Origin of the sequence: Alitibacter langaaensis DSM 22999 (genome assembly GCF_003096995.1) — a bacterium.
GTDB classification, from domain to species: domain Bacteria; phylum Pseudomonadota; class Gammaproteobacteria; order Enterobacterales; family Pasteurellaceae; genus Exercitatus; species Exercitatus langaaensis.
The window spans coordinates 57672-110265 of record NZ_QENU01000006.1; the positions used below are offsets into that span (position 1 = coordinate 57672).

The window sequence follows — 52594 nt, forward strand, 5'->3', positions numbered from 1 at the left end:
ATGCTTGCGCAAGTTCTGCTAAAAAGACAATTTCTTTGCGCTCTAAATCCGCACAAACTACACGTGCAGCCAAATAAACTTGTGCTGCCAAAGCAGGATTATTGCCCACTTGACGAGCGATGTCTGCCACGCTTGCAGGTTGAGCCATTTCTTGCTGAACCCATTGTTGCACTTCAGCATTATCACCCACTTCAGCGAGAATAGCTTGTTTTTCTGCATCAGTAATCGCGCCATCAGCTGCTGCGGCTGCGATCATAGCTTGTAAAATCACTTGGCTTGCACTTGCATCTTGTTGCGCTTGCGCAAAATGTTCTTCTGGCACGGGTGCAACAGCTTGTTGTGATTGATATTTTTGGTATGCTTGATATGCCAACGAACCCAAAGCGGCAAGCGAACCTAATTTTGCCAAACCAGCACCGCCATTACGCCCGAAAATCATTGATAAAATCCCAATCGCCGCCGCGCCACCACCTGCTTTAGTCACTTTATCCAACGTTGAATTGCCACTCATCGTGTTTTTTACTTGTTCCTGCGCGACATTCAAAACTTGGTTTAAAATTTTGCTGAAATCCATCTTGTTGCTCCTTAAATAAATGAAATAGCAATACTTTGTCTATAAATTCATCATTTAGTTCGGCGTATTAATGTATTATTTTGTAAAGAGAGCGATATATTTTTTATTACACATTAGGTACTTTCACACACAAAGTGCGGTCAATTTTTGTTATAAGTCGCCAAAACAGACTTGTAATGCGGTAATGGCGGTGAGTGCGGCGGTTTCTGTGCGTAGCACTCGGTTGCCAAGAAGAATTTCGGTAAAGCCTTGGGTTTCTGTTTGTGCTATTTCTTGTGGGGATAATCCTCCTTCTGAGCCGATGAGTAAACGCACGCCTTCGGGGGGGATTTCAGGTAGGGTTTTGATGGAATATTTGGCGCGAGGGTGTAGGTTTAATTTTAATGCGCCATCATTTTCTGCGCACCAATCTTGTAATTTCATCATCGGGCGAATTTCGGGTACCACATTTCTGCCGCATTGTTCGCAGGCGGCAATAGCGATTTTTTGCCATTGTTGAATTTTTTTATCTAAACGTTCGCCGTCTAATTTTACGCCGCAGCGTTCTGACCATAATGGGGTAATAATGTTTACACCTAATTCAACGGATTTTTGAATGGTGAATTCCATGCGATCACCGCGCGAAATCACTTGCCCTAAATGGATTTTTAAGGGGCTTTCACGATCATCCAATTTTTGATCTTGAATTTCGACTTCCACAGATTTTTTACTCACATTGGTGATGATAGCGGGGTAAATATGATTGCTGCCGTCAAATAGTTCAATCTGTTCGCCTATCTGCATGCGTAAAACGCGCCCAACGTGGTTTGCGCCATCTTCGCTTAATTGGCAAATTTTTTTATTTTCAAGGGATTCTGGGTGATAGATTCTAGAAATTCGCATAATTGGCTGTGTTTAATCAAAAGTGCGGTCGATTTTACAAATGTTTTTACAATTTGCAAGTATTGGGCTGGTGCAAAATCAGCCCTTATCGTCAATTAACCAAATTCACGCGCTAAAATAAGTGCGATACCGTCTTCGTTATTGCTGGCAGTAACTTCTTTGGCGATTTGTTTTATTTCATTCGGCGCATTTCCCATTGCGACACTTAAACCTGCATATTCAAGCATATCAAGATCATTAAAATTGTCGCCAAAGGCTATCACTTCATCCGCTGTCACATTTAAATAACGCTCCATAAAACGAATTGCTTTTGCTTTGGTTGCCGCTTTATTCATAATTTCTAAGTATTCAGGTTTAGAGCGATGAATGCTTAAGTGCGGTAAATTTTCTTTTAGTTTTTGTTCGAGCGTTTGAATATCTGGCGCATCGCCCATTACCAGCACTTTGTGAACATTAGTCAAATGTTCAGGTAATGAAGAGGCTTTAAGCCCTGTAATATGGCTTTCTTGCAATGCCCAAGGATTGGTTAAATCATTGGTTAACCAATCTAATCCTGAATAATGATTAATCGAAATGTTGGGGAAGTTAAACAAAATTTGATTTAATGCGATGAGATCTTGCGGCTCAATGAGCACAGAATAAAGTGCGGTCAAATTTTTGTCTAAAATTAAAGCGCCGCTATAACAAATGATTGCCTGCTGTGTTTGCAGTTGCTCGGTATAAGGCGTGATAGCATAAGGAGGGCGCGCAGATACGGGGATAAAAGGAATGCCTTTAGCAATCACATTTTTTATGGCGGTTTCCGTTTTTGGGGTGATTTTATTTTGGCTGTTTAATAAGGTGCCGTCAATATCACTAAAAATGGCTTTATACATAATTTTTTCCTTATTAAAAGAAAAGCCGCTCCTAGAGTGGAACGGCTTAAGTGCGGTCGAATTAGCGTTTGTTTTTGACTAATTTTTCCGTTAATTCGTAAGCACGAAGTTTTGCAAGTTCTTTTGAAAGTTTCGCAGTAAGCATTTCGTGGTTAAGATCGCTAGATTTCGCCACGATATTTTCTTCTGCTTTTTTCTTCGCTGCTAAGATACGTTCTTGATCCAATTCTGAACCACGAATTGCGACATCAGCAAGTACGGTAACAATGTTAGGCTGAACTTCTAAGAAGCCGCCTGATACATAAATTACTTCTTCTGTGCCATTTTCCTTGGTTAATTTAATGATACCTGGTTTAATGGCTGTAAGTAGAGGGGTGTGCCCAGCTAAAATACCGAGCTCACCTTCCATACCTGTTGCTTGTATACTTTTTACAGCGCCTTCAAAAATTTTATCTTCAGCACTTACAATAATTAAATTGAATGTTGACATATGTGTTCTCCTTCAATCTGGTAATCAGTTGAAGTGATTACATATTTTTCGCTTTTTCAACAACTTCTTCGATTGAACCTACCATATAGAACGCTTGTTCTGGGATATGGTCGTATTCGCCGTCAAGAATGCCTTTGAATCCACGAATAGTATCTTTTAATGATACATATTTACCCGGTGAACCTGTAAAGACTTCTGCAACGAAGAATGGTTGTGATAAGAAACGTTCGATTTTACGTGCACGTGCTACCACGAGTTTGTCATCTTCAGAAAGTTCATCCATACCAAGAATGGCAATAATATCTTTCAATTCTTTATAACGTTGCAAAATACCTTGCACGCCACGCGCCACATCATAGTGTTCTTGACCAACAACTTGAGGGTCTAATTGACGTGATGTTGAATCTAATGGGTCAACCGCTGGGTAAATACCAAGAGAGGCAATATTACGGCTTAATACAACGGTTGAGTCCAAGTGGGCGAATGTGGTTGCTGGCGATGGATCAGTTAAGTCATCCGCAGGCACGTAAACCGCTTGAACAGAGGTAATAGAACCTTTTTTAGTTGAGGTAATACGCTCTTGAAGTACACCCATTTCTTCTGCAAGTGTAGGTTGATAACCTACTGCTGATGGCATACGACCTAATAATGCGGATACTTCAGTACCTGCAAGTGTATAACGATAGATATTATCCACGAAGAATAATACATCACGCCCTTCATCACGGAATTTTTCCGCCATGGTTAAACCTGTTAATGCAACACGTAGACGGTTACCTGGTGGCTCATTCATTTGACCATAAACCAGTGATACTTTATCTAATACGTTAGAATCTGTCATTTCGTGGTAGAAGTCATTACCCTCACGAGTACGTTCACCAACACCAGCGAATACTGAGAAACCTGAGTGCTCAATCGCGATATTACGGATTAATTCCATCATATTAACGGTTTTACCAACACCCGCACCACCGAATAAACCAACTTTACCCCCTTTTGCGAATGGGCAAATTAAGTCGATAACTTTGATACCAGTTTCTAATAATTCCGTACTGTTTGATTGTTCTTCATAACTTGGTGCTGCACGGTGAATTGCCCATGTTTCTTCTGCACCAATATCGCCTTTTTGGTCGATAGGTTCACCTAAAACATTCATGATACGACCAAGAGTTTTTGTTCCGACTGGTACAGAAATTGGTTTACCTGTATTTGTTACGTTTAAACCACGTTTCAAACCATCAGATGTACCTAATGCGATACAGCGTACGACACCACCACCTAATTGTTGCTGAACTTCAAGGACTAAACCTGCATCAGTAACTTTTAACGCATCGTAAACTTTTGGTACTGCATCCTGTGGGAATTCAACATCGATTACCGCACCGATAATCTGTACAATTTTTCCTGCTGACATTACCGCTTTTCTCCATTAAATTGCTGCAGCGCCTGCAACAATTTCATTTAATTCATTTGTGATACTTGCTTGACGGGCTTTGTTATACACCAACTGCAAGTCGCCAATTAAGTTACCTGCATTATCTGTTGCTGCTTTCATCGCGACCATTCGAGCTGCCTGCTCTGAAGCTAAATTATCAACCACTGATTGATAAACTTGAGATTCCAAATAACGAATGAGTAAACTGTCTAACAGTACTTTCGGATCTGGTTCATAAATATAATCCCAAGATTGTTGTCTTTCAGCTAATTTGTCCGTGTCAAGCTCTGGCAATGGAACTAATTGCGCAAACTTTGGTTTTTGCGACATAGTATTAACAAATTGGTTATATGCTAAATATAAAGCATCAATTTCACCATTTGTATAGGCTTCAAACATACCGTTTGCGATACCTAATAAATCTTCCATTGTAGGATTATCGCCCAAACCTGAATGTTGTACGCGAATTTTTAATCCTAAAGAACGGAAGAATGCGATACCTTTTGAGCCAATTACGCCCACTTCAACAGTAATGCCTTTTTCTTTCCATTGTTTAATTTCATTTAACACGGTTTTGAATAGGTTAATGTTTAAACCACCGCACATACCACGGTCTGTTGAAACAATTAATATCCCCACTTTTTTCACTTCACGTTCAACTAAAAATGGGTGTTTATAACCTATACTCGCTTTAGACACATGGCTAATAACATTTCTAATGGTTTCAGAGTAAGGGCGAGATGCTGTCATACGATCCTGTGTTTTACGCATTTTCGATGTAGCCACCATTTCCATTGCCTTAGTAATTTTCTGCGTACTTTGTACGCTGGCAATTTTGGTTTTTATCTCTTTTCCACTAGCCATTGTCTTTCTCCGAACTTATTACCAAGTATTATTTGCTTTAAAGTTATCCAAGATAGCTTTCAACTGCGCTTTAACGTCATCGTTGTAGTTACCTGTATTGTTTAACTCTTGCATAAATTCGGTATGGGTACGATTTGCGAAATCTAAAAGTGCGGTCTCAAAACTCGCAATTTTATCAAGTTCCACATCATCTAAATAACCAAATTCAACAGCAAATAAAAGCACTGACTGTTCAGCCACAGATAATGGTGCATATTGTTTTTGTTTCAACAATTCAGTGACTTTTTCACCGTGTGATAATTGTTTGCGCGTTGCATCATCTAAGTCTGAAGCAAACTGCGCAAATGCTGCTAACTCACGGTATTGAGCAAGCGCCGTACGAATACCACCCGCTAATTTTTTCACTACTTTAGTTTGTGCTGCACCACCTACACGAGAAACCGAAATACCTGGGTTTACCGCAGGACGCACACCAGCGTTAAATAAGTTAGATTCTAAGAAAATCTGACCATCGGTGATCGAAATTACGTTTGTAGGAACGAAGGCTGAAACGTCACCTGCTTGCGTTTCAATAATCGGAAGTGCGGTCAAAGAACCTGTTTTTCCTTTCACGGCACCATTAGTGAAACGCTCAACGTATTCTTCATTTACGCGTGCTGCACGTTCAAGTAAACGTGAGTGTAAATAGAATACGTCACCTGGGAATGCTTCACGACCTGGTGGACGGCGGAGTAACAATGAAATTTGACGATAAGCAACCGCTTGTTTTGAAAGGTCATCATAAATGATTAATGCATCTTCACCACGGTCACGGAAATATTCACCCATTGCACAGCCTGCATATGGTGCTAAATATTGTAATGAAGCCGCTTCAGAAGCTGATGCCACAACCACAATGGTGTTTTCTAATGCGCCATTTTCTTCTAATTTACGCACTACGTTTGCGATAGTCGATGCTTTTTGACCAATCGCCACATAAATACATTTAATTCCTGAATTTTTTTGATTAATAATCGCATCGATGGCTAATGCTGTTTTACCCGTTTGGCGGTCACCGATAATCAACTCACGTTGACCACGACCAATTGGTACCATCGCATCCACACCTTTATAACCCGTTTGAACAGGCTGATCCACCGATTTACGATCGATAACACCAGGGGCAATCACTTCAACAGGTGAGAAACCATCATTTTGGATTTCACCTTTACCATCAATTGGCTCACCTAAGGTATTAACAACACGACCCAATAAACCACGGCCAACTGGAACTTCAAGGATACGACCTGTACATTGAACTTCCATACCTTCCGCTAAGTCTGCGTAAGGTCCCATTACCACCGCACCAACTGAATCACGTTCTAGGTTAAGTGCCATTGCATAACGGTTACCAGGTAATGCAATCATTTCACCCTGCATTACTTCGCTTAAACCGTGAATACGGATAATCCCGTCACTCACTGAAACGATTGTCCCTGTGTTGCGAGCTTCGCTCACCACATCAAATTGGGCAATGCGTTTTTTAATCAATTCACTAATTTCTGTTGAATTTAGTTGCATCTCAAATTCCTCTTATCATTGCAATTCGTTTGCCAAACGATTTAATTGTCCACGGCTTGAACCATCAATGACAAAATCGTCGGTACGAATGATAACTCCAGCAATTAGTGAGCTATCTACACTGCAATTTAATTTAACTTTACGAGCAAGTCTTTTTTCCATTGCGGCTGCAATTTTTTGTTCTTGTGTTGCATTTAATGGTTGTGCTGAAATGACTTGAACTTCCGCAGTTGAGTGATGTTCTTCCACATAATGTTGAAACTCACTAAATACCGCTGGAAGAACCGTTAAACGCTTATTCTCAGCCATTAACCGAATCAGATTTTGCCCATATTGATCAAGTTGTTCGCCACAAATTGAAATCATCGTGTCAGCAGCTTTTTGTGCAGAAAACGTATTATTTAGAAAATCTTGAACTTGTTTATTTTCAGCAACTTGTGCTGCAAAGCCCAACATTTCTAACCATTTTTCCACCGCACTTTGCTCCACGGCAAAATCAAATGCTGCTTTGGCATAAGGGCGAGCTATCGTAGTTAATTCTGACATAAGCTCAACCTTCTTATAGTTCTGCAACTAATTTATCAATAATATCGTTGTTCGCTGCTTCATCCACAGTACGACCAACAATTTTTTCTGCACCTGCAATCGCAAGCGATGCAACTTTAACGCGCAATTCTTCTTGAACACGTTTACGCTCTGCTTCTACTTCAGCATAACCTTGCGCAATAATATTCGCTTTAAGGCTTTCCGCTTCTGTTTTCACTTCTTCAAGAATATCGTTACGACGTCTATTGGCAGAATCAATAATTTTTTGCGCTTCTTCTTTTGCAGCAAGGATTTCTTGTTCCACTGCGACTTTAGAATCTGCTTGTTCTTGTTTCGCTTTTTCAGCTGAAGTCAAGGCATTAGCAATATTTGCTTGACGTTCTTCAATTGCTTTAATAAGCGGTGGCCAAACAAACTTCATGCAAAACCATACGAAAATGATAAATGCTATAGTTTGACCAATTAATGTTGCGTTGATATTCACAACGAAACCTCCTTCATTTGTTGGTTAGTTAGCCCTAACAGGACGTTATTCGTTGAAATTAACCTAACAATGATACGAATGGATTTGCGAATGCGAAGTATAAACCAATACCTACGGCAATCATTGCGATCGCATCAAGTAAACCAGCTACGATAAACATTTTCGTTAATAATGAATTCGCAAGTTCAGGTTGACGCGCGGCAGATTCAAGGTATTTACCACCTAAGATACCAAAACCGATACCTGTACCTAACGCGGCAAATGCAAGCATGATTGCTGATGCGATGATTGTTGCACTGATTACAGTTTCCATATTTTTCTCCAATTTGGGTTGAAATTAAGATTAAGTTAAAGTTATTAATGTTTCTAATGTTCCGCTTTATTATAGGCAATACCCAAATAAACCACGGTTAACATCATAAACACAAATGCTTGTAATACGATAACAAGAATGTGGAAAATTGCCCACGCCAATTGCAATGGAAGCCCTAATGCTGCCACCGCGATATTAGCACTATACATTACCGCAATAAGAATAAAGATTAATTCACCTGCATACATATTACCAAATAGACGTAATGCCAATGAAATTGGTTTAGAAATTAATGTTACAGTTTCAAGTAATAAGTTAACAGGAATAAATGCAGGGTGATTGAATGGGTGCATAGTATATTCTTTCACAAAACCACTCACACCTTTTGATTTTAAGGTATAGAAAATAATGAGGAAAAATACACCAATAGCAAGGCTGAATGTGATATTCATGTCCGCAGAAGGCACTGCACGCAGATGATTTACACCGAGCATATGTGCAAATTGTGGCAGATAATCAACAGGCACTAAGTCAATTAAGTTCATTAAGAACACCCACACAAAAATAGTTAATGCTAATGGGGCAACTAAAGTACGTTTACCGCTAAAGTTTTCTTTTACCACGCCATCAATCCATTCCACCAGCATTTCCACTACGCATTGCAGTTTGCCAGGCACACCAGTAGTCATTTTTTTGCCTACAGAATAAAAAATGCCTGAAAAAACTAACCCAGTAAGAACGGTAAAGAAAAGAGAGTCAAGATTGAAAGACCAAAAACCTTCGCCTGAAGTAAGGAAAGTAAGATGGTGTTGGATATATTCAATCGATGTTTGAGATTCACCTGACATAAGATTATCCTACAAATTATTAATAAATCTGTTTCTGATTAATGTTTCATATTTAGCGCAATGGGCAATAAATTATTTAACAGGATAAAAATAAAATATCCAATAAATAAGCCCGCAGGTTTTGGATTAAAGCACAAAAACGCTGCGATAAATAATCCTACTGTTAATACTAATTTCAAGCCTTCACTTTGATAGAGTACTTTGGCTTTGTGAGTTACTGGTTCATTTTTTTTTAAATATAAGGCAAAACCAATAAACCCAATTTGCGGTAAAAAAGCCACCAACGATCCCAAAAAAAATGAGATGAGTTGTTCTCTTGCCAAAAAAGCACAAAGTGCGGTCAAAATAAACAAAAAAATGAGTTCAATCGCAAACGCTTTGCGGTACAACTGCCTTGCATTAGTAAGTGCTAACGACATTAATCAAATTGCCTTTTGCGAACGAAAATGAAGGTTTGATTATACCCCTTGAAGTTTTGAATGCAACCTTTAAACTCACTCAAAAGGGTTAAATAACAGCAACTCAGTTCATTCTCTAAAATTTTGTAACAAACTGAATTCTAAAAAATTTACATAATTTTAACAATATAAATTCGAATTTTTACACCAATTATCTGCTGAATTGATTAATAAAACCGCACTTAGTAGCTTTTTTTACTTAATCAAAACTAAATGACGTTCAGCTTCTAGCTCTGGCACCGCTAGTTTAATCACTTGCTGAACACTGAATTTAGCCTCTAATTCTTGCACTTCTTCTGCATGATATTGCCCTTTTAAGGCATAAAACAAGCCATTTTTATTAGGTAAATGGTGACACCAATCGGTCATATCCTTCAAACTTGCAAAAGCGCGGCTCAGCACCCCATCAAATTGGTGATCGGGTTGAAATTCTTCCACACGGCTTAACACTGGTTCAACATTAGTCAGCCCCAATTCACGCACTGCATTACGAATAAAACTAATGCGTTTACCCAAACTATCAAGCAAGAAAAATTGCTTATCTGGATTGATAATCGCCAATGGCAAGCCAGGCAAACCAGGACCCGTGCCCACATCAATAAAATATTTACCTTGTAAATAAGGGCTAACAACAATACTATCCAAAATATGTTTTACCAACATTTCTTGTGGATCACGCACAGAGGTTAAATTGTATGCCTTATTCCATTTATTCAGCAACAACACCAGCTGAACCAGCTGATGCTTTTGCTGATCGGTAATCGAAAGTGCGGTCTGTTTTATCAGAATTTCGAGCTTTTTGCTTAATTCTAATTCAAGATTATTCGCCACGTTTAAGCATTCCTTGTTTTTTCAAATTCACTAATAAAATGGATATTGCAGCAGGCGTGATACCTGAAATACGGCTAGCTTGCCCGATTGACACAGGGCGATGTTGCTCTAATTTTGACCGCACTTCGTTAGATAAACCTGAAACTAAGGAATAATCGAAACGCGCTGGAATTGCGGTATTTTCATGGCGTTTTTGTTTTTCAATTTCATCTTGTTGATGTTCGATATAACCTTGATATTTAATCGCAATTTCCACTTGTTCCGCCGCTTGTTTATCCGCTAAAGCCGGCGCATAAGCTGCGGTTTGTGTGAGTTTATCGTAAGTGATTTCTGGACGGCGTAATAAATCTTCACCGCTGGCTTCACGAGTTAACGGCGTATTCACCAATTGATTAATTTCCGCTAAATGCGCTGATTGTGGATGAATCCAAATTTGTTTTAGGCGTTCATGCTCTTTGGCAATATTGTCCATTTTTTCGTTAAATCGCGCCCAACGTGCTTCATCAATCAAACCTAATTCATGAGCAATTGGCGTTAAACGAACATCCGCATTATCTTCGCGCAATAATAAACGGTATTCAGCACGAGAAGTGAACACGCGGTATGGTTCTTTTGTGCCAAGGGTGCAAAGATCATCAACTAAGACGCCAATATAAGCCTGATCACGGCGTGGGAACCAAGAATCTTTTTCTTGAACAAACAAGCCTGCGTTAATACCTGCTAACAAACCTTGTGCTGCCGCTTCTTCATAACCAGTGGTACCATTGATCTGACCTGCAAAAAATAAACCATTGATCGCCTTGGTTTCTAAAGTGGGTTTGAGATCACGCGAATCAAAATAATCATATTCAATGGCATAACCTGGTTTTACGATACGTGTATTTTCCAGCCCTTTCATGGAATTAACGATGCCCATTTGTACATCAAATGGCAAGCTGGTTGAAATCCCATTTGGATAAACTTCATTTGACGTTAAACCTTCTGGTTCAAGATAAATTTGGTGCGAAGTGCGGTCGGCAAAACGCATAACTTTATCTTCAATAGAAGGGCAATAGCGTGGACCAATTCCCTCGATCACCCCAGCATACATTGGACTGCGATCCAAATTTTTACGGATCACGTCGTGGGTTTTTTCATTGGTATGAGTAATAAAACAAGGAATTTGGCGAGGATGTTGATCCACCGATCCCATAAAAGAGAAAACCGGTAATTCTGCATCGCCATGTTGTTTGGCTAACACATCAAAATTAATAGTGCGCGCATCTAAACGTGGTGGTGTACCAGTTTTTAAACGATCAACACGCAAACCGAGATCACGCAAACGTTCTGACAACATAACAGAAGCGGGATCACCTGCACGCCCCCCTGCATAATGATTTAAACCAATATGGATCTTTCCTGCTAAAAATGTGCCTGCAGTTAAAATTACCGCTTTGGCACGGAATTTTAAACCCATTTTGGTTGCAACACCGGCCATACGTTGTTGTTCTAATAAAATATCAGTGGCTTCTTGTTGGAAAATATCTAAATTTGGTTGATTTTCAAGGGCTTGGCGCACAGCTTGGCGATATAATACGCGATCCGCCTGAGCACGAGTAGCACGTACAGCAGGGCCTTTACTGCTATTTAAGGTACGAAATTGAATTCCTGCTTGATCGGCAGCAGTTGCCATTAATCCGCCCATAGCATCAACTTCTTTGACTAAATGCCCTTTGCCGATCCCACCAATGGCTGGGTTACAAGACATTTGCCCTAATGTATCAACATTATGGGTTAATAAAAGGGTTTTTAACCCCATACGAGCAGGGGCTAAAGCTGCTTCGGTTCCAGCGTGACCACCACCGATCACGATCACATCGTAATTTTCTGTGTAAAACATAATAGCCTTATTATTTCCTATCTGTTAAAAGAGTCAGGATCGCTTTCACCGATCGCAGTTTGAGATGACCGCATATTCTACTGAAATTTAGCCTTGCTTGAAAGGAAGAATTGTATCAACTGAAAAAATAGATCAAAAAGATCGTGGTGCTAATAATATAAGATCTTTTTTATATATAAAGATCTAATTATTATTGTTATTAGGATCCACTGATCCTTGTGAGTAAGGCAAATTTCACCTAAAAAATGAAGCAGTTAGATCAAAATGGATCTTGTGTATGATTTTGATCTTTACAGTAAAAATATTGTGTATAGAAATGGGTTTTATCCACAGAGTGTTGAAGTTTTATTTTTATCCCAGTGCAAAACACAGGTTATAAAGCCTTTTTTAAGTGAGTTATACACAGGATGAAAATAAAAAAATGCGATTAAAATAACCGCACTTTGTTGTTTTTTTGGTTAATGTGTAGCGCTCGAAAATAAATTTATTACTAATACGCCGGCTAAAATTAGCCCAATGCCAATGAAATCAGAAAGGGATAATTTTTGTCCAAAAATAAAGTAGCCAATAGTTGAAGTCAAAACGATGCCTATGCCAGACCACACGGCGTAAACGATGCCGATTGGTAAGGTTTTTGAAATGATCGATAGTAAATAAAGTGAGCATACAAAGGCGATAATGGCGATAGCCGTAGGGATTGGTTTAGTAAAGCCTTCACTGGCTTTAATACAATTTGTCCCCGTAACTTCAATAACAATCGCAAAAGCGAGTAAAATCCACGGGTTCATTCATTTTCTCCTAACATTTTTTCCAGTTCTTCTTGGGCGGCGAGCCAGCCTGCTTCGATGTGATCGAGCAATTTTTTAGCCTCTACTTGATCTGCCAAAAGTGCGGTCAATTTTTCTTTATTTTCTGAATGATAAAGCTCAGTGTCGCCCAGTTGCGTTTCAATATCGTGCAATTGTTGGCTGAGTTTATCCATTTCCATTTCAAATTTAGCAATTTGCTTACGGATTGGCGCGGTTTGTTGGCGCAGCTCCGCTTCACGGCGTTTTTGTTCTTTGCGGTTGCTATTTGAATTTTCATGATCTGTTTTCAAAACTTCGTCATTTTTGACCGCACTTTTTTGCTCATTGCGCTGTTGGGCGTTGATATCATTCAGCCATTTGGCGTAATCATCTAAATCACCGTTAAATTCTTCCACTTGCTGATCGTGTACCAAATAAAATTCTTCCACCGTGTTGCGTAATAAATGACGATCGTGAGACACCACCACCAGCGATCCTTGATAATCCACTAAAGCTTCGGTTAAAGCTTGGCGCATATCAAGATCCAAATGGTTAGTTGGTTCATCAAGCAGCAGTAAATTCGGGCGTTGCCATACGATCAATGCCAGCACAAGGCGGGCTTTTTCGCCGCCAGAAAATAATTTAACAGGATCGTTAACTTTATCGCCGTGGAAAGCAAAGCTGCCAAGATAATTGCGCAATTCTTGCTCTGTTTGCTGTGGTGAGAGTTTTTGTAAATGCCACAATGGGGATTCATCGGCACGCAAGGTATCAAGCTGATATTGCGCAAAGTAGCCAAGTTGAACGCCTTTTGCCAGTTGAACGGTGCCTGAAAGTGCGGTTAATTCTTGAGCTAAAAGTTTGATCAGCGTTGATTTACCTGCCCCATTTTTACCAAGCAAGCCAATGCGTGATCCGGGAACGAGATTAAGCTTAATTTTTTGTAAAATTTTGACCGCACTTTCGCCAATGCCATAACCTGCGGATGCTTTATCTATCATCACCAATGGATTAGGCAATGACAAAGGTTCACGAAATTCAAAGCTAAATGGATTATCTACATGCGCTGGCGCAATCAATTCCATTCGTTCTAAGGCTTTCATACGACTTTGGGCTTGTTTTGCTTTGGTGGCTTTTGCCTTGAAACGATCGATATATTTTTGTAAATGAGCTACTTTTTCCTGTTGTTGGCGGAAAAGTGCGGTCTGTTGCGACAATTTTTCTGCACGTTGCAGTTCGAAAGAAGAATAATCGCCGGTGTATTCATTCAGTTTTTGATTTTCAATATGAATAATTTTGTTCACGATGGAATCAAGAAAATCGCGATCATGAGAAATTAAAATTAATGTGCCTTGATATTGTGTCAGCCAACGTTCTAACCAAATGACTGCATCTAAATCTAAGTGGTTAGTGGGTTCATCAAGTAACAATAAATCGGATGGACAAAGCAATGCTTGCGCTAAATTTAAGCGCATACGCCAACCCCCAGAAAAGGATTTCACGGAGTGGTTAAGCGTTTCTTGGGAAAATCCCAAACCATGTAGCAGACTTGCCGCACGGGATTGAATCGTCCAAGCATCAATTGTGTCCAATTGTTCATGAATGCGAGCAATCGCATCGCCGTCATTTTTTTCGTTTGCTTGAATAAGGGCTTTTTGCAAACGGCAATATTCGCGATCACCTTCAATGACGTAATCAAGGGCAGACATATCTAATGCAGGCGTTTCTTGATTCACCCAAGATATCGCCCAGTTGGCAGGGTAACTGACTTCGCCACCTTCAGCTTGCATTTCTTTTTTGAGTAAAGCAAAAAGTGATGATTTACCACAGCCATTTTTGCCCACTAACCCGACTTTTTGCTTGGGATTAATCGTTGCGTTGGCATCTTCAAGTAGAATGTTGAGCCCGCGTTTTAAGGTAACATTTGAGAAAAAAATCATAATTATAAGTATAAAAAGGATAATGACAGCTATTTTCCTTTTTTTAACTGCTTTTGCAATGATTTATTTTTCCTCTAATTTATCAATTTTTGTTAAAAATTTGTGATTAGGATCACAAGTTGTAAAAAAAGACGTTTTTATATCAAATTTTTTGAAGTATCTTACCCCGTTGCAAACACAAGTGGTTTGGGTTTAGTAGAAAACTCAAGTGTAATTTTATTGACCTAGGAGTTTATTATGTTTGGTCCTTTTAAACCGGCTCCGCATATTGCAGAGCTACCTGCAGATAAAGTTGACGCAAGATATAAATTTTTGCGTTGGCAAGTTTTTGCGGGCATTTTCTTTGGCTATGCCGCTTATTATTTTGTGCGTGCTAACTTTGACTTAGCACAAAAGGGATTGATCGAAGCTGGAATGTATAACAAGGCAGAACTCGGTATTATTGGTACTGGGGCAGGCCTTGCGTATGGTTTATCAAAATTTGTAATGGCGAGTGTTTCAGACCGCTCTAACCCAAAAGTATTTTTACCATTTGGTTTATTGCTTTCTGGTCTTTGTATGACAATGATGGGGTTAATGCCTTGGGCAACTTCAGGCATTGCTGTCATGTTTGTGATGATTTTCTTAAATGGTTGGTTCCAAGGAATGGGATGGCCGCCATGTGGTCGTACAATGGTTCACTGGTGGTCTAAATCTGAACGTGGAACTATCGTATCAATCTGGAACTGTGCGCACAATGTTGGTGGTATGGTACCGGGTGCAATGGTGTTATTAGCAAGCGCCATTTACTTTAGCAACACAGGCGAACAAGCCACTGCAAAAGATGTATGGCAACAAGCACTTTATTATCCAGGTATTGCCGCAATGATTGCCGCTATTCCTGTTTATCTTGTCATGAAAGATACGCCACAATCTTGTGGTTTACCGCCAGTAGAAAAATGGCGTAACGACTATCCTGATGGCTATAACGAAGAAACCTCAGAAAAAGATTTAACCACAAAAGAAATCTTCGTTACTTATGTGCTTAAAAATAAATTATTATGGTACATCGCCATTGCTAACGTATTCGTTTATTTAATTCGTTATGGCGTATTGAAATGGTCTCCAGTGTACTTAGGCGAAGTAAAACACTTCAACATTAAAGGAACGGCGTGGGCTTATACCATTTATGAATTAGCCGCTATTCCAGGCACATTATTATGTGGTTGGGTATCAGATAAACTCTTCAAAGGTAAACGTGGTTTAACGGGCTTTATCTTCATGATTTTAACCACAATTGCGGTTTTTGCATTATGGAAAAACCCAGCAACTCCTGAAGCGGAATTAGCCTTATATGAAGGTAAACCATTCTATGAAAACCCATACCAATTAATGGACTTCATTTTAATGACAACAGTTGGTTTCTTAATTTATGGTCCTGTTATGTTAATTGGTTTACACGCCCTTGAGTTAGCACCTAAAAAAGCAGCGGGTACATCAGCAGGTTTCACAGGGTTATTTGGCTACCTAGGTGGGACAGTTTCTGCATCAGCAGTAGTAGGTTGGGCTGCAGAATATTATGGCTGGGACGGTGGTTTCTATGTGATGATCACTGGGGGGATTTTATCTATCATCCTAATGCTGATTGTTATGCTTGAAGAAGGCAAACATAAAGCGAAATTAGGTGATCACTACGGCAAATAATGGCTGATAGATTAACGAGGAAGAGTTTTTATGCTCTTCCTTTTTTTAACTAGCTATTTCAACATTGCTGATTTTTATTGAAGTTTAATAATGATTAATAAGTAAAAGACGAAGGAGAATATGATGTCTTTGTTTAAATTGAGTTTAATTGGTTTAAGTGTTGCGGCTATGGCTTTTTCAGTTAATGCAAAAGGCCCTAAACTACCTTATACCCACCAAGGGGTGACTGCCATTGATTATAGCCATGAAAAAGATGTGAAATGGGTTTCAGTAGAAGACATTGCACAGCAGTTAAAAGGCAAACCACCAATAACGGTTAGCCTTGATATTGATGATACAACGCTATTTTCTTCTCAATGTTTCTATTACGGTAAAAAAACATTCTCGCCTGATAGCATGGATTATTTACATGACCAAGCATATTGGAATTTTGTCGCCGATGGATGTGACAAATATTCTATTCCAAAAGAATCTGCAAAACGCATTATTGATATGCATCAAGCACGTGGCGATCAAATTATTTTCATTACAGGCCGCACACCACACGTCAATCATAAAGCGGGTCAAATTGATCAATTAGGGCTTATTTTGCAACAAGCTTTCCAAATCAAAAATATGCAACCAATCAATTACACCAAAGATACCCCCGTTGAGCCTTATAAATACGACAAAACAAAATATATTGTCGATCATAAAGTGGCTATTCATTATGGTGATAGTAATGATGATATTCTCGCTGCTCGTGAAGCCGGCATTCGCGGTATTCGTGTCATTCGCTCCGCTGCCAGCACCAACCGTCCATTGCCATTAAGCGGTGGTTATGGTGAAGAAGTGATTGTAGATTCTTCTTACTAAAAGAATATTTAGTAATATATTGCTGAAATTAAAGCATTTTTAACCGCACTTTCTTCTTTAAAATAGGAGACTTTTATGAAACTAAAAACCGTACTCACCTTAATGACATTGGCAACATTAACCGCTTGCAGCAATCAAGCTCAAGTGCAACAAGCCAATAATAAGGATAAGTTAGTTATTGCCCATCGTGGTGCAAGTGGCTACTTACCTGAGCATACACTAGAAAGTAAAGCACTCGCTTTTGGTCAAAAGGCAGATTATCTTGAGCAAGATTTAGTGATGACAAAAGATAATCGCTTAATTGTCATTCATGATCACTTTTTAGATGGTTTAACTGATGTGGCGAAAAAATTCCCTAACCGCAAGCGTGCAGATGGGCGTTATTATGTAATGGATTTCACTTTAAAAGAAATTCAAACATTAGAAATGACGGAAAACTTTAAAACAGAAAATGGTAAACAACAACAGGTTTACCCAAATCGTTTCCCTATGTTTAAGTCTCATTTTGTCATTCATACTTTTGAAGATGAACTTGAATTTATCCAAGGTTTAGAAAAATCAACGGGTAAAAAAATAGGTATTTATCCTGAAATCAAAGCACCGTGGCTACATCACAAAGAAGGTAAAGATATTGCCAAAGCAACCTTAGAAGTGTTGAAAAAATATGGTTATGATAAAAAATCAGATATGGTATATTTGCAAACCTTTGATTTTAATGAATTAAAACGGATAAAAACTGAATTAATGCCAAAAATGGGGATGAATTTAAAATTAGTCCAATTAATTGCTTATACGGATTGGCATGAAACAGAGGAAAAAAATGCTAAAGGAAAATGGGTAAATTATAGCTATGATTGGATGTTTAAAGATGGCGCAATGACGGAAGTCGCAAAATATGCCGATGGTGTAGGCCCCGCTTGGTATATGTTAGTCGATGATAAAAACTCTAAATTAGGTGATGTGAAATATACTCCGATGGTGCAAGATATTGCGAAAACAAAAATGGAATTACATCCTTACACAGTACGTAAAGATGCATTACCGCCATTTTTCACTAACATCAATCAAATGTATGACGCGCTTTACAACAAAGTGGGCGCGACAGGAGTGTTTACCGATTTCCCTGATTTAGCAGTGAAATTTTTGGGCAAAGATAAAGACTGCGCACAAAAATAACTAATTTGCTTTATTTATAATCATGAAGTGCGGTCAAAAATAATGAAAAATTTGACCGCACTTTTGTTTTAACGATTGTTTTGTTTATAAACATCAGTTTGGAAATTTAGTGATCTTGTTCACAAATCCTAGTCAAATTTGAGTATTTCTTCTTTTAGGGGAGTAAGATACAGTAAAATTTGTTGTACTTTTTCTTTATTTGTCTGTGGGGGCATTATGGCAATGTCATATCTTTATAAAAACGTGGGCGATTTCTCACCTGTCAACACCGATGTGATTATTATTGGTGGTGGAGCAACAGGGGCTGGAATTGCGCGCGACTGTTCATTACGCGGCTTAAAATGCATTTTATTAGAACGCCGCGACATCGCAACGGGCGCCACAGGGCGCAATCATGGGTTATTACATAGTGGTGGTCGTTATGCGGTTAATGACCGTGAATCGGCAGAAGAATGTATCAAAGAGAATTTGATTTTAAAAAATATTGCGCGCCACTGTGTGGATGATACCAAAGGTTTATTTATTACCTTGCCAGAAGATGATTTAAATTATCAAAAAACATTTATTGAGGCTTGTACAGCATCGGGCATTGAAGCGGTAGCCATTGATCCTGATTTAGCCCGTTATATGGAACCTTCCGTTAATCCTAATTTAGTGGGGGCAGTGGTGGTGCCTGATGGTTCCATCGATCCATTCCGTTTAACCGCGGCAAATATGATGGATGCAACCGAGCACGGCGCACAAGTTTTTACCTATTGCGAAGTGAAAGGCTTAATCCGCGAAGGCGGTAAAGTGATTGGGGTTCAGGTGTACGATCATAAAAATGCGGTGGAACGTCAATTCTTCGCGCCAATGGTGGTGAATGCAGGGGGAATTTGGGGGCAAGGAATTGCGGAATACGCGGACCTTAAAATTCGCATGTTTCCAGCCAAAGGCGCATTACTTGTGATGGGGCACCGCATTAATAAATTGGTTATTAACCGTTGCCGCAAACCTGCGGATGCAGATATTTTAGTACCCGGCGATACCATTTGTGTTATTGGCACGACTTCAGAACGCATTCCTTATGATCAAATTGATAATATGGAAATTACCCCTGAAGAAGTGGATATTTTATTCCGTGAAGGGGAAAAACTGGCTCCAAGTTTGCGCCATACTCGCGTATTACGCGCCTATGCGGGCGTGCGCCCGTTGGTGGCAACCGATGATGATCCATCGGGTCGTAATGTCAGCCGCGGTATCGTGTTGCTTGACCATGCCGAGCGCGATGGATTGGACGGTTTTATCACTATCACAGGTGGTAAATTAATGACTTATCGTTTAATGGCTGAATGGGCAACGGATTTAGTGTGCAAAAAATTAAACGTGAATAAAAAATGTGAAACGGCTGACCGCACTTTGCCGGGTTCTGATGAAAGCCGCGATGAAATAAATAAAAAAATTATCAATATTCCAAAAACCATTAGCAGTTCCGCGGTCTATCGCCATGGCACACGGGCTAAACCAATGCTTGAGAATGAACGTTTAGATCGCTCTTTAGTGTGCGAATGCGAAGCGGTGACGGCAGGCGAAGTGCGTTATGCCGTTGAACAACTTAATGTGAATAATTTGGTGGATTTACGCCGCCGCACTCGTGTGGGTATGGGTACTTGCCAAGCTGAACTTTGCGCTTGCCGTGCGGCTGGATTAATGGCGCGTTTTGACGTGGCAACTGCAAGCCAATCTACGATGCAGCTAAATTCATTTATGGAAGAACGTTGGCGCGGTATTCAGCCCATTGCTTGGGGCGAAGCCATGCGCGAAGCAGAATTTACCAGCTGGATTTACCAAAGTTTACTCGGTTTAAATGATGTTCAACCACAAGCGGTAGAAGGAGTGAACAACAATGAATTTTGATGTCGTGATTATTGGCGGCGGCCTTGCAGGTTTAACTTGTGGTATCGCGTTACAACAGCAAGGCAAACGTTGTGCGATTGTGAATAATGGCCAAGCCGCAATTGATTTTGCTACGGGTTCAATGGATTTATTATCACGTTTGCCAAATGGCGAAAATGTTGTCAATTTTGACCGCGCTTTTGATGCTTTAAAAGCACAAATGCCAACCCATCCTTATTGTTTGATTGGCAAATCGCAAGTGATTGAAAAAGCCAAAGAATTTGAAGTGTTAGCGCAAAAATTAAAATTAGGCTTGTTGGGCTCTGTTGAACAAAATCATCATCGTGTCACGCCATTAGGCGGGTTGCGAGCAACATGGCTTTCACCCAATAGTGTGCCAACGGTGATGGCAAATAAAGCATTAAGTTACAACAGCATTGCGATTTTAGGCATTGAAGGCTATCACGATTTCCAACCGCAATTATTAGCGGATAATTTATTGCAGCAACCGCAATTCGCTCAGATGTCTATTCGCACGGGCTATTTACGCATTCCTGAGTTAGATTTTTTGCGCCAACAATCCCGCGAATTTCGTAGCGTGCATATTGCGCAATCTTTAGAGCAAAATATTGTATTTAAAGCCTTAATTCAAGAAATTGAACTCGAGGCGAAAGATGTTGATGCGGTTTTCTTGCCCGCTTGCTTTGGTTTGGATAGCCAAGAATTCTTTAATCGTTTGCAAGACAGCACTTCACTACAATTGTTTGAATTACCAACCTTGCCGCCATCATTATTAGGTGGTCGCCAGCACAAATTACTACGTCAACGTTTTGAAAGCCTTGGTGGCACGATGATGAATGGCGATAGAGCCTTGCGAGCAGAGTTTGAAGGTGATCGAGTAAAACAAATTTTCACGCAAATTCATGAAAACGAACCCATTAGCGCAACGCATTTTGTCTTGGCATCGGGCAGTTTTTTTAGCAATGGTTTGGTGTCAGAATTTGATGATATTTATGAACCAGTATTCCATGCTGATATGGTTAAAACGGAACAATTTGACCCAACAAATCGTTTTACCTGGACGACAAAACGTTTTGCTTCAGCGCAGCCATATCAATCTGCTGGTGTGGTGATTAATGAACATTGTCAGCTACAAAAGTGCGGTCAAAAAATTGAAAATTTATATGCAGTAGGTTCGGTAATTGGTGGCTATAATGCCATTGAATTGGGCTGTGGTTCTGGGGTTGCAGTCGTTTCTGCGCTGACTGTTGCTGATCATATTTTAGCGAATTTAGCGCAATAAGGAGGCAGTTATGAATATTCAAGAACTCATTGCCAATGCGCAAAAAGAATTAGATTCTGCACCATTGCAACATCACGCGCATACAGACGAAAGTTTTGAACATTGTTTGAAATGTACCGCTTGTACGGCAGTTTGCCCCGTGACCAAGGTTAATCCATTTTATCCAGGGCCGAAACAATCGGGCCCTGATGGCGAACGGCTGCGTTTAAAATCAGCGGATTTTTATGATGAAGCGCTGAAATATTGCTTAAACTGCAAACGCTGCGAAGTGGCTTGTCCGTCAGATGTAAAAATTGGTGATATTATTGTGCGTGCGCGCAATAAACATATTGATCGCCAACACAAATCTGCTGTGCATAAATTACGCGATGCCATTTTGAGTAATACCGATATTATGGGCTCTCTCAATACGCCATTAGCGCCGATTGTGAATACCATTACAGGCTTGAAAGCAACTAAATTTTTGCTAGAAAAAACTATTGGCGTGAGCAAACATCGTCAGTTGCCTAAATATGCTTTTGGCACATTCCGAAATTGGTATTTGAAAAAAATGGCGGCGGAACAAGCCAAATATAATCATAAAATTGCTTATTATCATGGCTGTTATGTGAATTATAACAATCCGCAATTAGGCAAAGAGCTGATTGATGTTTTCAATGCATTAGATATTGGCGTGGTGTTGTTAGAAAAAGAGAAATGCTGTGGCTTGCCATTAATGGTGAACAGTTTTCCTGAACGCGCTAAAAAAATTGCCCAATTTAATACCGATTACATTGAAAAAATGGTAGATGAAAATGGCTTAGATGTGATTGGAGAGGCGTCAAGTTGCACCCTAAATCTGCGTGATGAATATCATCATATTTTGGGCATAGACAATGTGAAAGTGCGTCCGCATATTCATATGGTTACCCCGTATTTATTCAAATTGTTTGAACAAGGCAAAAAACTGCCACTGAAACCATTGAAATTACGTGTCGCCTATCACACTGCTTGCCATGTGGAAAAAGCAGGCTGGGCGCCTTACACTTTAGAAGTGTTAAAACAAATTCCTGAGTTAGAAATTGTGATGTTGCCAAGCCAATGTTGTGGTATTGCAGGAACTTATGGTTTTAAAGCTGAGAATTATGAGAAATCACAAGCGATAGGTAAAAACTTGTTTGAAAATATTAATGCCGGTGGTTTTGATTATGTAGTTTCAGAATGTCAAACCTGTAAATGGCAAATTGATATGTCAAGTAATGTCACCTGTGTTCATCCTATCACCCTGTTGGCTATGTCTTTGGCGCGTTAATTTAACAATTCAGGTATTTTATAGCACGTATTTTTATGCGTGCTTTTTTATTTGTTATTTATAGTGAAACTCGAATAAAAACAGACGGTAAAACAGCAAAAGTGCGGTCTGATTTTTCATTATTTTTTGGCGGTATAACAATAATTTTCAATGATCAGCGATTGTTCAGCTATAATGAGCCAATTTTGATATTTATTCGGAGTTTATTATGACCCCAAGTGCCATTACACTTTGTTTTCTCGTGTTCGCCATTATTATGTTCGCATGGGAAAAATTACCGCTTGCAGTAACAGCGATGATTGTTTGCGTGGGATTATCGCTTTCAGGTGTGCTCCCCCAAAAAGATGCTTTTCTTGGTTTTGTTGACACCAATGTGATCTTATTTGCGGCAATGTTTATTATTGGCGGTGCGCTGTTTGAAACGGGGATGGCGAATAAAATTGGTGGAATTGTCACTAAATTTACCACCAGCGAATTAAAGCTAATGACGGTATTAATGGTTATTACTGGCTTGATGTCTGCGGTGCTATCTAATACAGGCACTGCAGCTATTTTAATTCCTGTGATTTTAGGTATTTCAGTTAAATCTGGCTTTGCCCGCTCTCGTCTATTAATGCCAATGGCATTCGCCTCAACCTTGGGCGGCAACTTATCTCTCATTGGTTCACCGAATAATCTGGTGGTGCAAGGGGTGCTAGAAAATGCAGGACATAAATTTGGTTTCTTTGAATATGCCAAAATCGGCATTCCAATGCTGATTATTGGCGTATTATTTTTTGTCTTTATTGGTTATCGTTTATTGTCACAAAAAGAAAATAGCAGCACAAACGACAATGATGTTCACGTGTTTCATCGCCACGATAACCCTATTCCGAAATGGAAACAGTGGGTCTCATTTGCCGTGTTAATGGCAACGTTATTTGCCATGGTGTTTGAGGATGTAATTGGCATCAAACTGTATTTATCCGCTTGTGTTGGCGCATTAATTTTGGTGATTTTGCGTGTAATTACCGAAAAACAAGCCTATGAAGCGATTGATAGCCAAGTGATCTTCTTATTTGCGGGTACGCTTGCCTTGGCGGAAGCCCTAAAACGCACAGGGGCGGGTGCCGATATTGCCCACACCATTATAGGCTGGCTGGGCCCTCAGGCGAATTCGCATTTATTATTACTCACTATCCTATTATTAAGCTGTGCGCTAACCAATTTTATGTCTAACACCGCCACGGCAGCATTATTAGCGCCAATTGGGCTTTCCATTGCGCAAACATTGGGTGCCGATCCCCGTGCTGTATTAATGGCGGTGGTGGTGGGTTCATCGTGCGCTTTTGCCACCCCTATTGGTACGCCAGCGAACACGATGATTTTATCTGTCGGGCGTTATCGTTTCGGTGATTACGCAAAAGTGGGCGTGCCGTTAATTATGATTATGATCGCAGTGAGTATGGTTTTATTACCTATTTTCTTCCCATTTTTTCCACAACAATAATCAATTAAGCGCAGACTCAAGCTAGAGTATGCGCTTTTTATTTCCGTTATTTAAGGAGAATAAAATGTTAAATCAAAGGTTTATTGGCTTAGGCGTGGCAGGCAATTTTGCAGGACACCTTGAGCAAGCTGGCGAAGCGGCTGATTTTATGAATGTAAAAACACAAGAAGCAATACAGCCCAAAGCGATTTTCCCTTTTTATGTTCCCTGTGAAAAACTCGATGATCTCACCCAGTTTCTCACGGTTTTTCCACTTTCATCAACGCAATTAAATTTCCCCAAAGACGCGGATAATTTACAGATTGAGCCTGAAATTGCGCTTATTTGTGATGTGAAATATACAAATGAAAAAACAGGCAAAAAAGTCACCGCACTTTTGCCGACTCATTTTGCTGCTTACAACGATTGTTCCATTCGCCGCCCGAATGCGCGCAAAATTTCAGAGAAAAAGAACTGGGGCAATCATTCAAAAGGTATGGCTAGCCATTGGATTGCCTTAGATCAATTTACTGCAGGCGGCAACATTGATGATTATCGCATTGCTTGCTTCCACAAACGCAATGGTAAACTCAATGAATACGGTGTGGATAGCCCTGCCGTGGGTTATAGTTATTTCCATGAAAAACTGCTGAACTGGATTGTTGATCACATGAATAATCAGCCTGACGAAGGACCAATGAACAATATTGCCCATTTGCTCCAACAAGCGGATTACCCAAGCAAAGCTGTCATCAGCATCGGCGCCACGCGTTATACGGAATTTGGTGAAAGCAACTATCTACAAATTGGCGATAAAGCCATGGTAGTGGTTTACAACGGCAAACAACACACCCACAAACAAATTTTAGAAATGGCAGAAAAAGAACAATTCGCCAGCAACATTTCCGCTTTAATACAAACGGTAAGCTAAAAAAGTGCGGTCAAATTTTTAAAATTTTGACCGCACTTTTGTTTTAAATTTTCCTTTCATTTTGAATTACAATAATTTTCCGAAAGAAAATCTTGTGCAGATTTTCTTATTGTGATCTCGGTCACAGATCGGCTGAAACGAATTCAGTAGAATAAACTGGCGATTTTAAAAGCAAAAAAGAAGGAAATAAAAATGACCCCAGCAGAGCTGTTTGGTGAAGGGATAAACCTAATGTTATCGGGTATGGGTTTTGTACTTGTATTTTTGCTCATTCTTATTTTGGCGATTAGAGTGAGTTCCACCCTGATTAATCGGTTTTTTCCAGAACCTATTCCCACTCCAAAAACACAACAAAATTCGACCGCACTTTCTGCGTCAACAAGTGATTTAGAGCGTCTTCGCCCCGTCATTGTTGCCGCTATTGCACATCATCGTCGTTCTCAAGGCTTAAATTAATAAGGATATGTTATGACTAAAAAAATTAAAATTACTGATGTTGTTCTTCGTGATGCACATCAATCTCTTTTTGCAACACGTTTACGTCTTGATGATATGTTGCCGATTGCGGCGGAATTGGATGATATTGGTTATTGGTCGCTTGAAGCTTGGGGCGGAGCAACCTTTGACAGCTGTATCCGTTTTTTAGGCGAAGACCCGTGGGTGCGTTTGCGTGAATTGAAAAAAGCTTGCCCAAAAACCCCATTGCAAATGTTGCTGCGCGGGCAAAATCTTTTAGGTTATCGTCATTATGCTGATGATGTGGTAGATCGCTTTGTGGAACGCTGTGTCGCCAATGGTATGGATGTATTCCGCGTGTTTGATGCATTGAACGATCCGCGCAATATGAAAGCCGCATTGCAAGCGGTGAAGAAAAACGGCGGTCATGCTCAAGGCACATTAAGTTATACCACAAGCCCTGTTCATACGCTACAAACTTGGTTAGATACCACGGAGCAATTGCTTGAAATTGGTGTAGATAGCCTTGTGATCAAAGATATGTCGGGCATTTTAAACCCAATGGCAGCGGCAGAATTAGTGGGTGAAATTAAAAAACGCTTTGATGTGCAACTGCATTTACATTGTCACGCAACCACAGGTATGTCAGAAATGGCGTTATTGAAAGCCATTGAAGCAGGTGTGGATGGCGTAGATACGGCGATTTCTTCTATGTCTGGCACCTATGGGCATCCAGCCACCGAAGCGATAGTCGCCACCTTGCAAGGTACTGAATTTGACACAGGATTGGATATTCCGCGCTTAGAAAAAATTGCGGCTTATTTCCGTAATGTACGCAAAAAATATGCCAAATTTGAAGGACAATTGCGTGGCGTGGACAGCCGTATTCTTGTGGCACAAGTGCCGGGCGGCATGCTAACAAACCTTGAAAGCCAATTAAAACAACAAAATGCTAGCGATAAACTTGATCTTGTATTAGAAGAAATTCCTAAAGTTCGCAAAGACTTAGGCTATATTCCATTGGTCACGCCAACCTCGCAAATTGTGGGCACACAAGCAGTGATTAACGTGTTAATGGGTGAACGCTATAAAACTATCGCAAAAGAAACAGCAGGCATCTTGAAAGGGGAATACGGCAAAACCCCAGCGCCCGTTGATTCAGCATTGCAAGCTCGTGTGCTTGAAGGCGCACAGCCAATGACAGACCGCCCAGCTGATCATATTGCCCCTGAAATGGCAAAAATTGAAGCAGAAGTGGTTGCAACTGCGAAAGAAAAAGGCGTGAAATTGGCAGAAAATACCGTTGATGATGCGTTAATTGTTGCCTTATTCCCACAAATCGCTTGGAAATTCCTAGAAAATCGTGATAACCCATCAGCCTTTGAGCCTGCACCAACGGCAGAAAGCGCGGTGGAAAAAAATACTGAAAAATCGACCGCACTTGCAGCGGCTAAAGCGCCTGCGGGTTCAGCCGTTTATATGGTGGAATTAGAAGGCAAAGCCTTTGTTGTGAAAGTGAGTGAAGGTGGCGATGTTTCTGCAATTACGCCAGCTGCCGCACCAGCAACAACCCCAACGCCAGCAGCACCTGCACCGTCTGCAGAAGGTGTGCCTGTTACTGCACCAATGGCTGGGAATATTTGGAAAGTGGTGGCGACTGAAGGTCAAACTGTCGCAGCGGGTGATGTGTTATTTATTCTCGAAGCAATGAAAATGGAAACCGAAGTGAAAGCTGCGCAAGCAGGCACTGTTCGTGGCATTCAAGTGAAAGCGGGTGATGCGGTGGCTGTGGGCGATACCGTGATGACCTTAGCTTAAGGAGCAATAAATGGAGAGTATTATTGCATTAATCCAAGGCACGGGCATTCTGCATATGGAATGGGGGCAAGCGGTAATGCTTGTCATCAGTGTGTTGTTGCTGTGGCTTGCGATTTCAAAAAAATTTGAACCACTTTTGTTATTGCCTATCGGTTTTGGCGGATTGCTGTCTAATTTGCCAGAAGCGGGTTTAGCGATGACCGCATTAGAAAATTTACTGCACTTAGGCACACCAGAGCAAATTGGCAAAATTGCTGCAGAATTAGGCGTTATGGCAGATCCTGCGGCAATAAAAACCGCACTTGCTTCTGTGCCGGCATCGGTTGTGAATCATCTGGAAACGATGTCTGGGGATATGGGTTATAGCGCAGGGATTTTAGCCCTGTTCTATAAAGTGGCAATTAGTTATGGTGTTGCGCCCCTTATTATTTTTATGGGGGTTGGCGCAATGACAGATTTTGGCCCGTTATTAGCTAATCCAAAAACATTGTTACTCGGTGCAGCCGCGCAGTTTGGTATTTTTGCTACGGTGCTTGGTGCGCTCACATTGAACTATTTTGGCATTATTGAATTTACTTTGCCACAAGCGGCTTCAATCGGGATTATTGGCGGCGCAGATGGCCCAACTGCCATTTATTTAACTAGCAAACTAGCGCCAGAATTGCTTGGTGCCATTGCGGTGGCGGCTTATTCTTATATGGCATTAGTACCATTGATTCAACCACCAATTATGAAAGCATTAACCACGGAAGAAGAACGCAAAATTCGTATGACTCAACTGCGCAGTGTGAGTAATACAGAAAAAATTTGCTTCCCGATTATTTTGTTATTGTTGGTTGGTTTATTGCTGCCTGATGCCGCGCCGTTACTCGGTATGTTCTGTTTTGGCAATTTAATGCGTGTCAGCGGCGTGGTGGATCGTTTAAGCGACACCACACAAAATGCATTAATCAATATCACTACCATTGTGTTAGGTTTATCTGTGGGCTCTAAACTGATTGCAGATAAATTCTTACAACCGCAAACCTTGGGGATTTTATTACTTGGCGTTGTTGCCTTTGGTATCGGCACAGGTTGTGGGGTATTAATGGCAAAATTGATGAATAAATTCAGCAAAAACAAAATTAATCCATTGATTGGTTCCGCTGGCGTTTCTGCGGTGCCAATGGCGGCGCGTGTTTCTAATAAAGTTGGGCTAGAGGCTGATAGCCAAAACTTTTTACTTATGCACGCCATGGGGCCAAATGTAGCAGGTGTCATTGGCTCTGCCATCGCCGCAGGTATCATGTTGAAATATGTTTCAGCGATGATGTAACAACCCAATAAAAATTTACTAAAAAATGACCGCACTTTATCGATAAAGATTAAGTGCGGTTTTTTATTTGCAAATAATTTTTATTTACAATATATTGATTATATTAGAAATAATTCAAAATTTATTGATCTCGCTCACAGTATCTAATTCATAGCAATGGTATAAATAAAATATTATTTATTTCTTTTTATGGAGTGATTCGTATGGTTAATAATCCAACAACAAGTCGTCGTCGCTTTCTTAAAGCAAGTGGAATGACAGCGCTTGCTGCATCTAGTGGAGTGTCACTGCCTTTTGCGGTGAAAGCCAATGAGCAGGCTCAGAACTCATCTTCTACAAGTGAAGAAAAAGTGGTGTGGAGTGCTTGTACCGTAAACTGTGGTAGCCGTTGTCCGTTGAGAATGCATGTAAAAGATAATCAAATTTTATATGTTGAAACGGATAATACGGGTACAGACACTTATAATGTGGATCATCAAGTTCGCGCGTGTTTGCGTGGGCGTTCAATGCGCCGCCGTGTTTATAATCCTGATCGCTTGAAATATCCAATGAAACGTGTGGGAAAACGTGGCGAGGGTAAATTTAAACGTATTTCTTGGGATGAAGCATTAACGGAAATTGCTCAATCATTACGTAAAAATATTGATAAATACGGCAATGAAAGTATTTATCTAAACTATGGTACAGGCACATTAGGCGGAACTGTCACCAAATCTTGGCCACCTGGCTCAACTTTAGTGGCGCGTTTAATGAATTGTATCGGCGGATATTTAAACCATTATGGCGATTATAGTACAGCGCAAATTGCCGTAGGCTTAGATTACACTTATGGCGGTGGCTGGGCATTGGGTAATGGTTTAGCTGATATTGAAAACACAAAACTCATTGTGCTTTTTGGTAATAATCCTTCTGAAACCCGCATGAGTGGCGGTGGATTGACTTATTGTTTTGAGCAAGCCAAAGCAAAATCGAATGCTAGAGTGATTATTATTGATCCGCGCTATACGGATACTGGTGTGGGCAAAGAGGACGAATGGATTCCTATCCGCCCAGGCACAGATGCGGCACTGGTGTCCGCACTTGCCTATGTATTGATTACTGAAAATATGGTTGATCAGGCATTTTTAGACAAATATTGTGTTGGCTATGATGAAAAAACCTTGCCTGCTGATGCACCTAAAAATGGTCACTATAAAGCCTATATTTTAGGTCAAGGCGATGACGGCATTGCCAAAACCCCTGAGTGGGCGTCTAAAATCACAGGTATTCCAACCGACCGTATTATTAAATTAGCGCGTGAAATTGGTCAAGCAAAACCAGCTTACATTTCACAAGGTTGGGGGCCACAACGCCGTAGTAATGGTGAGCTTATTTCTCGTGCGATTGCTATGTTGCCGATTTTAACAGGTAATGTGGGGATTAGTGGCGGAAATACTGGGGCAAGAGAAAGCGCCTATGGAGTGCCATTTGTACGAATGCCAACCTTAACAAACCCGATTCAAGCAAGTATCCCAATGTTTTTATGGACGGATGCGATTATTCGCGGGCCTGAGATGACAGCAACATCCGATGGTATTCGAGGCGTTGAAAAATTATCTGCACCAATTAAAGTGATTTGGAATTATGCGAGTAACTGCTTGATTAATCAGCATGCAGAAATTAATCGAACCCATGAAATTCTACAAGATGACTCCAAATGTGAATTAATCATTACCATTGATAACCACATGACGTCTACAGCTAAGTATAGCGATATTTTATTGCCAGATTGTACAACATCAGAGCAAATGGATTTCTGCTTAGATGCCTTTGTTGCCAATATGAACTATGTCATCTTTGCCGATCAAGTCGTTAAACCATCATTTGAGTGCCGTAATATCTACGATATGCTGAGTGATTTAGCCGAAAAACTTGGCGTAAAAGAACAATTTACAGAAGGCAGAACTCAAGAACAATGGCTACGTCATATTTATGAGCAATCTCGCCAAGAGTTACCTGAGCTTCCAACCTTTGAAGAATTTAGACAACAAGGTATCTTCAAAAAAGTGGATCCAAAAGGTTTCTATATTGCCTATAAAGATTTCAGAGATAATCCTGAAGCCAATCCATTAAAAACGCCATCAGGAAAAATTGAAATCTATTCATCTCGCTTAGCGGAAATTGCTCGTACGTGGAAATTGGAAAAAGACGAAGTGATTCATCCGTTGCCAGTGCATACGGATAGTTTTGAGCATTATGGTGATCCATTAATGGAGAAATACCCACTGCAATTAACAGGCTTCCATTACAAAGCAAGAACTCACTCAACCTATGGCAATGTGGATGTGATTAAAGAAGCAAATCCACAAGAGGTTTGGATTAATCCTATTGATGCTGAACCGCGCGGAATCAAAAATGGCAGTATGATTCGCATCTTTAATGATCGTGGCGAAGTGCGAATTAATGCCAAAGTTACACCTCGTATTATCCCAGGCGTTGTGGCATTAGGTGAAGGGGCTTGGTATGCGCCAGATAATAATAAAGTTGACCACTCTGGTTGTATTAATGTTCTCACAACACAACGTCCATCGCCATTAGCGAAGGGTAATCCGCAACATTCAAATTTAGTTCAAATTGAAAAATTATAGGAGTAGCGATGATGAAACAACATGGCTTTTACTTTGATTCTGAACGCTGCACTGGGTGTAAAACCTGTGAATTAGCTTGTAAGGATTACAAAGATTTAGGAACGGATGTTAATTTCCGCCGTATTTATGAATATGCAGGGGGAAATTGGGTTCAAGGCAACGATGGCTGTTGGAACCAAGATGTGTTTGCTTATTACACCTCTATTTCTTGCAATCATTGTTCAGATCCCGCTTGCGCTAAAGTGTGTCCGACAGGGGCAATGCATAAAAATGAAGACGGTTTTGTGATTGTGAACGAAGAAACCTGTATCGGTTGCCGTTATTGCCATATGGCTTGTCCTTATGACGCACCACAATTTGATGCGAAAAAAGGGCATATGACAAAATGTGATGGGTGCTATTCACGGGTTAAAGAAGGAAAAAAACCAATTTGCGTGGAATCTTGTCCATTGCGTGCATTAGATTTTGGCCCTATTGATGAATTGCGTGAAAAATACGGCGATCAAGCGTCTATTGCACCATTACCGTCAGCAGAATTAACCCAACCAAACTTAGTGATTAAACCAAATAAAAATGCACGTCCTAGCGGCGATGCCAATGGTTTCTTAGCAAATCCAAGAGAGGTATAAAATGAACGGATTACATGAATTACCCTTAGTGATTTTCACTGTGCTTGCACAAAGTGCGGTCGGTTGTTGGTTAATTTTTACTTTCGTGCTGTGCCGAGAGAATAATCAAGCAAGTCGCCATTACTTAAACAAAGTGATTTTTATCTTGCTTGCGTTGTTAGGCATTGGATTTATTTCATCAGTCCTTCACTTAGGCACGCCACTACGCGCGTTCAATAGCTTAAACCGCGTTGGCTCATCAATGCTGAGCAATGAAATTGCAAGTGGCGCCGTGTTTTTTGCCTTAGCAGGTTTTTATTGGTTATTGGCTGTGCTGGGGAAAATGCCTCAAGGTTTAGCAAAATTATGGTTAATTTTGACCGCACTTGTTGGCTTAGTATTTATGTATATGATGAATAATCTTTATCATATTAATACTGTGCCGACCTGGAACACAGCATTTACCTCATGGCATTTCTATCTAACAATTGTGATTGGCGGCTCGGCTTTAGCCTATGCATTATTAAATGCAAATTCAGAGAAAACCTACCAATTACGTTGCACACCAATGCTTTATTGCTTAGGCGTGTTTTTATCTGCCATCGTGGTGATTTACCAAGGTTTTGGTTTAAGCCACATTCATAGTGCAATCCAGCAAGCTTCTGCATTAGTGCCAGATTATGCCGTCATGCACGTGGTTCGCTTATGTTTATTAGCGATTGCAGGGCTATTATTATTGAAAGTCAAAAATGCGTTCGCTTCAGGTTTCGCCGTGGTTATCGTATTATTGGCGGAAATGATCGGGCGCACCGTGTTTTATGGTTTGCATATGACTGCAGGAACCGCGATTGCAGGATAATTATCCCATTTTTTAACCGCACTTCTTTTGGTCTAACCACAAAGTGCGGTTAATTTTTAAGGAATTTTATGACAGAAGTACAACAATGGATTGCCACAACAGGGCGTTTGCTTGGTGCGATTTTTTATTACGAACCGAGCACCGAACAGGTTCGCCCAATTATTCATTTTTTTCATCAACCGAATTGGGCAGATGAATGGGGCGTTGATGTTAATTCAGAAATTCAAACGTTGCTCAAAGCAGAGCCAACGGAAGAACAGTTTCAAGCACTTTTTTTAGGCCCTAACGATTTACCAGCACCACCTTGGAGTTCAGTTTATCTAGATCCCGAAGGGGTCATTTTTGGTAATTCGCTATTAGCGTTGCGTGAATTTTTGTCAACGAATCAGATTGCGGCGTTAGGTAAACAAGGCGAACCCGAAGATCATTTTGGTTTAATGCTTATGCTCGCCGCCTATATCGCAGAAACGAAACCTGAAATATTAAATGAATATTTATCACAGCATTTATTGCCTTGGGGATCGCATTTTCTCCGTCTTTTTGCACAAAATGCCAATGCACCTTTTTATCAAGGCATTGCATTATTGGCGCAAGAAACCCTGGCAATTTGGCAAGATGAATTAGGTGTAAGCGTAAAAGATGTTCAATTTTACCGATAAGAAAAATCAGAAAGATGAACGCTATTATCAAGCCTATCTTTCTCATCATGTTATTTCTCGTCGGAATCTCTTTCGTGGCATTTTAGGGGGGAGCGAAAAACACCTTCAACAAGATGCCAAACGGGCGGTTCCTCGTCCGCCATTTGCCGCGAAAGAACACCTTTTTTTGAACGCTTGTAATGGCTGTGGGGATTGTGTTTCCGCTTGTCCGAATAGCATTTTACAAATATCCGAAGGGAAGGTCATGCTAGATTTGGGCTACTCAACCTGTTCTTTTTGTGGACGCTGCGCAGATGCTTGCATACAACAAGCATTGCATCGCGCCTTTCGGGCTGATACCGAGTTACGCCCTACGTTCTTATCTTCTTGCATTCAACATTCTCATCAATCCTGTGAATGCTGCCAACAAGCTTGCCCAAAACAAGCTATTTCGCCCGATCTGCAAGTTGATCCGCTTCGTTGTAATGGCTGTGGTGAATGTCAATTAAGCTGTTTTGTTTCTGCGATAAGATTAACTTTAGACAGTTAAAGCCTTTGAGAAAAGATAACAGCCTCTATTTTTAAATACCTCAAACCGTTTTTGTCTTGCAAAAACAATCATTTAAATGATCATCAACCAATCCCATAGATTGCATAAATGCATAGCAGGTGGTTTCGCCAACAAAAACAAATCCACGTTTTTTTAAGGCTTTAGAAAGTGCTTTAGAGGTTTCGGTTTTGCTTGGGATGGCGCTGAGATTGGCAACATCGTTAATTTGTGGACGATGATCGACAAAAGACCATACAAAATGGCTGAAATTTTCACCGCACTTTTGCATGGCAAGATAAGCCTTGGCATTTTTAACAATGGCTTCTAATTTGGCACGATGTCGAATTAACCCTGCATTTTGCATTAATTTATCAATATCATCAGCGGTCATTTGAGCGATTTTTTCAGGATCAAATTGATGAAATGCAGCACGATAGGTCTCACGTTTTTTCAATACCGTAATCCATGAAAGCCCCGCTTGTTGCCCTTCAAGACAAAGTTTTTCAAAGAGTTTTAAACTGTCGAATTGGGGTTTTCCCCATTCATTGTCGTGGTAATCAATATAAATTTGGCTGTCGCCAGCCCATGGGCATCGCATTATGGTTTCTCCTGTAAATCTGCCAATGTGTTGAAATTACGAAAAGCGTTTTTTTGTTCAGAAAAGTCCACTTTTGCCGCCCCTTGTTCGCGCATAAAAATCAGCATTCGGCGTTCACCGCGGGCAAGATAATCTTCAAGTGCGGTCGATAATTGGCAAGAAAGTAAGCAAAAAGTGGGGTGATCTCGTTCTCCATCATGAGCATAAGCGGCTAAAACTTGCTGATTTTCCACCGCACTTTTTAATTTTTCTACTAAATTTAGCGGCAAGTACGGACTATCGCAGGGAACAAATAGCACATTGTCGGTTGTGGCGTGGCGTAACGCGGTTAATATACCGCTTAATGCCCCTTGGAAACCTTCGATTTCATCACAAAAAATCGGCACGCCAAATTGGGCATAATCAGTCAAACTGCGGTTAGCATTAATGGAAATTTGACGGATTTGGGGTGTGAGCCGTTCTAAAATATGCGCCACTAAAGGTTTGCCATTCAAAAGTTGCAAGCCTTTATCTGCGCCATTCATTCGCCGAGCCAATCCGCCAGCTAAAATTACCGCACTTATTGTGATCATTGTTTGTCAATTGCCCCTAATTCAAGTATCATTCTGCGTTAGCTAATTTTAAAGGAAAATTTTATGAAATGTCATCGTTTGAATGAAGTATTAGAACTTTTACAACCATATTGGTCTAAAAAAGACCCAGAAATGAGCTTAATGCAAATTTTACAAAGCATTGCGGATGAAGCGGGTTTTGATAAACCGTTAGCGGAATTATCGGACGAAGTGATTATTTATCAATTAAAAATGCGTGATGCGGGTAAATTTGATCCTATTCCAGGCATCAAAAAAGACTACGAAGAAGATTTTAAAACAGCGCTATTAAAAGCGCGCGGTATTATTAAATAAGGATAAATGATGAAAAAATTTCTTTTTTCTTTGGTAGCGGTAGCCGCTGCAATAACAGGTTTTAATGCGCAAGCTGCAGAATTAAAAGATGGCGAACAATATATTACCTTAAGTCAAGAACGTTCTGCTCAGCCTGAAGTGATTGAGTTTTTCTCTTTCTATTGCCCACATTGTTATAACTTTGAAATGCAGTATAAAATCCCTGCAAAGGTTAAAGCGGACTTACCTAAAGACGCAACATTCAAACAATATCATGTGGATTTTTTAGGCCTACAAGGCGCAAACTTAACGCGTGCTTGGGCGTTAGCGATGGCATTGGGCGTGGAAGATAAAGTAAAACCTGCATTGTTTGAAGCTGCACAGGCAAACGCATTCAAATCTATGGATGATATTCGTCAAAAATTTATCGACAATGGCGTAACAGCTGAACAATTTGATGGTGGCATCAGCAGCTTTGCGGTAACCGCATTGACGAAAAAACAACAGAATTTAGTTGAACTATTCCAAGTGCACGGCGTGCCAGATTTTTATGTAAATAATAAATTCCGCGTAAATCCAGAAGGTTTGTCTCATGACGATTTTGTGGGTGACTACGTAAAAACTGTTATCGAATTATTGAAAAAATAATATCCCTTAGGAGTATAAAATGGCTGAGAGTTTCAGTGTTGAACGTCGTTTCTTCGACGATAAAAATTATCCGCGTGGCTTTTCACGTCACGGTGACTATACCATTAAAGAAGCACAAGTGTTAGAGCAATATGGTCAAGCGTTTAAAGCCTTAGATTTAGGTGAGCGTGAAGCCAAAACAGCAGAAGAAAAAGATTTTGTGGCAATGTGCAAAGGGAAACGTCAGCCAGAAACTTTCTTTGAGAAAACATGGAATAAATATCGCTCATTAACGGGCAAAACTAAACGTGTCTATACCTTATCTGGTGTGGTAGCGGATAGCCTTGAAGATATGAGCAGCGCAGACTAATTCCCCTACCAAATGAACGAAAAGGCTTGAGAAATCAAGCCTTTTGTTTTTGCCTATGTTAAAATCCGCCCATGATGAATAGAGAAAGAAATTCAAACCTAATGCAATCCTTACCTATTGAACAATATGACGAATTATTAGCAAAAAAATGCCAAAAATTGACCGCACTTTTGTCCCCTTTTGCGGCGCCTAAACTTGAGCTATTTGCTTCGCCAGCTCAACATTTCCGAATGCGTGCGGAGTTTCGAGTATGGCACGATCAAGGTGATTTGTATCATATTATGTTTGATCAAAACACCAAGCAACGTTATCGAGTGGATCATTTCCCGATTGCGAGCGAATTGATCAATCGTATGATGACCATATTATTGCCCCTATTAAAACAACAAGACGTATTAACGCGGAAACTGTTTCAAATTGATTATCTCAGCACCTTGAGCAATAAAATCATTGTGAGTTTGCTGTATCACAAAAAGCTTGATGAACAGTGGGAAGCGGCGGCGCAAGCGTTAAAAGTGCGGTTAGAATCACTCGATTTTAATGTGCATATTATTGGGCGGGCAACCAAGCAGAAAATTTGCTTAACCCAAGATTTTGTGGACGAAGTGCTGGCGGTCAATGGTAAAAATTATGTGTATCGCCAAGTGGAAAACAGTTTTACTCAACCGAATGCGAGGGTAAACAGCAAAATGTTGGAATGGGCGATTGATTGTACACGCGGGAGCCAAGGTGATTTATTAGAACTTTATTGTGGCAACGGTAATTTTTCTATCGCTCTTGCGCAAAACTTTCGGAAAGTGCTAGCAACAGAAATTGCTAAACCGTCCGTAGCGGCAGCGCAGTTTAATATTGCAGCCAATCAGATCGATAATTTGCAGATTATTCGTATGTCGGCAGAAGAATTTACCCAAGCCATGAATGGTGTGCGAGCGTTTAATCGTTTAAAAGACATTGATTTAAGCAGTTATGAATGCAATACCATTTTTGTGGATCCGCCTCGTGCGGGGCTTGATGCGGATACGGTAAAATTAGTGCAAAACTATGATCGCATTTTGTATATTTCCTGCAATCCGCATACATTATGCGATAATTTGCAAACCTTAACGCAAACACATCGCATTGAACGGGCGGCATTGTTTGATCAATTCCCTTACACCGATCATACGGAATCGGGCGTGTGGCTGGTGCGAAAATAGGCAATGATGATTCAATTAATTTGCGAAACAAAAACACCTGAAATTTTCACCGCACTTTGCGCTGAAAAAGGGCTGCACCATAATGCTGACAGCCCATTGGCGTTAGTGCAAACCCAAGTGGATGACCAAGTGCGGTTAGAATTACGCAAACTTGATGAACCTAAACTGGGTGCGGTTTTTGTTGATTTTGTGGGTGGCACAATGGCGCATCGCCGTAAATTTGGTGGTGGGCGAGGTGAAGCGGTGGCAAAAGCGGTAGGCATTAAGGGAACGGAATTTCCTACGGTGATTGATGCTACGGCGGGTTTAGGGCGTGATGCTTTTGTGCTGGCGGCGCTTGGTTGCCAAGTGCGTTTGGTGGAGCGCCATCCTGTGGTGCGTTTATTATTAGAAGACGGCTTGCAACGTGCTTACGCTGATGCAGAAATTGGCGAGATAATGCAGCAAAATATGCGGTTATTGCCCGTTTCTCATATTCATGAATTAAACCCAGACACAGACTTTGCGGATGTAGTGTATCTTGATCCTATGTATCCGCATAAACAGAAATCCGCCTTGGTGAAAAAGGAAATGCGCGTGTTTCAGCATTTAGTTGGCGCAGATTTGGATTCAGATAGCTTATTAGCGCCAGCGCTTGCCTTGGCAAAAAAACGCGTGGTAGTGAAGCGACCGGATTACGCCGAATTTCTTGCGCAAATTCGACCGCACTTTAGCCGCGAAACCAAGAACCATCGTTTCGATATTTATTCCACATTATAATTTTTAATCATGATAAAAAAGGCGAGAATATTCTCTCGCCTTTGTTTTCTTAATTTTGTGTAAGTTTTTTCTTATAAATTGAATGGCTTAACATATGGAAGCATGCCTTTATCAAGCATATCCACTAGGCCACTATAATGGTCGTTTCTCCCTAAGCCTTTCAGTTCAATGGTGAAGTTGACGCTATTGTCATAGATAGCATCTTTACTGTCTGCATATTTACGTTTGGCACTTTCACTCACGACATAACGGCGCACGCCAATTCCCGCAGACCAACAACAAGTGTTGTATTGTACACCAGCATATTGTTCAACAGGTTTGTTGATGCCTAAATCATGATAATAACGTCCCACAACTGCCCATTGGTCGCCTAATTCCCAAGCGACTGTTGTACCCAGTTGTTTAATATCTTGATTATAGCGGTTTGCACTTGAAGTCAAGTTTTGGTCGATATATTGTTTACTGGCATAGCGATAGTTTAGCTGAATCAGGTTTTCGCCTTCGGGATTATATTCGAGTGTACTATTTACCAATGAAGCGTGATCTAAACGGGTGTCATATTGATAACTGCCACGCCAATTCCATTTGTCACTGATTTTCCAGTTACTTTCCAATGCCCAAGATGACGCGCGACCTGTGGTACTGTTTTCAGTGGTGTTATCAATGCGTGAATTGTTCAGATAAATAATTTGCCCTAAGGATAGGTTAAAACGTTCTTCTGCATTTTGATCATAGAAACGCGTTGTGCCGCCCAAGGTAAATTGGTTAGCGGATGCGATTCGATCTAAACCACTATAACGACGATCGCGGAATAAAGAGAAATAATCTTGTTGCAATAACGCAGAGTCATAACCTAAACCCAGATATTTTGAGTTACGTTTTGAACCGATATTGCTTTGATTGCGATATGGACGATATAAATATTGAATATGTGGCTCAATAGTTTGCGTATATCCTTTAATAAAGGTTTCATCGCTGGCTAATACAGATTGAAAATCAGCTTTAATTTGTGGAATAACACGGTTTACTGAATGTTCAATATCCGCATCAACCCCTATTCCTTCATGCTGTTGGTAGTGGCTTGCATAGAGTTTTGTTTCAATATTCAGGCTGCCGTAACGGTTTGCCAATGGAATATTTAAACTCGGTTCTAAATGGTAACGCCAGGCTGTCGGCATTTCTGAACTGGTGTTATCAAAACGAACAGCTTGTGCATAGAGTTTAAAGTCTGCCCAGCCGTTAGCCAGATTGTTTTTGTAATAATTGAAATCAATTTGCGGTAAGGCTTTATATGGGCCAATTTCTACATCATCAAAAACTTGATATTGCTTGGCTGAAATAGCGAAGTTCCAGTTCGGTTGGTTATAGATTAATTTTGCAGTTTGTGTCGCATAACCATCTGTGCTGCTACCATATGTCGAGTCAAAATCAGAAAAATAGCGGCGATCGCTGACTTTGGTGTAGTCAATATTTAAACGCCAGTCACCAAATAGGCTAGCAAAGTGTTTCCAATGGAATAAATGACGTGATTGGTCTTTGTCGGCGTAGTCTTCATAACGGTCTTTGTTAAGATATTCGCCAGCAATAACACCCTCGCCTAATGAGGTTAAATAACGAAATTCTGAATTTAGTTGCCAACCGCGATCAGACATATATTTCGGTGTGAACGTAGCATCATAATTAGGCGCAATATTCCAATAAATAGGCTGTGCATACCAAAAGCCGTCACGGCTAGATATTCCCGCGCTAGGCATCAACAAGCCAGAACGGCGGCGATCACCAATCGGCATTTGCATATAAGGCAGATAGAACACAGGAACGCCCGCGATTTTAAAGCGAGAATGCCACATTTCAGCATATTCTTCTTTGATGTGCTGTTTCATTTCGCTGGCTTCAATTTCCCAGGAATTATCATTAGGCAAGCAGGAAGTGAAAGTGGCATTTTTGAGCAAACGATAGCCTTCACGCATTTCTGAGCTTTCAGCTGTGCCTCGCCCTTGACGACCAACAAACTGATAATTGGCATTTGCCACATCAGTGTCTTTACTATTCAAATGGACTTTGGCATCGTTGCCCGAAAGACTGATTTGCTCATCTTGGTAAGCAAATTTCCCTTTTGCATAGGCATAGCGTTGCGCGGCATCACCTTCGCCATTTTGTGTTACTTCAACTTCAGGTGCTTTTAAATGGCGATTGCCCTGTTTTAGATCCACATCGCCACGATAAGTAGCGCGGGAAGGGTTCACAATATCTGCATCATCTGCTTCGATATAAACAGGTTGTTCGTTAGCGTTGCCTGTAATCGGTTCGCCCGTAAACTGCGGCACGCCATTTAAGCATTGTAAGTGTAAATCTTGACTGTTCGCTGAGCTGTGTGCGCTGTAAAGTGCGGTCAAAATTGCGAGCGAAAGTAAGTTGTAAACATTCTTTTTCATTGAGTAACCATTTAAGTTATGAAAATTAGATTGATTATACTTGAAAATAGCGGCTAAAGGAAAAATAAAAATGCGGCCAAATTTGACCGCACTTTTCAGCAATTTCAGCGTTTAACTCTTACAAGATGCGCCTTTTTTCATCACCTTGCCGAAGTCATTTTTAGCATCAGGTTTGCTCATATTGTTCGGTGCGCCTTTTTGCACTGGAAATTTTGAATCCATTTGCCACATATTCCAGCCGCCGTCATATACATAGGTATCTTGCCAGCCCGCGAGTTGAGTGATAAACCAAGGCACACCAGCCCGCCAACCTGTGCCGCAATAGAACGCAAGTTTATCGCCTTGCTTAATGCCTTGGGTTTCCCAGAGGGCAAAGATTTCATTCGGGTTACGCAAAGTGTTGTCGGGATCGTAATAATCCGCCATATTGGAAGAATCTGTGCCAGCAAATCCCCAAATTGCGCCCTGTGGCTCGCCCTTGCCAGGAATATAATCATAACCGCTGATTTTGCCTTGATATTCATCCCAAGAGCGGTTGCTGATTAGTTTTAATCCTGCTGACTGCGCTTCAATCGCCTGTTGTGGCGTAGAAATATCAATTTGTGGATTCGCAGGAATCACTGCACCAAATTGGCTTTCTGGTTTCGGAATATTCACTTGGGTTTCTGTTGGTAGATTAGCATCCACCCAAGTGGCTAAGTTGCCATTTAACACACGCACATCATTCACGCCCGCCCATTTTAACGTCCAAAATAGACGATAAGCCGCTAATTGATTATCGGAATACAAGATAATGGTTTTATCTTTAGTGATGCCGTTTTTCAGCAAGTTGGCTTCAATGGTTTTCGGATCAGATAAATTCCACATCGGATCATTTTCAATCCAATCAGTATTAAAATGATAAGCGCCAACGATATGTTGGGTATAAGCTTTGGCTTTTTCCAATGGCCCCCACGACACTTCAAACACCATAAAATCGTGATTATTGTAGGTTTCTGGTTTTTCCCCTTGCATTACCGCATAAATCCATTGAGGCGAAACGCTATACTGAAAATTCGGGAAAAGCTCTAATGGATTTTCATTGGCGTTGGCATAATTCAGAAAATCCTTAAAAACACGCACTTTGTAGCCTCTTGCGGCAAACTCCGCCGAAACGCGCTCTAAATTATCTGGATTGGTATCATAAAACACCAAGGTTTTTTGTTTATTTATCCCTTTTCCCGCGGCAAAACTTTCAAATTTATCTTCAGCGATACCGTCTAACCATTCCGTTGTGAATTGAATAGCACCTTTGATATGCCCACCCCGTGTCGCATTTTTGTCTTTAAAGCCGTTATATAAGCTGTCTTGGCGGGTATCAATAATCACATATTCGGGATTATTCAGGTTTTTGATTAACTCTGCGGTTTCGATTGTTTTCACCGTGCGATCATCGCAGCCTGTGAGAGCAAGAGCGAAGCTGCTTGCTAAAAGTGCGGTTAAAATTTTCATTATTTTTCCTTATGAACGTTTAAAGAGCAAAGTGGCAATCCAGCTACCGAAAAAGATCATTATCGTTGCGATCCAGCCTTGCCATGAGAAATACGCTGTGGCGACTAAGCTGTTAGTTACAGTACAACCGCCAGCTAACGCTGCGCCCAATCCCATTATCACCCCTCCTGCAATGCGGCGTAGAAAATCTTGTGGTTCTGGCACGCGAAGATTGAGCTCTCCCTTAAGTTTTGCACTCAGCCATGAGCCAAGCAGAATACCAATCACAAACAAGCTTCCCCAGTTAAGATAACGTTGTTGTCCCGTGACTAAATATTGCACCACGTTAGCCGAAGGAACGGCGATGCCAAAGCCATAATTCCGCCCTGTTTGCGCGCTAAAATACCAAGCGGCAATAGCTAATAAACCGATGAGCGATCCTGTTAATATTGGACCAAAATGGGTGTGAGTTGGCTCTGATTGCTTGGTTTGGTGTCGAACAAGAGCGATGGTGATGACGAGTAATAATGCCACTAAAATCCACGGCGAAATTTCCAGCGAGTTGTGAATGTTATCCATTTCTATGGGATCGGCTAACAAGGCATTTACCCAGTTTTTTAGTGCGCCAGTTTGAGTGGCTGCCATCGTCAGTGCAAAGGCAACTAAGGCAATAAAACTGCCTAACGCGCCTTCGCCAGAGCGAAACCAAGCGCCACTCCCGCAGCAATTTGACAGCACCATACCAAAGCCAAATAACAATCCACCGATCAGCGTCGCCAATAACGGCAATGGCGAAGAGGGAATTGTCATCATATCTAGCTGCGCAAGCGTAAATAAACCCACAGATTGAATGCTTACAGCAAGGAAAAGTGCGGTCAAAAAGGCGTATGATTTTTGTTGATGAATTTGACGAAATCCTGAGACAAAACAGAATTGTCCACGTTGGAGCAGAATGCCGAATAGCATTCCAATAATGAGACCTGAATACATCGATTAAACCTTAATACGATTATGTAATGGGCGTTTATTAAAACATAAATCAGAGAAAAAAACAAAAAATGCGGTCAAAATTGACCGCACTTGCGCAAAATATTTTCCTATTTGTTGACTGAAACAGAGGCGTTTTCAGGAAGATGCAATGCCATTTGGTTAAATGGAATTTCAATGCCTGCGTGATCAAATTCTAATTTTACACTCTCGGTGATACCCCAGTATGCCGTCCAATAATCAGCGGTTTTCACCCAAGGGCGCACGACTAATTGTACGCTGCTTGACGCTAATGCACCCACCGCAATAACTGGCTCAGGATTTTTTAACACAAGGCTGTTGTCTGCCAAGATGCGCGCAATAATCTCTTTCGCTTGTTTTAAGTTTGAATCGTAAGAAATATCAAAAGTAAAGTCGATACGGCGAGTTTCATTGTTCGAGTTGTTCACAATGCTGTCAGAAAACACTTTGCCGTTTGGAATGAGTACTGTTTTGTTGTCGCCTGTGCGTAACTCTAATACCAACAATCCCATTTGTTCAACGATACCCGTCATACCGCCTGTTTCAATTAAATCCCCTTTGCGGAATGGTTTGAAAATTAACAACATCACGCCCGCGGCAAAGTTTTGTAACGAATTTTGCAATGACAAACCAATTGCTAAACCCGCCGCACCGATTAAGGCAACGAGTGAGCTTGTATTAATGCCTAATTGTGAAAGCGCGGCGATCACCACAATCAATAATAATAAGAAATAACTGATTGATTTTACAAAACTTTGTAACATTTCATCTTTGGTTGATGCAAATGCGGCTTTGCCGAGTAAATTGCTGATAAAGCGTGCAATCCATTTACCAAAGATAAAGATAGCAATGGCTAATAGGATTTTTGTGCCATAAGGAATGAGATAATCATTCAGGATTTGGTTCATATCTAATGAACTCACGTGATCGATCACTTTTGCTGCTTCCGCTTGAACATCAACATGTTGCGCGGCTTCTTGTGCTTGTTCAGCTGCCATAATTAGTCCTTTTTAAATAATCATAAAAATACGCCACAAAATGTGGCGAGCTTGAGTGTGACAAAACAATCTGAAAAAAGTTTCTGTCAAAATTTTGCAAAAATTGACCGCACTTTTTGCGATTAAGTGCGGTCGAGAATTTTATTCTTTTGGTAGGCGAAGAACCGATAAGATTAATCCGCCCCAAATGATGACAAGTGCCACTGTCATCATAATTATTGCGCTGGTTGACATTATTCTTCTCCTTTATGTTCTGCTAAGGTTTCGTTTTTCCATTTTAGGCGAGAGAGCAAGAATGCAACAACCACAAGAGCGATTGCCATACCCCAACCAAAAATATTGATGAACCAGTTTGGATAACCACCGTAGCCTTCGCTGAATACTTTTGCCCCTTCACTGAAGAGCATAAAGGCTAAAATCCCTGTGGTTAACACGATGCATAAACGCCAGATAAAGCCAACTTTGAATGAAGAGGTTTCATTAATGTGATTGCCGAGTAAGCCTAATTTTTCATTTGCCACGATAGCAATGAGCGACACAAAGGCAACGGCGACGATACCAAAGTAGTTTACGAATTTATCGAATACGTCTAGCATTGGTAAGCCTGTGGTTGTGCCGAATAAGAACACGGAAACCACCATCATTGGTAAGCCCACAAGGAAGGTCACTTTTGAACGGCGAACGTGTAATTTATCTTGCACGGCAGAAATAATCACTTCGATTACCGAAATAAATGAGGTGAGCGCGGCGAAAGTGAGTGAGCCGAAGAATAATACACCTAACACTTCACCAAATGGGGCCTGGTTAATAATGGTTGGGAATGCGAAGAACGCTAAGCCAATTCCGCCTTTCGCCACTTCGTTGACTTCCACGCCTTGTGCGGTTGCCATAAAGCCTAAGGCGGCGAATACGCCGATACCCGCTAACAATTCAAAACTTGAGTTGGCAAAGCCCACGACTAAGCCCGTGCCTGTTAAATCTGAATCTTTTTTCAAATAAGAAGCGTAGGTAATCATAATGCCGAAACAAATTGACAGCGAGAAGAAGATTTGACCATAAGCAGCAATCCAAACACTTGGATCAGATAATTTTGACCAATCAGGCGTGAACAGCGCGTTTAAGCCTTTTGCTGCGCCGTCTAAGAACAGCGATGACACCACCAAAGTGATAAACATCACCACGAGAATTGGCATAAGAATGCTCGATGAACGAGAAATCCCTTTTTGCACACCAAGGGCTAATACCCCTAATGCCACAATCCAAACCGCAATTAATGGACCGACTACCATACCCACAAATTCGGTGCTGACACCTTGGTTAATATCGCCCATTTTTAAGAATTCTCCCACGAAGAACTGCACAGGATCGTTGCCCCACGCACCCGTGAAAGAGAAGTAAGTATAAGTGGCTGCCCAGCCTAATACCACCGCATAATACAAGCCGATGATCACATTCACCATCACTTGCCACCAACCAAAGGTTTCAAAGTGGCGATGGAAACGGCGATATGACAATGGCGCGCCACCACGGTGACGATGCCCGATGGCATAGTCTAAGAATAATAAAGGGATTCCCGCGGTTAATAATGCCACGATATAAGGAATAATAAATGCACCGCCCCCATTTTCATAGGTGGTATAAGGGAAACGCCAAATGTTTCCTAAGCCAACGGCTGAACCAATGGCAGCTAAAATAAAGGCACGACGCCCCGAAAAAGTTTCGCGTTTTGAATTGCTCACAGACGCTCCTGTTGTTGATTTGATGTGTAAACGATGAAATATAAAGGAATTTTGTATTCAGTCAATAAAAAGACGTGAAAATCAGCGAAATTTGTTATATTTAATGAAAATTAAGGAGAGTATTATGCAAAAGCGCGTTTTTATCACTCATGGCTACACCGCTAATTCGCAAAAACATTGGTTTCAATGGCTAAAAGTGCGGTTAGAAAAAGAAAAGTTTTTGGTGACTGTGCTGGATATGCCGAATTCTAACCACCCTAATGTGCAAGAATGGCTAGATTATCACGCAAGCCAAATTGGCGAACTTTACCCCACTGATATTTTTATCGGGCACAGTTTAGGCTGCATTGCCACCTTACGTTTTTTAGCAGCGCGCCAGCAAAAGATCGCCGCCGCTATTTTAGTGTCTGGTTTTAATCAACCGTTGCCGAATCTCCCTGAATTAGACGGATTTAGCAAACAGCCTTTAGACTACAACGCATTGATTGCGCAGATTTCGCAACGCACGGTTATCTCGTCTTTAGATGATGATGTTGTGAACCACGCCTTCACGGAACAACTGGCAACAGACTTGCAAGCCAAATATATTGCCACCAACGGCTATCGACATTTCACCGAGCGACAAGGTGTCACCGAACTGCCGCTATTATTGGATGAAATTCTTGCGTTGGCATCATAATTCATTCGTGTAAAACTTAGTGGTTTTATGGCAATTCAAGCCTATATTGACACCCAAAGTGCGGTCAAAAAACTTTTAATTTTTTGACCGCACTTTTTGTTGATTATTTTGTGTGATCTAGATCATATTTTGTCGAAAAATAAATTGACCGAATGGCGCGATAACACTAGACTAGCCGAGACTTTCAGCAACCGTTTGCTTTTTTATTTCGTGAAAAGCTGAAACGTGAAACCTAATGATTATCAATTAAAATATGGAGATCTGAAATGACTCATCTTATCGTTGCGACACACGGTAAATTTTCAGAAGAAATCGTAAACTCTGCAGCAATGGTTTTCGGTGAAGATGAAAATACACACGTGGTTACATTTTTACCTGGTGAAGGTGGCGATGATTTAGTAGCAAAATATAATGCTATTTTAGAGAGTTTGCCTGCAGAAGAGCCAGTTCTGTTCCTTGTCGATTTATTTGGCGGTAGCCCGTATAACGCCGCGGCACGTGTAGCAACGAGCCGTGAGAATACGGATATTGTCACTGGAATCAGCTTACCAATGTTGTTAGAAGTGCTTGATGCGAAAGATAGCGCAAGTCTTGAAGAACTTGCAGAAACGGCGAAAGAAGTAGGTGTAGCTGCCGTGAAATCATTCCGTAATCCAGAGCCTGCAGCACCTGTGGCAAAAGCAGAAACCGCGCCTGCTGCGCCAGTTTCTATGCCTGCCAATTACGATCCAAATGGTCGTATGAACATTTCTTTATTGCGTATCGACAGCCGTTTGATTCATGGTCAAGTGATGACATCATGGGCGAAAGCGGTGAAATGCGAAGCGATTTTTGCGATTAATGATGGTGTGGCAACGGATAATATTCGCCGCGAATTGCTTTTACAAATTGTGCCACCGCACTTGAAAGGCTATGTGATCACTGTAGAAAAAGCGATTAAAGTTTGGCACAACCCGAAATATGCGGGCAAAAACATTATTTGGTTGGTAACCAATCCAGCGGATATTGTGCGCTTAATTGAAGGCGGGGTGAAAATTAATACGGTGAACGTGGGCGGTATGACTTATCGTGAAGGCGATAAATTAATTTCACAAGCAGTTGCCGTGAATAAAGATGACGTTGCGGCGTTTAAAAAATTATTGGAGCTTGGTGTTGATATGTCACTTCAACAAGTGGCGGCGAATAAAAAAGAGCCTCTCACACAAGCGAAACTTGATGTAATTCAATTCTAATTCAGGAAACAATTATGACTACATTAGAAATTCTCTTAGTAACCTTAGTTGCCGCAATTTGCGGTATGGGTTCTGTGCTTGATGAACGTCAAACACACCGTCCATTAGTGGCTTGTACCTTAATTGGTTTGGTTTTGGGCGACTTACAATCAGGTATCATCGTGGGTGGTATGCTTGAAATGTTGGCGTTAGGCTGGATGAACGTTGGTGCGGCGATGGCGCCAGATGCAGCGTTAGCGTCTGTAATTGCTGCAATTCTTGTGATTAAAGGTGGTCAAGACAAAGCAACCGCAATCGCAGTGGCCATTCCAGTGGCAGCGGCAGGTCAAGTATTAACCATTTTTGTGCGTACAGCGACCATTTTCTTACAACATAAAGCGGATGATTTTGCAGAAAAAGCCAATTTCCGCGGCATTGAGTTCTGTCACTTTGCAGGGCTTTCTTTGCAAGCGTTGCGCGTAGCTATTCCTACCTTCTTTGTGGCATTAGTGGCGGGCACAGATACAGTAACCGCAGCATTACATGCGATTCCTGAAGTGGTAACACGCGGGTTACAAATTGCTGGTGGCTTCATCGTGGTTGTGGGTTATGCAATGGTAATCAATATGATGCGTGCCGGCGCGTTAATGCCATTCTTCTTTATGGGCTTTGTGATTGCTTCATTCTCAAACTACAACTTAGTGGGTTTAGGCTTCTTAGGCGGATGTCTTGCGTTAATTTATATCCAATTAAATCCACAATTTAACCAAAATGCTCAAGGGGCAACGCAAGCTAAACGTGCGCTTGCAGATGATGAACTTGAAGGTCTATAAGAAGGAATACGAAAATGTCTGAGAAAAAACAATTAACAGCGGGCGATATTCGCTCAACTTACTGGCGTTCAACTTTCCTTTTGGGATCTTTCAACTTTGAACGTATGCAAGCAATTGGTTTCTGTGTTTCTATGATTCCAACCATTAAACGCTTATATTCAGCTAAAGAAGATCAAGCGGCGGCATTAAAACGCCACCTTGAGTTCTTCAACACTCAACCTTGGATTGGTTCTGCGATTATGGGCGTAACGGCTGCAATGGAACAAGAAAAAGCCAATGGCGCAGCGATTGATAATGCCGCAATCAGCGGGGTGAAAGTTGGTTTAATGGGGCCATTAGCGGGTGTGGGCGACCCAATTTTCTGGGGAACATTACGCCCAGTTTTAGCCGCACTTGGCGCAGGTTTGGCGTTAAGCGGTAGCATTCTTGGTCCATTATTATTCTTTATCGGTATCAATATCTTCCGTGCATTAACCCGTTGGTATGGCTTTAAATATGGTTACCAAAAAGGGACAGAAATCGTGTCAGATATGAGTGGCGGTCGTTTACAAAAAGTGACACAAGGCGCATCTATTCTCGGTCTATTTGTGATGGGGGCGTTGGTGTCCAAATGGACGAGCATCAACATTCCACTTGAACTTTCACGCTATACCAATGTGATGGGCGAAGAAGTGGTGACAACCGTACAAAGCGTATTAAACGACTTGCTTCCAGGTTTAGCCGCATTATTGCTAACATTCTTATGTATGTGGTTATTGCGTAAAAAAGTGAACGCAATGTACATCATCTTCGCCTTATTTGGTGTGGGGATTTTAGGTTACTGGCTAGGTATTTTAGCGTAGTCTTTCCTAAGCATGATATAATTCGGGGCAGTTTTAGACTGCCCTGTTTTGTTTATGGCTTATGCGCTATAAAGTGCGGTCAATTTTTTTATTATTTTTTTGAAAGGATAATTATGAAGCTTAAAGATCTCATTCAAGCTCCGCCGAGCGAAAATTATGTTAAAAATTCTTCGCCATTAGTGACCGCACTTTTGCTGATTGCTGGATTATTATGGTATCTATCGCAATACGCTACGATTGTTGTGCTGCTGTTTGCCTTGTTTGTGCTAGTCGGACAAAAAATGTTACTTGCACAAGCGAATAAAGATTTTCGTGAAATGTACCTTTCTAAACAACAATTTATTCAAACGCAAAATCAAGATTATTTACGTTATATCCAAGCGCGCAGCGAGCAAATGCTGCGAGATAACAAAGTGTTGTCAGATAAAGCAAAACGTGAAATTGCAGAACTGCAACAATTTGTAGCGGCACATTTAAAAAATGGTGAAGCCAAGGACGCTGAAGCGAATGATGATGAAGTAAAGGATAATGAAGCATGATTCCATTATTGGGAATTACAGGGTATAGCGGCAGTGGCAAAACTACGTTGCTTGAAAAAATTGTGCCAAAATTGACCGCACTTGGGCTGCGTGTCGCGGTGATTAAGCACAGCCACCATAACGCAAGCGTGGATAAAGAAGGCAAAGACAGCTGGCGCATGAAAGAGGCGGGCGCAAGCCAAGTGATTATGGCGTGTGATAATTGTTGGGCGTTAATGACTGAAACCCCGAAACAACCCGTAAGCTTGCCTTATTTAGCCGCCCAATTTGACCCTGCGTTGACGGATTTGATTTTAGTGGAAGGGTTCAAGCAAGAGCCGATTCCTAAAATTTTGCTACACCGCCAAGAGATGACCAAACCTTTTCCTGAATTAGATGAAAATGTGTTAGCCGTAGCTACTGATTATCCCGTGCAGACAGGCAAAGTGCGGTTAAATATTAATGAAATTTCAGAAATTGTCGCGTTTATTCACCGTTATTATCGTCAACAGCAGTAGGAACAGGGATGACAACGATCAAGAGTAATTCGCTAGATTATCGCCCATTAGCTTGGATCGCAGCAATAGCGCTATTTATGCAATCGCTGGATGCGACAATTCTTAATACCGCGTTGCCCGCTATCGCCGTGGATATGCATGAATCCGCCTTAGAAATGCAAATGGCAGTGATTAGCTATGCATTAACCGTTGCGGCATTGATCCCATTAAGTGGCTGGGTGGCAGATCGTTTTGGTACATTGCATAGTTTTCGGGTGTCCGTGTTTGTTTTTGTGCTAGGCTCTGTCGCCTGTGCGATGTCCACAACATTAAACCAATTGATTGCCGCGCGGGTGTTGCAAGGCATTGGCGGCGCATTAATGATGCCCGTAGCGCGCCTTGCGATTATTCGTTATGTGCCCAAAAATAAAATTATCGCCGCATGGAATTTAATGGCGATGGCAGGATTAATCGGGCCTGTGGTGGGGCCAATTCTGGGCGGCTGGTTTGTTACTCATATGACTTGGCACTGGATTTTCTTGATGAATTTGCCGATTGGGTTAATGGGGATTTGGATCGCGGGTAAATATATGCCGAATAATTATGGCAATGCGGGGCGGTTAGATTGGTTCGGCTTTCTATTATTTGCTTTTGGATTAATGGGCATTACCTTTGGGCTTGATGTGATTGCGGACGACTTAAATCAAAAAGTGAAAGCATTGGCGCTTATTGGCGGCGGCATCGGGTTGCTCATTCTTTATGTGTATCACGCTAAGCGAGCCAGCAACCCGCTCATTCCATTATCACTGTGGAAAGTTCGCACCTTTACATTAGGTATGATTGGCAATTTGCTCGTGCGTATTTCAGGCTCAGGCGTGCCGTTCTTATTGCCCTTAATGCTGCAAATAGCCTTTCATTATGATGCACAAACGGCAGGGTTAATGATCGCCCCAATTGCGGTTAGCTCTATTTTAATTAAAACCTTCGCAACAAAATTGTTGTTCAAATATGGTTATAAAACTTCGCTGATTTTGACCGCACTTGGCATGACCGTTTCGATTGCCGCCATGGCATTAATCACAAAAGACACACCATTATGGGTGTATGTGCCGCTTATTATGTTTTATGGTGCCTGTATGTCATTGATGTTCACCGCTGTCAACACGCTTACTATCGGCGATCTTAATGCTCAACAAGCAAGCGCAGGTTCTACGCTGTTAAGTATGATGCAACAAGTGGGCATTGGCTTTGGCATTGCGATTTCATCCGTCATTTTGGCTTTATGGCGTGGCGCGCTAGGCGAAAATGCGGAGGGATTAGAACAGGCGTTTAGTTATACATTCTTAGTTTCATCGAGTTTTGCAATACTTTTAGCCTTACTAATGAGCTTATTACATAAAGATGATGGCGATAATTTGCGCAAAAAATAAAAAATAATGCCAATTTTGACCGCACTTTGAATGCAAAATAATCACTCAAAAATAAAATTGAGAAATTTTCAAAAAATTTCAGCAAAAGGGGTTGCAAAGGATTTGAAAATGCCTATAATACGCCGCACACAACGACGCGCTGTTGTGAAATTGAAAAGATTATCCAGTGCGTCGTTCTTTTTTGCTCTTTAACAATTTATCAGACAATCTGTGTGGGCACGAGTAAGATTCGTTTTGAAAAAAATTAAAACAGAAACTTAAAGTGCTGAACAAAGTTAAT

General features: G+C 41.0%; 52 protein-coding genes (1 of these 52 running past the window's edge). 28 read left to right on the forward strand and 24 right to left on the reverse strand.

What is annotated here, in order from left to right; all coding sequences use genetic code 11:
- From C8D76_RS05580 to C8D76_RS05655, 16 genes are all read right to left on the reverse strand, one after another.
- Window positions 1-574, reverse strand: the 5' portion of a protein-coding gene (locus C8D76_RS05580; protein WP_116631804.1) for a tellurite resistance TerB family protein. The gene continues 53 nt to the left of window position 1, outside the view; the window shows 574 of its 627 coding nt (coding positions 1-574); its start codon is at window positions 572-574; its stop codon lies beyond the left edge, outside the window.
- A 150-nt stretch (window positions 575-724) separates the two neighbouring features.
- On the reverse strand, window positions 725-1456 hold the full coding sequence (gene rsmE / locus C8D76_RS05585; RefSeq protein WP_116631805.1) for a 16S rRNA (uracil(1498)-N(3))-methyltransferase: 732 nt from the start codon (window positions 1454-1456) through the stop codon (window positions 725-727).
- A gap of 95 nt (window positions 1457-1551) precedes the next feature.
- Complete coding sequence (locus C8D76_RS05590) at window positions 1552-2331, reverse strand: Cof-type HAD-IIB family hydrolase (RefSeq protein WP_116631806.1); 780 nt, start codon at window positions 2329-2331, stop codon at window positions 1552-1554.
- Between the two features lie 61 nt (window positions 2332-2392).
- Window positions 2393-2821: a F0F1 ATP synthase subunit epsilon gene (locus C8D76_RS05595; RefSeq protein ID WP_116631807.1), complete on the reverse strand. Its 429-nt coding sequence runs from the start codon at window positions 2819-2821 to the stop codon at window positions 2393-2395.
- A gap of 37 nt (window positions 2822-2858) precedes the next feature.
- A complete protein-coding gene (gene atpD, locus C8D76_RS05600) occupies window positions 2859-4235 on the reverse strand; it encodes a F0F1 ATP synthase subunit beta (RefSeq protein WP_116631808.1) in 1377 nt (458 codons plus the stop codon).
- A gap of 15 nt (window positions 4236-4250) precedes the next feature.
- The gene (gene atpG, locus C8D76_RS05605; RefSeq protein ID WP_116631809.1) at window positions 4251-5120 is read right to left on the reverse strand and encodes a F0F1 ATP synthase subunit gamma; all 870 of its coding nucleotides are present in this window, start codon (window positions 5118-5120) and stop codon (window positions 4251-4253) included.
- 18 nt (window positions 5121-5138) lie between these two features.
- Window positions 5139-6680: a F0F1 ATP synthase subunit alpha gene (atpA, locus tag C8D76_RS05610; protein ID WP_116631810.1), complete on the reverse strand. Its 1542-nt coding sequence runs from the start codon at window positions 6678-6680 to the stop codon at window positions 5139-5141.
- Between the two features lie 15 nt (window positions 6681-6695).
- Window positions 6696-7226, reverse strand: coding sequence for a F0F1 ATP synthase subunit delta (gene atpH / locus C8D76_RS05615; protein WP_116631811.1), 531 nt, complete (start codon window positions 7224-7226; stop codon window positions 6696-6698).
- A 13-nt stretch (window positions 7227-7239) separates the two neighbouring features.
- Window positions 7240-7710, reverse strand: a complete 471-nt coding sequence (atpF, locus tag C8D76_RS05620) for a F0F1 ATP synthase subunit B (protein WP_116631812.1) — start codon at window positions 7708-7710, stop codon at window positions 7240-7242.
- 58 nt (window positions 7711-7768) lie between these two features.
- Window positions 7769-8023 carry a F0F1 ATP synthase subunit C gene (gene atpE / locus C8D76_RS05625; protein WP_116631813.1) on the reverse strand — a complete coding sequence of 85 codons (255 nt, stop codon included), beginning with the start codon at window positions 8021-8023 and terminating at the stop codon, window positions 7769-7771.
- 53 nt (window positions 8024-8076) lie between these two features.
- Entirely contained in the window at window positions 8077-8871 is a 795-nt protein-coding gene (atpB, locus tag C8D76_RS05630) for a F0F1 ATP synthase subunit A (RefSeq protein ID WP_116631814.1), read from the reverse strand.
- Between the two features lie 38 nt (window positions 8872-8909).
- Entirely contained in the window at window positions 8910-9290 is a 381-nt protein-coding gene (locus tag C8D76_RS05635; RefSeq protein ID WP_116631815.1) for an ATP synthase subunit I, read from the reverse strand.
- Between the two features lie 234 nt (window positions 9291-9524).
- Entirely contained in the window at window positions 9525-10160 is a 636-nt protein-coding gene (gene rsmG / locus C8D76_RS05640) for a 16S rRNA (guanine(527)-N(7))-methyltransferase RsmG (RefSeq protein WP_116631816.1), read from the reverse strand.
- Complete coding sequence (gene mnmG / locus C8D76_RS05645; RefSeq protein ID WP_116631817.1) at window positions 10150-12039, reverse strand: tRNA uridine-5-carboxymethylaminomethyl(34) synthesis enzyme MnmG; 1890 nt, start codon at window positions 12037-12039, stop codon at window positions 10150-10152. The genes rsmG and mnmG overlap by 11 nt, the downstream gene beginning before the upstream one ends.
- Before the next feature lie 458 nt (window positions 12040-12497).
- Entirely contained in the window at window positions 12498-12827 is a 330-nt protein-coding gene (locus C8D76_RS05650) for a DMT family transporter (protein ID WP_116631818.1), read from the reverse strand.
- Window positions 12824-14767 carry an ABC transporter ATP-binding protein gene (locus C8D76_RS05655; protein WP_116631819.1) on the reverse strand — a complete coding sequence of 648 codons (1944 nt, stop codon included), beginning with the start codon at window positions 14765-14767 and terminating at the stop codon, window positions 12824-12826. Before C8D76_RS05655 ends, C8D76_RS05650 begins: the two co-directional genes overlap by 4 nt.
- Before the next feature lie 237 nt (window positions 14768-15004).
- Here C8D76_RS05655 and glpT point away from each other — a divergent pair, with 237 nt between their 5' ends.
- The 16 genes from glpT to napF all read left to right on the forward strand — a co-directional run bounded on the left by glpT (window position 15005) and on the right by napF (window position 34220).
- The gene (gene glpT / locus C8D76_RS05660; protein ID WP_116631820.1) at window positions 15005-16450 is read left to right on the forward strand and encodes a glycerol-3-phosphate transporter; all 1446 of its coding nucleotides are present in this window, start codon (window positions 15005-15007) and stop codon (window positions 16448-16450) included.
- Between the two features lie 120 nt (window positions 16451-16570).
- Window positions 16571-17305 carry an acid phosphatase AphA gene (aphA, locus tag C8D76_RS05665; RefSeq protein ID WP_116631821.1) on the forward strand — a complete coding sequence of 245 codons (735 nt, stop codon included), beginning with the start codon at window positions 16571-16573 and terminating at the stop codon, window positions 17303-17305.
- A gap of 75 nt (window positions 17306-17380) precedes the next feature.
- Window positions 17381-18481 (forward strand): glycerophosphodiester phosphodiesterase, encoded by a 1101-nt coding sequence (gene glpQ, locus C8D76_RS05670; RefSeq protein ID WP_116631822.1) that lies wholly within the window; start codon window positions 17381-17383, stop codon window positions 18479-18481.
- A 216-nt stretch (window positions 18482-18697) separates the two neighbouring features.
- Complete coding sequence (glpA, locus tag C8D76_RS05675) at window positions 18698-20377, forward strand: anaerobic glycerol-3-phosphate dehydrogenase subunit A (protein ID WP_116631823.1); 1680 nt, start codon at window positions 18698-18700, stop codon at window positions 20375-20377.
- On the forward strand, window positions 20367-21659 hold the full coding sequence (glpB, locus tag C8D76_RS05680) for a glycerol-3-phosphate dehydrogenase subunit GlpB (RefSeq protein WP_116631824.1): 1293 nt from the start codon (window positions 20367-20369) through the stop codon (window positions 21657-21659). The genes glpA and glpB overlap by 11 nt, the downstream gene beginning before the upstream one ends.
- Window positions 21660-21669: 10 nt before the next feature.
- Window positions 21670-22950 (forward strand): anaerobic glycerol-3-phosphate dehydrogenase subunit GlpC, encoded by a 1281-nt coding sequence (gene glpC, locus C8D76_RS05685; protein WP_116631825.1) that lies wholly within the window; start codon window positions 21670-21672, stop codon window positions 22948-22950.
- A gap of 208 nt (window positions 22951-23158) precedes the next feature.
- Window positions 23159-24439 (forward strand): sodium/C4-dicarboxylate transporter SdcA, encoded by a 1281-nt coding sequence (gene sdcA, locus C8D76_RS05690; RefSeq protein ID WP_116631826.1) that lies wholly within the window; start codon window positions 23159-23161, stop codon window positions 24437-24439.
- A 64-nt stretch (window positions 24440-24503) separates the two neighbouring features.
- Window positions 24504-25349 carry a DUF5718 family protein gene (locus C8D76_RS05695; protein WP_116631827.1) on the forward strand — a complete coding sequence of 282 codons (846 nt, stop codon included), beginning with the start codon at window positions 24504-24506 and terminating at the stop codon, window positions 25347-25349.
- Window positions 25350-25541: 192 nt separating this feature from the next.
- Entirely contained in the window at window positions 25542-25805 is a 264-nt protein-coding gene (locus C8D76_RS05700) for an oxaloacetate decarboxylase subunit gamma (RefSeq protein WP_116631828.1), read from the forward strand.
- 12 nt (window positions 25806-25817) lie between these two features.
- Window positions 25818-27623, forward strand: coding sequence for a sodium-extruding oxaloacetate decarboxylase subunit alpha (gene oadA, locus C8D76_RS05705; protein ID WP_116631829.1), 1806 nt, complete (start codon window positions 25818-25820; stop codon window positions 27621-27623).
- Window positions 27624-27633: 10 nt separating this feature from the next.
- Complete coding sequence (locus C8D76_RS05710) at window positions 27634-28938, forward strand: sodium ion-translocating decarboxylase subunit beta (protein ID WP_116631830.1); 1305 nt, start codon at window positions 27634-27636, stop codon at window positions 28936-28938.
- Window positions 28939-29141: 203 nt separating this feature from the next.
- Window positions 29142-31565: a DMSO/selenate family reductase complex A subunit gene (locus C8D76_RS05715; protein ID WP_116631831.1), complete on the forward strand. Its 2424-nt coding sequence runs from the start codon at window positions 29142-29144 to the stop codon at window positions 31563-31565.
- Between the two features lie 11 nt (window positions 31566-31576).
- Window positions 31577-32194, forward strand: coding sequence for a DMSO/selenate family reductase complex B subunit (locus C8D76_RS05720; protein ID WP_116631855.1), 618 nt, complete (start codon window positions 31577-31579; stop codon window positions 32192-32194).
- Window position 32195: 1 nt separating this feature from the next.
- Window positions 32196-33032 carry a dimethyl sulfoxide reductase anchor subunit family protein gene (locus C8D76_RS05725; RefSeq protein WP_116631832.1) on the forward strand — a complete coding sequence of 279 codons (837 nt, stop codon included), beginning with the start codon at window positions 32196-32198 and terminating at the stop codon, window positions 33030-33032.
- Window positions 33033-33100: 68 nt separating this feature from the next.
- On the forward strand, window positions 33101-33691 hold the full coding sequence (gene dmsD, locus C8D76_RS05730) for a Tat proofreading chaperone DmsD (RefSeq protein ID WP_116631833.1): 591 nt from the start codon (window positions 33101-33103) through the stop codon (window positions 33689-33691).
- Window positions 33672-34220 (forward strand): ferredoxin-type protein NapF, encoded by a 549-nt coding sequence (napF, locus tag C8D76_RS05735; RefSeq protein WP_116631834.1) that lies wholly within the window; start codon window positions 33672-33674, stop codon window positions 34218-34220. Before dmsD ends, napF begins: the two co-directional genes overlap by 20 nt.
- A 40-nt stretch (window positions 34221-34260) precedes the next feature.
- Here napF and C8D76_RS05740 read toward each other — a convergent pair whose 3' ends face one another.
- Together C8D76_RS05740 and mobA are read right to left on the reverse strand one after the other, a co-directional pair.
- A complete protein-coding gene (locus C8D76_RS05740) occupies window positions 34261-34818 on the reverse strand; it encodes a DNA-3-methyladenine glycosylase I (RefSeq protein WP_116631835.1) in 558 nt (185 codons plus the stop codon).
- Window positions 34818-35390: a molybdenum cofactor guanylyltransferase MobA gene (gene mobA, locus C8D76_RS05745; protein ID WP_116631836.1), complete on the reverse strand. Its 573-nt coding sequence runs from the start codon at window positions 35388-35390 to the stop codon at window positions 34818-34820. The genes C8D76_RS05740 and mobA overlap by 1 nt, the downstream gene beginning before the upstream one ends.
- Window positions 35391-35453: 63 nt before the next feature.
- Here mobA and C8D76_RS05750 point away from each other — a divergent pair, with 63 nt between their 5' ends.
- The 5 genes from C8D76_RS05750 to C8D76_RS05770 all read left to right on the forward strand — a co-directional run bounded on the left by C8D76_RS05750 (window position 35454) and on the right by C8D76_RS05770 (window position 38654).
- Window positions 35454-35723, forward strand: coding sequence for a YihD family protein (locus tag C8D76_RS05750; RefSeq protein WP_116631837.1), 270 nt, complete (start codon window positions 35454-35456; stop codon window positions 35721-35723).
- A gap of 9 nt (window positions 35724-35732) precedes the next feature.
- Entirely contained in the window at window positions 35733-36350 is a 618-nt protein-coding gene (gene dsbA, locus C8D76_RS05755; RefSeq protein ID WP_116631838.1) for a thiol:disulfide interchange protein DsbA, read from the forward strand.
- Between the two features lie 19 nt (window positions 36351-36369).
- Window positions 36370-36699: a MaoP family protein gene (locus tag C8D76_RS05760; protein ID WP_116631839.1), complete on the forward strand. Its 330-nt coding sequence runs from the start codon at window positions 36370-36372 to the stop codon at window positions 36697-36699.
- Between the two features lie 101 nt (window positions 36700-36800).
- Window positions 36801-37895 (forward strand): tRNA (uridine(54)-C5)-methyltransferase TrmA, encoded by a 1095-nt coding sequence (gene trmA, locus C8D76_RS05765; RefSeq protein WP_116631840.1) that lies wholly within the window; start codon window positions 36801-36803, stop codon window positions 37893-37895.
- A gap of 3 nt (window positions 37896-37898) precedes the next feature.
- The gene (locus C8D76_RS05770; RefSeq protein ID WP_116631841.1) at window positions 37899-38654 is read left to right on the forward strand and encodes a class I SAM-dependent methyltransferase; all 756 of its coding nucleotides are present in this window, start codon (window positions 37899-37901) and stop codon (window positions 38652-38654) included.
- A gap of 71 nt (window positions 38655-38725) precedes the next feature.
- Here the strand turns inward: C8D76_RS05770 and lptD are convergent, their stop codons facing one another.
- The 6 genes from lptD to C8D76_RS05800 all read right to left on the reverse strand — a co-directional run bounded on the left by lptD (window position 38726) and on the right by C8D76_RS05800 (window position 46304).
- Window positions 38726-41089: an LPS assembly protein LptD gene (gene lptD, locus C8D76_RS05775; RefSeq protein WP_116631856.1), complete on the reverse strand. Its 2364-nt coding sequence runs from the start codon at window positions 41087-41089 to the stop codon at window positions 38726-38728.
- 111 nt (window positions 41090-41200) lie between these two features.
- Entirely contained in the window at window positions 41201-42580 is a 1380-nt protein-coding gene (locus tag C8D76_RS05780) for a rhodanese-like domain-containing protein (protein ID WP_207775005.1), read from the reverse strand.
- 9 nt (window positions 42581-42589) lie between these two features.
- Window positions 42590-43549 carry a YeeE/YedE family protein gene (locus tag C8D76_RS05785; protein ID WP_116631842.1) on the reverse strand — a complete coding sequence of 320 codons (960 nt, stop codon included), beginning with the start codon at window positions 43547-43549 and terminating at the stop codon, window positions 42590-42592.
- 107 nt (window positions 43550-43656) lie between these two features.
- Window positions 43657-44565 (reverse strand): mechanosensitive ion channel family protein, encoded by a 909-nt coding sequence (locus C8D76_RS05790; protein WP_116631843.1) that lies wholly within the window; start codon window positions 44563-44565, stop codon window positions 43657-43659.
- A gap of 141 nt (window positions 44566-44706) precedes the next feature.
- On the reverse strand, window positions 44707-44799 hold the full coding sequence (locus C8D76_RS05795) for a methionine/alanine import family NSS transporter small subunit (RefSeq protein WP_116631844.1): 93 nt from the start codon (window positions 44797-44799) through the stop codon (window positions 44707-44709).
- Entirely contained in the window at window positions 44799-46304 is a 1506-nt protein-coding gene (locus C8D76_RS05800) for a sodium-dependent transporter (RefSeq protein WP_116631845.1), read from the reverse strand. The genes C8D76_RS05795 and C8D76_RS05800 overlap by 1 nt, the downstream gene beginning before the upstream one ends.
- Window positions 46305-46428: 124 nt before the next feature.
- On the opposite strand from C8D76_RS05800, the gene C8D76_RS05805 reads away from it, so the two are divergent.
- The 7 genes from C8D76_RS05805 (at window position 46429) to C8D76_RS05835 (ending at window position 52314) form a co-directional block, all read left to right on the forward strand.
- Window positions 46429-46983, forward strand: a complete 555-nt coding sequence (locus C8D76_RS05805; RefSeq protein WP_116631846.1) for an RBBP9/YdeN family alpha/beta hydrolase — start codon at window positions 46429-46431, stop codon at window positions 46981-46983.
- A gap of 266 nt (window positions 46984-47249) precedes the next feature.
- Window positions 47250-48215 (forward strand): mannose/fructose/sorbose PTS transporter subunit IIA, encoded by a 966-nt coding sequence (locus tag C8D76_RS05810; RefSeq protein WP_116631847.1) that lies wholly within the window; start codon window positions 47250-47252, stop codon window positions 48213-48215.
- Window positions 48216-48229: 14 nt separating this feature from the next.
- Window positions 48230-49027, forward strand: a complete 798-nt coding sequence (locus C8D76_RS05815; protein WP_116631848.1) for a PTS mannose/fructose/sorbose transporter subunit IIC — start codon at window positions 48230-48232, stop codon at window positions 49025-49027.
- 14 nt (window positions 49028-49041) lie between these two features.
- Window positions 49042-49869, forward strand: a complete 828-nt coding sequence (gene manZ, locus C8D76_RS05820) for a PTS mannose transporter subunit IID (RefSeq protein ID WP_116631849.1) — start codon at window positions 49042-49044, stop codon at window positions 49867-49869.
- Window positions 49870-49982: 113 nt separating this feature from the next.
- Window positions 49983-50408 (forward strand): hypothetical protein, encoded by a 426-nt coding sequence (locus C8D76_RS05825; protein ID WP_116631850.1) that lies wholly within the window; start codon window positions 49983-49985, stop codon window positions 50406-50408.
- Window positions 50405-50905, forward strand: coding sequence for a molybdopterin-guanine dinucleotide biosynthesis protein B (mobB, locus tag C8D76_RS05830; RefSeq protein ID WP_116631851.1), 501 nt, complete (start codon window positions 50405-50407; stop codon window positions 50903-50905). The genes C8D76_RS05825 and mobB overlap by 4 nt, the downstream gene beginning before the upstream one ends.
- 8 nt (window positions 50906-50913) lie before the next feature.
- The gene (locus C8D76_RS05835; protein ID WP_116631852.1) at window positions 50914-52314 is read left to right on the forward strand and encodes a DHA2 family efflux MFS transporter permease subunit; all 1401 of its coding nucleotides are present in this window, start codon (window positions 50914-50916) and stop codon (window positions 52312-52314) included.
- The last annotated feature ends 280 nt before the right edge of the window (window positions 52315-52594 follow it).

Coding starts and splice junctions, on each gene's coding strand:
- rsmE (WP_116631805.1), bottom strand. CDS start 1,456: ATGCGAATTTCTAGAATCTATCACCCAGAATCCCTTGAAAATAAAAAA.
- C8D76_RS05590 (WP_116631806.1), bottom strand. CDS start 2,331: ATGTATAAAGCCATTTTTAGTGATATTGACGGCACCTTATTAAACAGC.
- C8D76_RS05595 (WP_116631807.1), bottom strand. CDS start 2,821: ATGTCAACATTCAATTTAATTATTGTAAGTGCTGAAGATAAAATTTTT.
- atpD (WP_116631808.1), bottom strand. CDS start 4,235: ATGTCAGCAGGAAAAATTGTACAGATTATCGGTGCGGTAATCGATGTT.
- atpG (WP_116631809.1), bottom strand. CDS start 5,120: ATGGCTAGTGGAAAAGAGATAAAAACCAAAATTGCCAGCGTACAAAGT.
- atpA (WP_116631810.1), bottom strand. CDS start 6,680: ATGCAACTAAATTCAACAGAAATTAGTGAATTGATTAAAAAACGCATT.
- atpH (WP_116631811.1), bottom strand. CDS start 7,226: ATGTCAGAATTAACTACGATAGCTCGCCCTTATGCCAAAGCAGCATTT.
- atpE (WP_116631813.1), bottom strand. CDS start 8,023: ATGGAAACTGTAATCAGTGCAACAATCATCGCATCAGCAATCATGCTT.
- atpB (WP_116631814.1), bottom strand. CDS start 8,871: ATGTCAGGTGAATCTCAAACATCGATTGAATATATCCAACACCATCTT.
- C8D76_RS05635 (WP_116631815.1), bottom strand. CDS start 9,290: ATGTCGTTAGCACTTACTAATGCAAGGCAGTTGTACCGCAAAGCGTTT.
- mnmG (WP_116631817.1), bottom strand. CDS start 12,039: ATGTTTTACACAGAAAATTACGATGTGATCGTGATCGGTGGTGGTCAC.
- C8D76_RS05650 (WP_116631818.1), bottom strand. CDS start 12,827: ATGAACCCGTGGATTTTACTCGCTTTTGCGATTGTTATTGAAGTTACG.
- C8D76_RS05655 (WP_116631819.1), bottom strand. CDS start 14,767: ATGATTTTTTTCTCAAATGTTACCTTAAAACGCGGGCTCAACATTCTA.
- glpT (WP_116631820.1), top strand. CDS start 15,005: ATGTTTGGTCCTTTTAAACCGGCTCCGCATATTGCAGAGCTACCTGCA.
- aphA (WP_116631821.1), top strand. CDS start 16,571: ATGATGTCTTTGTTTAAATTGAGTTTAATTGGTTTAAGTGTTGCGGCT.
- glpQ (WP_116631822.1), top strand. CDS start 17,381: ATGAAACTAAAAACCGTACTCACCTTAATGACATTGGCAACATTAACC.
- glpA (WP_116631823.1), top strand. CDS start 18,698: ATGGCAATGTCATATCTTTATAAAAACGTGGGCGATTTCTCACCTGTC.
- glpB (WP_116631824.1), top strand. CDS start 20,367: ATGAATTTTGATGTCGTGATTATTGGCGGCGGCCTTGCAGGTTTAACT.
- glpC (WP_116631825.1), top strand. CDS start 21,670: ATGAATATTCAAGAACTCATTGCCAATGCGCAAAAAGAATTAGATTCT.
- sdcA (WP_116631826.1), top strand. CDS start 23,159: ATGACCCCAAGTGCCATTACACTTTGTTTTCTCGTGTTCGCCATTATT.
- C8D76_RS05695 (WP_116631827.1), top strand. CDS start 24,504: ATGTTAAATCAAAGGTTTATTGGCTTAGGCGTGGCAGGCAATTTTGCA.
- C8D76_RS05700 (WP_116631828.1), top strand. CDS start 25,542: ATGACCCCAGCAGAGCTGTTTGGTGAAGGGATAAACCTAATGTTATCG.
- oadA (WP_116631829.1), top strand. CDS start 25,818: ATGACTAAAAAAATTAAAATTACTGATGTTGTTCTTCGTGATGCACAT.
- C8D76_RS05710 (WP_116631830.1), top strand. CDS start 27,634: ATGGAGAGTATTATTGCATTAATCCAAGGCACGGGCATTCTGCATATG.
- C8D76_RS05715 (WP_116631831.1), top strand. CDS start 29,142: ATGGTTAATAATCCAACAACAAGTCGTCGTCGCTTTCTTAAAGCAAGT.
- C8D76_RS05720 (WP_116631855.1), top strand. CDS start 31,577: ATGAAACAACATGGCTTTTACTTTGATTCTGAACGCTGCACTGGGTGT.
- C8D76_RS05725 (WP_116631832.1), top strand. CDS start 32,196: ATGAACGGATTACATGAATTACCCTTAGTGATTTTCACTGTGCTTGCA.
- dmsD (WP_116631833.1), top strand. CDS start 33,101: ATGACAGAAGTACAACAATGGATTGCCACAACAGGGCGTTTGCTTGGT.
- napF (WP_116631834.1), top strand. CDS start 33,672: ATGTTCAATTTTACCGATAAGAAAAATCAGAAAGATGAACGCTATTAT.
- C8D76_RS05740 (WP_116631835.1), bottom strand. CDS start 34,818: ATGCGATGCCCATGGGCTGGCGACAGCCAAATTTATATTGATTACCAC.
- mobA (WP_116631836.1), bottom strand. CDS start 35,390: ATGATCACAATAAGTGCGGTAATTTTAGCTGGCGGATTGGCTCGGCGA.
- C8D76_RS05750 (WP_116631837.1), top strand. CDS start 35,454: ATGAAATGTCATCGTTTGAATGAAGTATTAGAACTTTTACAACCATAT.
- dsbA (WP_116631838.1), top strand. CDS start 35,733: ATGAAAAAATTTCTTTTTTCTTTGGTAGCGGTAGCCGCTGCAATAACA.
- C8D76_RS05760 (WP_116631839.1), top strand. CDS start 36,370: ATGGCTGAGAGTTTCAGTGTTGAACGTCGTTTCTTCGACGATAAAAAT.
- trmA (WP_116631840.1), top strand. CDS start 36,801: ATGCAATCCTTACCTATTGAACAATATGACGAATTATTAGCAAAAAAA.
- C8D76_RS05770 (WP_116631841.1), top strand. CDS start 37,899: ATGATGATTCAATTAATTTGCGAAACAAAAACACCTGAAATTTTCACC.
- lptD (WP_116631856.1), bottom strand. CDS start 41,089: ATGAAAAAGAATGTTTACAACTTACTTTCGCTCGCAATTTTGACCGCA.
- C8D76_RS05780 (WP_207775005.1), bottom strand. CDS start 42,580: ATGAAAATTTTAACCGCACTTTTAGCAAGCAGCTTCGCTCTTGCTCTC.
- C8D76_RS05785 (WP_116631842.1), bottom strand. CDS start 43,549: ATGTATTCAGGTCTCATTATTGGAATGCTATTCGGCATTCTGCTCCAA.
- C8D76_RS05790 (WP_116631843.1), bottom strand. CDS start 44,565: ATGGCAGCTGAACAAGCACAAGAAGCCGCGCAACATGTTGATGTTCAA.
- C8D76_RS05795 (WP_116631844.1), bottom strand. CDS start 44,799: ATGTCAACCAGCGCAATAATTATGATGACAGTGGCACTTGTCATCATT.
- C8D76_RS05805 (WP_116631846.1), top strand. CDS start 46,429: ATGCAAAAGCGCGTTTTTATCACTCATGGCTACACCGCTAATTCGCAA.
- C8D76_RS05810 (WP_116631847.1), top strand. CDS start 47,250: ATGACTCATCTTATCGTTGCGACACACGGTAAATTTTCAGAAGAAATC.
- C8D76_RS05815 (WP_116631848.1), top strand. CDS start 48,230: ATGACTACATTAGAAATTCTCTTAGTAACCTTAGTTGCCGCAATTTGC.
- manZ (WP_116631849.1), top strand. CDS start 49,042: ATGTCTGAGAAAAAACAATTAACAGCGGGCGATATTCGCTCAACTTAC.
- C8D76_RS05825 (WP_116631850.1), top strand. CDS start 49,983: ATGAAGCTTAAAGATCTCATTCAAGCTCCGCCGAGCGAAAATTATGTT.
- mobB (WP_116631851.1), top strand. CDS start 50,405: ATGATTCCATTATTGGGAATTACAGGGTATAGCGGCAGTGGCAAAACT.
- C8D76_RS05835 (WP_116631852.1), top strand. CDS start 50,914: ATGACAACGATCAAGAGTAATTCGCTAGATTATCGCCCATTAGCTTGG.